The sequence below is a fragment of the Nonomuraea sp. NPDC050451 genome, from assembly GCF_044458585.1.
The window spans coordinates 169089-224896 of sequence record NZ_JBITHZ010000016.1 but is presented as its reverse complement, the minus strand read 5'-3'; the positions used below and the strand labels follow the sequence as shown (position 1 = coordinate 224896).

At 70.3% G+C, this 55808-nt stretch carries 56 protein-coding genes and 2 pseudogenes (2 of these 58 cut by a window edge); 26 read left to right on the top strand and 32 right to left on the bottom strand.

Annotated elements, in window-relative coordinates:
- The 3 genes from ACIBI9_RS38840 to ACIBI9_RS38830 all read right to left on the bottom strand — a co-directional run.
- Positions 1-1002, bottom strand: partial view of a CHAT domain-containing protein gene (locus ACIBI9_RS38840; RefSeq protein ID WP_397229875.1) — the 5' portion only. It extends 597 nt beyond the left edge of the window; 1002 of the gene's 1599 nt are visible here — the first part of the coding sequence; it begins with the start codon at positions 1000-1002; its stop codon lies beyond the left edge, outside the window.
- A 157-nt stretch (positions 1003-1159) separates the two neighbouring features.
- Positions 1160-1522 (bottom strand): hypothetical protein, encoded by a 363-nt coding sequence (locus ACIBI9_RS38835; protein WP_397229873.1) that lies wholly within the window; start codon positions 1520-1522, stop codon positions 1160-1162.
- 361 nt (positions 1523-1883) lie between these two features.
- Positions 1884-2750: a phosphorothioated DNA-binding restriction endonuclease gene (locus ACIBI9_RS38830; RefSeq protein ID WP_397229871.1), complete on the bottom strand. Its 867-nt coding sequence runs from the start codon at positions 2748-2750 to the stop codon at positions 1884-1886.
- Between the two features lie 65 nt (positions 2751-2815).
- Here ACIBI9_RS38830 and ACIBI9_RS38825 point away from each other — a divergent pair, with 65 nt between their 5' ends.
- The gene (locus ACIBI9_RS38825; protein WP_397229869.1) at positions 2816-5887 is read left to right on the top strand and encodes a DUF3427 domain-containing protein; all 3072 of its coding nucleotides are present in this window, start codon (positions 2816-2818) and stop codon (positions 5885-5887) included.
- Positions 5888-6205: 318 nt separating this feature from the next.
- Here ACIBI9_RS38825 and ACIBI9_RS38820 read toward each other — a convergent pair whose 3' ends face one another.
- A complete protein-coding gene (locus tag ACIBI9_RS38820; RefSeq protein ID WP_397229867.1) occupies positions 6206-6367 on the bottom strand; it encodes a hypothetical protein in 162 nt (53 codons plus the stop codon).
- A 102-nt stretch (positions 6368-6469) separates the two neighbouring features.
- Complete coding sequence (locus ACIBI9_RS38815) at positions 6470-6781, bottom strand: hypothetical protein (protein WP_397229865.1); 312 nt, start codon at positions 6779-6781, stop codon at positions 6470-6472.
- Between the two features lie 359 nt (positions 6782-7140).
- Between ACIBI9_RS38815 and ACIBI9_RS38810 the strand changes: the two genes are divergently transcribed.
- The 7 genes from ACIBI9_RS38810 (at position 7141) to ACIBI9_RS38780 (ending at position 12789) form a co-directional block, all read left to right on the top strand.
- Positions 7141-7533 carry a hypothetical protein gene (locus tag ACIBI9_RS38810; RefSeq protein ID WP_397229863.1) on the top strand — a complete coding sequence of 131 codons (393 nt, stop codon included), beginning with the start codon at positions 7141-7143 and terminating at the stop codon, positions 7531-7533.
- Between the two features lies 1 nt (position 7534).
- Entirely contained in the window at positions 7535-7717 is a 183-nt protein-coding gene (locus tag ACIBI9_RS38805) for a hypothetical protein (protein ID WP_397229862.1), read from the top strand.
- A gap of 14 nt (positions 7718-7731) precedes the next feature.
- Positions 7732-9810, top strand: a complete 2079-nt coding sequence (locus ACIBI9_RS38800; RefSeq protein ID WP_397229860.1) for a DUF4132 domain-containing protein — start codon at positions 7732-7734, stop codon at positions 9808-9810.
- A 49-nt stretch (positions 9811-9859) separates the two neighbouring features.
- Positions 9860-10264, top strand: a complete 405-nt coding sequence (locus ACIBI9_RS38795) for an SRPBCC family protein (RefSeq protein WP_397229858.1) — start codon at positions 9860-9862, stop codon at positions 10262-10264.
- Position 10265: 1 nt separating this feature from the next.
- Positions 10266-10697, top strand: coding sequence for a MarR family winged helix-turn-helix transcriptional regulator (locus tag ACIBI9_RS38790; protein WP_397229856.1), 432 nt, complete (start codon positions 10266-10268; stop codon positions 10695-10697).
- On the top strand, positions 10694-11515 hold the full coding sequence (locus ACIBI9_RS38785) for a DNA-3-methyladenine glycosylase family protein (RefSeq protein WP_397229854.1): 822 nt from the start codon (positions 10694-10696) through the stop codon (positions 11513-11515). Before ACIBI9_RS38790 ends, ACIBI9_RS38785 begins: the two co-directional genes overlap by 4 nt.
- Positions 11516-11586: 71 nt before the next feature.
- Entirely contained in the window at positions 11587-12789 is a 1203-nt protein-coding gene (locus tag ACIBI9_RS38780; protein ID WP_397229852.1) for an erythromycin esterase family protein, read from the top strand.
- Here the strand turns inward: ACIBI9_RS38780 and ACIBI9_RS38775 are convergent.
- The 6 genes from ACIBI9_RS38775 to ACIBI9_RS38750 all read right to left on the bottom strand — a co-directional run bounded on the left by ACIBI9_RS38775 (position 12786) and on the right by ACIBI9_RS38750 (position 20282).
- A complete protein-coding gene (locus ACIBI9_RS38775; RefSeq protein WP_397229851.1) occupies positions 12786-13166 on the bottom strand; it encodes a hypothetical protein in 381 nt (126 codons plus the stop codon). The two genes, ACIBI9_RS38780 and ACIBI9_RS38775, sit on opposite strands and share 4 nt — an antisense overlap.
- Complete coding sequence (locus ACIBI9_RS38770) at positions 13163-14419, bottom strand: hypothetical protein (protein WP_397229849.1); 1257 nt, start codon at positions 14417-14419, stop codon at positions 13163-13165. Before ACIBI9_RS38770 ends, ACIBI9_RS38775 begins: the two co-directional genes overlap by 4 nt.
- Positions 14416-15504: a hypothetical protein gene (locus ACIBI9_RS38765; RefSeq protein ID WP_397229847.1), complete on the bottom strand. Its 1089-nt coding sequence runs from the start codon at positions 15502-15504 to the stop codon at positions 14416-14418. The genes ACIBI9_RS38770 and ACIBI9_RS38765 overlap by 4 nt, the downstream gene beginning before the upstream one ends.
- Before the next feature lie 94 nt (positions 15505-15598).
- Complete coding sequence (locus ACIBI9_RS38760; RefSeq protein ID WP_397229845.1) at positions 15599-16246, bottom strand: response regulator; 648 nt, start codon at positions 16244-16246, stop codon at positions 15599-15601.
- On the bottom strand, positions 16237-17934 hold the full coding sequence (locus ACIBI9_RS38755) for a sensor histidine kinase (RefSeq protein WP_397229843.1): 1698 nt from the start codon (positions 17932-17934) through the stop codon (positions 16237-16239). The genes ACIBI9_RS38760 and ACIBI9_RS38755 overlap by 10 nt, the downstream gene beginning before the upstream one ends.
- A 59-nt stretch (positions 17935-17993) precedes the next feature.
- The gene (locus ACIBI9_RS38750) at positions 17994-20282 is read right to left on the bottom strand and encodes a glycosyl hydrolase family 95 catalytic domain-containing protein (protein ID WP_397229841.1); all 2289 of its coding nucleotides are present in this window, start codon (positions 20280-20282) and stop codon (positions 17994-17996) included.
- Positions 20283-20422: 140 nt separating this feature from the next.
- Between ACIBI9_RS38750 and ACIBI9_RS38745 the strand changes: the two are divergent.
- Together ACIBI9_RS38745 and ACIBI9_RS38740 are read left to right on the top strand one after the other, a co-directional pair.
- A pseudogene (locus ACIBI9_RS38745) lies at positions 20423-20746 on the top strand (extracellular solute-binding protein); the annotation flags it as partial.
- A gap of 4 nt (positions 20747-20750) precedes the next feature.
- Positions 20751-21125, top strand: a pseudogene (locus ACIBI9_RS38740) (carbohydrate ABC transporter permease); the annotation flags it as partial.
- A 12-nt stretch (positions 21126-21137) separates the two neighbouring features.
- Here the strand turns inward: ACIBI9_RS38740 and ACIBI9_RS38735 are convergent.
- The 5 genes from ACIBI9_RS38735 to ACIBI9_RS38715 all read right to left on the bottom strand — a co-directional run bounded on the left by ACIBI9_RS38735 (position 21138) and on the right by ACIBI9_RS38715 (position 24707).
- Entirely contained in the window at positions 21138-21593 is a 456-nt protein-coding gene (locus tag ACIBI9_RS38735; protein ID WP_397229839.1) for a nitroreductase family deazaflavin-dependent oxidoreductase, read from the bottom strand.
- 9 nt (positions 21594-21602) lie between these two features.
- Positions 21603-22013, bottom strand: coding sequence for a VOC family protein (locus ACIBI9_RS38730; protein WP_397229837.1), 411 nt, complete (start codon positions 22011-22013; stop codon positions 21603-21605).
- 77 nt (positions 22014-22090) lie between these two features.
- Complete coding sequence (locus tag ACIBI9_RS38725) at positions 22091-22516, bottom strand: AbfB domain-containing protein (RefSeq protein ID WP_397229835.1); 426 nt, start codon at positions 22514-22516, stop codon at positions 22091-22093.
- Positions 22495-23457, bottom strand: coding sequence for a glycoside hydrolase family 43 protein (locus ACIBI9_RS38720; protein WP_397229833.1), 963 nt, complete (start codon positions 23455-23457; stop codon positions 22495-22497). Before ACIBI9_RS38720 ends, ACIBI9_RS38725 begins: the two co-directional genes overlap by 22 nt.
- Positions 23458-23552: 95 nt before the next feature.
- On the bottom strand, positions 23553-24707 hold the full coding sequence (locus ACIBI9_RS38715) for an ROK family protein (protein WP_397229831.1): 1155 nt from the start codon (positions 24705-24707) through the stop codon (positions 23553-23555).
- A 234-nt stretch (positions 24708-24941) separates the two neighbouring features.
- Here ACIBI9_RS38715 and ACIBI9_RS38710 point away from each other — a divergent pair, with 234 nt between their 5' ends.
- The 4 genes from ACIBI9_RS38710 to ACIBI9_RS38695 are packed head-to-tail and all read left to right on the top strand — an operon-like array spanning position 24942 to position 29188.
- Positions 24942-26078: an ABC transporter substrate-binding protein gene (locus ACIBI9_RS38710; RefSeq protein WP_397229829.1), complete on the top strand. Its 1137-nt coding sequence runs from the start codon at positions 24942-24944 to the stop codon at positions 26076-26078.
- A gap of 31 nt (positions 26079-26109) precedes the next feature.
- The gene (locus ACIBI9_RS38705) at positions 26110-27039 is read left to right on the top strand and encodes a carbohydrate ABC transporter permease (protein ID WP_397229827.1); all 930 of its coding nucleotides are present in this window, start codon (positions 26110-26112) and stop codon (positions 27037-27039) included.
- The gene (locus tag ACIBI9_RS38700) at positions 27032-27895 is read left to right on the top strand and encodes a carbohydrate ABC transporter permease (RefSeq protein WP_397229825.1); all 864 of its coding nucleotides are present in this window, start codon (positions 27032-27034) and stop codon (positions 27893-27895) included. The genes ACIBI9_RS38705 and ACIBI9_RS38700 overlap by 8 nt, the downstream gene beginning before the upstream one ends.
- Before the next feature lie 24 nt (positions 27896-27919).
- The gene (locus ACIBI9_RS38695) at positions 27920-29188 is read left to right on the top strand and encodes an alpha-L-fucosidase (RefSeq protein WP_397229823.1); all 1269 of its coding nucleotides are present in this window, start codon (positions 27920-27922) and stop codon (positions 29186-29188) included.
- Between the two features lie 2 nt (positions 29189-29190).
- Here ACIBI9_RS38695 and ACIBI9_RS38690 read toward each other — a convergent pair whose 3' ends face one another.
- The 3 genes from ACIBI9_RS38690 to ACIBI9_RS38680 all read right to left on the bottom strand — a co-directional run bounded on the left by ACIBI9_RS38690 (position 29191) and on the right by ACIBI9_RS38680 (position 31907).
- Positions 29191-29610, bottom strand: coding sequence for a DoxX family protein (locus ACIBI9_RS38690; protein ID WP_397229822.1), 420 nt, complete (start codon positions 29608-29610; stop codon positions 29191-29193).
- A 286-nt stretch (positions 29611-29896) separates the two neighbouring features.
- Positions 29897-31150: a serine hydrolase domain-containing protein gene (locus tag ACIBI9_RS38685; protein WP_397229820.1), complete on the bottom strand. Its 1254-nt coding sequence runs from the start codon at positions 31148-31150 to the stop codon at positions 29897-29899.
- 124 nt (positions 31151-31274) lie between these two features.
- Positions 31275-31907, bottom strand: coding sequence for an esterase/lipase family protein (locus ACIBI9_RS38680; protein ID WP_397229818.1), 633 nt, complete (start codon positions 31905-31907; stop codon positions 31275-31277).
- Positions 31908-32013: 106 nt separating this feature from the next.
- Here ACIBI9_RS38680 and ACIBI9_RS38675 point away from each other — a divergent pair, with 106 nt between their 5' ends.
- Positions 32014-32634, top strand: coding sequence for a TetR/AcrR family transcriptional regulator (locus ACIBI9_RS38675; protein ID WP_397229816.1), 621 nt, complete (start codon positions 32014-32016; stop codon positions 32632-32634).
- A gap of 152 nt (positions 32635-32786) precedes the next feature.
- Here the strand turns inward: ACIBI9_RS38675 and ACIBI9_RS38670 are convergent, their stop codons facing one another.
- Positions 32787-33200, bottom strand: a complete 414-nt coding sequence (locus ACIBI9_RS38670; RefSeq protein WP_397229814.1) for a hypothetical protein — start codon at positions 33198-33200, stop codon at positions 32787-32789.
- A gap of 266 nt (positions 33201-33466) precedes the next feature.
- Between ACIBI9_RS38670 and ACIBI9_RS38665 the strand changes: the two genes are divergently transcribed.
- Positions 33467-33619 carry a hypothetical protein gene (locus ACIBI9_RS38665; RefSeq protein WP_397229812.1) on the top strand — a complete coding sequence of 51 codons (153 nt, stop codon included), beginning with the start codon at positions 33467-33469 and terminating at the stop codon, positions 33617-33619.
- Between the two features lie 92 nt (positions 33620-33711).
- Here ACIBI9_RS38665 and ACIBI9_RS38660 read toward each other — a convergent pair whose 3' ends face one another.
- The 3 genes from ACIBI9_RS38660 to ACIBI9_RS38650 form a co-directional block, all read right to left on the bottom strand.
- Positions 33712-34236, bottom strand: coding sequence for a hypothetical protein (locus tag ACIBI9_RS38660; RefSeq protein WP_397229810.1), 525 nt, complete (start codon positions 34234-34236; stop codon positions 33712-33714).
- A gap of 67 nt (positions 34237-34303) precedes the next feature.
- Positions 34304-36166, bottom strand: a complete 1863-nt coding sequence (locus ACIBI9_RS38655; protein ID WP_397229808.1) for a glycosyltransferase family 39 protein — start codon at positions 36164-36166, stop codon at positions 34304-34306.
- On the bottom strand, positions 36163-36921 hold the full coding sequence (locus ACIBI9_RS38650; RefSeq protein WP_397229806.1) for a dolichyl-phosphate beta-glucosyltransferase: 759 nt from the start codon (positions 36919-36921) through the stop codon (positions 36163-36165). Before ACIBI9_RS38650 ends, ACIBI9_RS38655 begins: the two co-directional genes overlap by 4 nt.
- Before the next feature lie 222 nt (positions 36922-37143).
- Here ACIBI9_RS38650 and ACIBI9_RS38645 point away from each other — a divergent pair, with 222 nt between their 5' ends.
- On the top strand, positions 37144-39663 hold the full coding sequence (locus ACIBI9_RS38645; RefSeq protein ID WP_397229804.1) for a hypothetical protein: 2520 nt from the start codon (positions 37144-37146) through the stop codon (positions 39661-39663).
- Between the two features lie 68 nt (positions 39664-39731).
- On the opposite strand, the gene ACIBI9_RS38640 is transcribed toward ACIBI9_RS38645, so the two are convergent.
- Positions 39732-40634 carry a dihydrofolate reductase family protein gene (locus tag ACIBI9_RS38640; protein WP_397229802.1) on the bottom strand — a complete coding sequence of 301 codons (903 nt, stop codon included), beginning with the start codon at positions 40632-40634 and terminating at the stop codon, positions 39732-39734.
- 117 nt (positions 40635-40751) lie between these two features.
- Entirely contained in the window at positions 40752-42563 is a 1812-nt protein-coding gene (locus ACIBI9_RS38635; protein ID WP_397229800.1) for a DJ-1/PfpI family protein, read from the bottom strand.
- Positions 42564-42886: 323 nt separating this feature from the next.
- Here ACIBI9_RS38635 and ACIBI9_RS38630 point away from each other — a divergent pair, with 323 nt between their 5' ends.
- The 6 genes from ACIBI9_RS38630 (at position 42887) to ACIBI9_RS38605 (ending at position 46973) form a co-directional block, all read left to right on the top strand.
- Positions 42887-43492 (top strand): DNA-binding response regulator, encoded by a 606-nt coding sequence (locus tag ACIBI9_RS38630; RefSeq protein WP_397229798.1) that lies wholly within the window; start codon positions 42887-42889, stop codon positions 43490-43492.
- 148 nt (positions 43493-43640) lie between these two features.
- Positions 43641-44057, top strand: coding sequence for a response regulator (locus ACIBI9_RS38625; protein WP_397229796.1), 417 nt, complete (start codon positions 43641-43643; stop codon positions 44055-44057).
- A 16-nt stretch (positions 44058-44073) separates the two neighbouring features.
- Positions 44074-44580: a GNAT family N-acetyltransferase gene (locus ACIBI9_RS38620; protein WP_397229794.1), complete on the top strand. Its 507-nt coding sequence runs from the start codon at positions 44074-44076 to the stop codon at positions 44578-44580.
- Positions 44581-44618: 38 nt separating this feature from the next.
- Entirely contained in the window at positions 44619-45140 is a 522-nt protein-coding gene (locus tag ACIBI9_RS38615) for a hypothetical protein (protein ID WP_397229792.1), read from the top strand.
- Between the two features lie 7 nt (positions 45141-45147).
- A complete protein-coding gene (locus ACIBI9_RS38610) occupies positions 45148-45720 on the top strand; it encodes a TetR/AcrR family transcriptional regulator (protein ID WP_397229790.1) in 573 nt (190 codons plus the stop codon).
- Between the two features lie 62 nt (positions 45721-45782).
- Positions 45783-46973 (top strand): FAD-dependent monooxygenase, encoded by a 1191-nt coding sequence (locus ACIBI9_RS38605; protein ID WP_397229788.1) that lies wholly within the window; start codon positions 45783-45785, stop codon positions 46971-46973.
- Between the two features lie 6 nt (positions 46974-46979).
- On the opposite strand, the gene cydB is transcribed toward ACIBI9_RS38605, so the two are convergent.
- The 5 genes from cydB to ACIBI9_RS38580 form a co-directional block, all read right to left on the bottom strand.
- Positions 46980-47963: a cytochrome d ubiquinol oxidase subunit II gene (cydB, locus tag ACIBI9_RS38600; RefSeq protein WP_397229786.1), complete on the bottom strand. Its 984-nt coding sequence runs from the start codon at positions 47961-47963 to the stop codon at positions 46980-46982.
- A gap of 15 nt (positions 47964-47978) precedes the next feature.
- A complete protein-coding gene (locus ACIBI9_RS38595; protein WP_397229784.1) occupies positions 47979-49349 on the bottom strand; it encodes a cytochrome ubiquinol oxidase subunit I in 1371 nt (456 codons plus the stop codon).
- A gap of 35 nt (positions 49350-49384) precedes the next feature.
- Positions 49385-50470, bottom strand: a complete 1086-nt coding sequence (locus ACIBI9_RS38590) for a Gfo/Idh/MocA family protein (RefSeq protein WP_397229782.1) — start codon at positions 50468-50470, stop codon at positions 49385-49387.
- Positions 50455-51159: a ThuA domain-containing protein gene (locus tag ACIBI9_RS38585; RefSeq protein WP_397229780.1), complete on the bottom strand. Its 705-nt coding sequence runs from the start codon at positions 51157-51159 to the stop codon at positions 50455-50457. Before ACIBI9_RS38585 ends, ACIBI9_RS38590 begins: the two co-directional genes overlap by 16 nt.
- A 166-nt stretch (positions 51160-51325) precedes the next feature.
- Positions 51326-51628 carry a hypothetical protein gene (locus tag ACIBI9_RS38580; protein ID WP_397229778.1) on the bottom strand — a complete coding sequence of 101 codons (303 nt, stop codon included), beginning with the start codon at positions 51626-51628 and terminating at the stop codon, positions 51326-51328.
- A 49-nt stretch (positions 51629-51677) separates the two neighbouring features.
- Between ACIBI9_RS38580 and ACIBI9_RS38575 the strand changes: the two genes are divergently transcribed.
- Entirely contained in the window at positions 51678-52199 is a 522-nt protein-coding gene (locus ACIBI9_RS38575; protein ID WP_397229776.1) for a hypothetical protein, read from the top strand.
- A 69-nt stretch (positions 52200-52268) separates the two neighbouring features.
- On the opposite strand, the gene asnB is transcribed toward ACIBI9_RS38575, so the two are convergent.
- Positions 52269-54113, bottom strand: a complete 1845-nt coding sequence (gene asnB / locus ACIBI9_RS38570; RefSeq protein WP_397229774.1) for an asparagine synthase (glutamine-hydrolyzing) — start codon at positions 54111-54113, stop codon at positions 52269-52271.
- Between the two features lie 143 nt (positions 54114-54256).
- On the opposite strand from asnB, the gene ACIBI9_RS38565 reads away from it, so the two are divergent.
- Entirely contained in the window at positions 54257-54724 is a 468-nt protein-coding gene (locus tag ACIBI9_RS38565; protein WP_397229772.1) for a PPOX class F420-dependent oxidoreductase, read from the top strand.
- Between the two features lie 33 nt (positions 54725-54757).
- The gene (locus ACIBI9_RS38560) at positions 54758-55627 is read left to right on the top strand and encodes an alpha/beta fold hydrolase (protein WP_397229770.1); all 870 of its coding nucleotides are present in this window, start codon (positions 54758-54760) and stop codon (positions 55625-55627) included.
- On the opposite strand, the gene ACIBI9_RS38555 is transcribed toward ACIBI9_RS38560, so the two are convergent.
- A protein-coding gene (locus ACIBI9_RS38555; protein WP_397229768.1) for an MFS transporter crosses the window boundary here: on the bottom strand, positions 55624-55808 show its final stretch. Its footprint extends 1222 nt past the window's final position; 185 of the gene's 1407 nt are visible here — the last part of the coding sequence; its start codon lies off the right edge, out of view; its stop codon occupies positions 55624-55626. The two genes, ACIBI9_RS38560 and ACIBI9_RS38555, sit on opposite strands and share 4 nt — an antisense overlap.

Genomic DNA, 55808 nt, shown 5'->3' with positions numbered 1-55808 from the left:
CGCGACGTCCACGGGCAGGTGTTCGGCGAGGCCCTCGTAGAACGCGTGGCCGAACTCGACAGCGGCTGGGTCGGAAATGGGGTGTTGCATGGCCAGCACCGCCGGCATGCCGGTACGCATCAGCGAGCCCGCGACGCTGGAGAAGGCGTTGTCCTGACTGGTGCGGGCGGTCTCACAGGCGTTCAGCACCACCAGGCGCAGGCTGGGATGCCCGTTGAGCACCATGGCCAGGTCGTCCGCGCCCAGCCCGCGAGTGCCGCCATACTCGTCGGCCAAAGCCAACGTGCCCTGCTGCGTGGCGCCGTCGAAGCTTCCGTGGCCGATGAAGTGGAAGACGTGCCAGGGGCCGCCAATCGCCGGACGCAGTGCGCGGCGCAGGTCGCGCCAGGTCTGCCCGGCCACCCAGCCCAACTCGATCCGGCCACGCGCCTGGAGGTCGGCCATGGCTTGATGCATGCGGCGGCGCTCTTCCTCCACCGCGACTGGTTGCTGGTCGTCCGGGCGGGCGATCATGCACAGAATCCGCAGGGGGCCAACCACCTGCAGCGGGCGACGCGGGGCGAGCACCTGGGGGTAGCGCACCAGCGGGGACGCCAAGCACAGGTACGTCTCTTCGCCGGCGTCGTACAAGAACTCCCAGGGCAGCCTGGCCAGCGTCGGCGCGTTGACGTGCAGGACCATGCGCAGCCTTCGATCCTCACGGGCCGCGCGCTGTCGGCTGGCCAGCAGCAGCGCTCTCCCGTCGCCGTCGCGGGACAGCAACGCGTCGAACAGCAGGCGTCCGAGTCGCTGCACGGGGATCTCTTCACCAACCGCGCTGCGACGCACACGGGCCGAGGAGGCGATGACGGCGTCAGGGATACGCGCCAGGAGCTGCTCCAGTTCACCCTGCGGAGGCAGGCGCAGGGGCGTCGCCGCCTCGCTGCCGTCAGGCGCCCGTACGACGACCTGATAGCCGCCGTGCTCGCCGCTGATCTCCACGTGGAAGTCGAGAACGGTCATCGCAGACCTTCCTGCTGCCCTTGGGGGATCACGGTCACGCGCTCCGAACCATGCGTTTGGTCGTCATGTTCGGCTGTCAACGGTCTGTCTGGCAAGCAGGATTCGCTCCGGGCCCCGTACGGCTGCACCGCGTCAGGGGCGCCGTACCCTCGCGCCTTCAAATGTCGTGCGGCGGCACGTAGAACTGCACATTCACGGGAGCCGGCTCGGGCGCCAAGGCGTCTTCACTCAGCCGAACCACCAGGCCAGGAGCGGACAACAGCTGGAGCATCGTACTCAGATGCGACGCCGGCATCGCCGCGACGGCGAAGGGGTAGCCCGCTCCTTCGAGCCCCGGCGGAGAAAGAGGGACTCCTTCGGCGTAGAACTGCAACTGGAGCTTGAAGGGCGCCGGGCCGGCACCCGGGTAGCTCCAAGATATGAGCTCCATCTCGGCGACCATCCCGGTCGTCGCCGGCACTTTGGTGAGGTCGTTGACCCAGACAGTCAGTTCATAACCTTGCACAGGGTAATCAGGCATAGCGGCGCCCCTTCCATGCGTACATCGGACGCGCAAGAGCAAGCGTTAGCCTCACAGTTCTCGCGTGAGGCTCTGCTGGGTCGTCGTGGGCTGCGACCAGGACGGCCGCTTCGGGCTTGGTGAAGACACCCACGACGTCGGTGCGTGGAGACGGATCGGGTCGTCAGGCGTGTGGGCGCCGCGCCGCCCGGCCAGGGGCTGCGGCAACACAGCCGGAGTCGTCTCGGGGGAGGAAGGAAGGGACGGTCACAGGTGAGCGTGTTCCGCGGGATCGATCGGGCCGAAGGGCATCACGACGTCGCCCTGGGCTCCCCGGTTGCAAGACCGGAGCTGATACGCATCGGAGGGCGGCCTGGTGGTGTCAGCCGCGGGCGGGGGTGCGGAAGACCTGGCGGCTGTGCCAGCTGATGTGGTCCCGTTCGACCGCGGCCAGGCCCGGCTGGGGGTTTCGGGCGGGGCGGCCGGACAGGGAGAGCACCATGTCGCGGGACGACTCCGACCGGCCCACGAACCTGGCCGAGACGGCGATGGTCCGGCCGAGGACGCCCTTGTCGAATAGTTTGTGGTGGATTGCGCACAGGCACAGGCCGTTCGCCACGTCGTCGGGCCCGTCGAAGGCCCACCAGCGTACGTGCGCGGCGTCCAGGCCCACCGCCGCGCCGTCCAGCCAGCCGTCGTAGGAGCAGAACGCGCAGCAGTACTCGTACGCCATGAGCACCCGGTCGCGGAAGCCCGGGTCGCGGCGTGCGACCGGCGGTGTCCTGAGCGCCTCGCCCGGTTCCAGGTCGAGGCCGGTCAGCAGGCACAGGTCCTTGTGGAGGGATGGGGCGAAGTTGGCGTCCAGGAGGTGGCGGGCGATCCGTCCCAGCAGGCCGGGCTCCTCCGACAGGGCGCGGGCCAGGTCGGGGTGGAGGCGGCCGGCGGCCTGGCTGTCGCGGAGGCGGCCCAGCTCCGGGCCCGGGCTGCCCGGGCCGTGGCGGGTGTCGACCAGCCAGAGGCCGTCGTTCGTCAAATGGTGGAAGGGGTAGCCGGGGCTGGTGTCGCGGGGCGGGCCGTACTCCTTGAGCAGTTTCTTGAGCTCGGCCTCGGCGGCGCTGAACGGGATGGGCCGGTTGCCGTGCCGTTGGAAATGGCCCAGGGCGTACAGGAGGAGGAGCGGCTTGTGCGGTGCGCGCTCGCCGCCTCTGGTCCAGCGCCGGATCTCGGCGACCCGCTCGATCCAGTCCACGATCGGCCAGTGTAAAGCGATTTTCCGTATGTCGCGGTGGCCGGCCGCGGCTTATAGTCGCCGAGGTGAGCGATCTTCAGCCGGGCGTTTACCAGCATCTGATCACCCGTGAGCTGGACGGGCTGCTGCGTGCCGTTCCTGATCGCGATCTGATCGACCGGCGGTCGTTGGACATCGCCGACTCCCACGAGACGCTGGCCCGGCATCTGGCCGCGCTCACCCGCCGGGCGCTGCGCTCCGTACGGGGCGAGAACGATGCGGTACGGCTGGCGCGGCAGGTGGAGATCGTCAACCGGGTCGCCGACCTCATCGGCGACCTGGTGCCCGAGGCCGCCTCGCCCGAGGAACTCCTGGAGGCCGCTGAGGAGCTGCTGGGCGTCGCCAGGAGCCGGGATCGGGACGCGGCCGGTCGGGTACGGTTCCCCGCGCGGCCCGTGATCCCCCTCACCGGCAGCGCGTTGCTGGTCAACGGCCGCGGACAGCCGGAGATCGGCCATGAGCTCAGGCGCGAGCTGGCTTCGGCCGATCGGGTGGACCTGCTGTGCGCGTTCGTGAAGTGGAACGGCGTGCGGGTGCTGGCCGAGGCGATCGAGGAGTTCGTGGCGCGGGGCGGCCGGCTGAGGGTGGTGACCACCACGTACATCGGCGCCACCGACCGCCTGGCCCTCGACCGGCTGGCGGCCATGGGCGGCGAGATCCGCGTCTCCTACGACACGCGGATGACCAGGCTGCACGCGAAGGCGTGGTTGTTCCATCGGGACAACGGCCTGTCCACGGCCTACGTGGGCTCTTCCAACCTGTCGCGCACCGCCCTCAGCCATGGGCTGGAGTGGAACGTACGCCTCGCTCAGGCCGAGCAGCCGCACCTGATCGACACGTTCGCGGCCACGTTCGACGACTATTGGGGCGATCCGTCGTTCGAGCCCTACGATCCGGCGCAGGACGCCGAGCGGCTCGACCGCGCCCTGTCCGCCGAGCGGGCCGGGGGCCGGGCGGTCGTGCTCGACTTCGCGCACGTCGACGTCCGCCCGTACTCCTACCAGCGGGAGATTCTGGACGAGCTCGCCGCCGAGCGGCAGATCCACGACCGGTGGCGGAACCTGGTCGTCATGGCCACCGGCACCGGCAAGACCGTGGTCTCCGCGCTCGACTACCGGCGGCTGCGGGCGGCCGGGCAGGCGCAGTCGCTGCTGTTCGTCGCCCACCGCAAGGAGATCCTGCGGCAGAGCCTGCTCACGTTCCGGCAGGTGATGCGGGACGAGACCTTCGGCGAGCTGTACGTCGACGGCGCCCGGCCGGAGCAGTGGCGGCACGTGTTCGCCTCGGTCCAGACGTTGCACGCCAATCCGCTGCCGGAGCCGGACCGGTTCGACATGGTGGTGGTGGACGAGTTCCACCATGCCGAGGCCGCCACGTACCAGCGCCTGCTGTCCACAGTGCGGCCCAAAGTGCTGCTGGGGCTGACCGCGACGCCGGAACGCGCCGACGGGCAGGACATCAAGCACTGGTTCGACGGCCGGATCGCCGCCGAGCTGCGGTTGTGGGAGGCGCTGGAGCGCGGGCTGCTGGCCCCGTTCCAGTATTTCGGCGTCCACGACGGCACCGACCTGCGCCGGATCGGCTGGCGGCGGGGTCAGGGGTACGACCTCGGCCAGCTCTCGAACGTCTACACCGGCAACGACCGGCGCGCCGCCGTGGTGCTGGAGACGCTGCAGCGGAAGGTCGGCGATGTCGGACGGATGCGGGCCCTCGGGTTCTGCGTGAGCATCGACCACGCCCGGTTCATGGCCGACCGGTTCACCCGGGCGGGGCTCCCGTCGGTGGCCGTCACCGCGCACAGCCGGAACGACGAGCGTGACCAGGCGTTGCGTGACCTGAGGGAGCGCCGGATCAACGCGGTGTTCACCGTTGACCTCTTCAACGAGGGCGTCGACGTTCCGGAGATCGACACCGTGCTCTTTCTGCGGCCCACCGACAGCGCCACCGTCTTCCTGCAGCAGCTCGGGCGTGGGCTGCGGCTCGCCGATGACAAGCCGTGCCTGACCGTGCTCGACTTCGTCGGGCATCAGCACAAGCAGTTCCGGTTCGATCGCCGTTATCGGGCGCTCACCGGGGCGAGCCGTACGGGGATCGCGCGGGAGGTCGAGCAAGGGTTCCCGACGCTGCCGGCGGGGTGCGTGATCGACCTGGACCGCGACGTGCGCCGGCTGGTTCTCGAGAACGTACGGCAGGCGCTCAGCTTGAACTGGCGGGATCTGGCGCGCGAGCTCCGCGAGCTGGGCGACGTCAGTATGTCCGGGTTTCTGCGGGAGACCGGGCTGGACGTGGAGGACCTCTACCGGCGCCGCCAGGGCTGGGCCTCCCTGCGGCACACCGCGGGGCTCGACGCCGCCGCCCCGGACGAGGGGCTCGGGCGCGCCTTCGGCCGCATGCTGCACATCGACGACGTCGAGCGGCTGACCTTTGTGAGCGAGGTGCTGGCCGGCCGGGCTCCCCGGTCGCCGCGCGGGCTACGCCTCATGGCCATGCTCGACGCGATGTTGTGGGGCGGCACCGAGCCCGTCTCCGGCATGGAAGCCCGCCTCGCGCGGCTCACCGGTGCTCGGGCCGCGGAGCTCGGGGAACTGGCGGACGTGCTCCGCTCGGGAATCCGGCACGTCGCCCCGCCGCTGGACCCTGTCGTACCGTTGCGCGTCCATGCCCGCTACAGCAAGAACGAGGTGCTGGCCGCCTTCGGCATCGACCGGCCCGCGCACATGCGGGAAGGGGTCAAGTACGTCCCTGAGCACCGGGCGGACCTGTTCTTCGTCACCATCGACAAATCCGAGGACCATTACTCCCCCACCACGCTCTACCACGATCGGGCGATCAGCGAAGAGCTGTTCCAGTGGGAGTCGCAGAGCACGCTGCGGTCCTCCACCGCCACCGCCCGCCGCTATCTGACGGGTGAGTCCACGGTCCATCTCCTGGTCCGGCAGTCCAAACGCGACGACGGGCTGGGCGCTCCGCCGTACACGTACGCGGGGCCCATGCGGTACGTGAGCCACGAGGGCGAGCGACCCGTCCGTTTCGTGTGGCGCCTGGACCACCCGCTCCCACCCGAGGTGTTCCACTACGCCAAGGCCGTCGCGGGCTGAGGTGACGCGGGCGTCATGAGGCGAGCAGGTCGAAGTGGAAGCCGACGACCAGCCCGAGGAGGCTGCTACCCAGCCAACGGCGAGAATGATCGTTGCGATCAGGACCGCCAAGGCCAGCCGGCCTCTGCCGAGCCCTGTGGCGATGTCGGCGGCGGCCCCCATGGCACCGGCGACAACCGCACCCCCTGCTGTGGCTAAGGCTGTCAGCGTTCCCCGGGTGCGGGACCGGGGGACGGCTCGGAGGCGTCCGCCGTATTCACGGACTCGGACGACCAGTCGGCACCGCGCACGGGTGGCTCCGCCGGCCGGTCGACTCGGTCAGAAGTTCCACAGGAGGATGTTCCACAGGACGAAGATCGTGGCGTAAATGGCGATGCCCACGTAGCCGACGATCATCGCCGTGATGGAAACGGCCCTTCCCTTTCCGTTGAGATGATTCGCACGCCAGAAGGCCAGGTGTCCGAGTATCACTCCGGCCACGCTCGGAATGGCGAGCCCGGCCAGCCCGAGAGTCGAAAGAACCAGTTTGGCACGGAAGCTTCGATTGACAATTGACACTTCATAAGAGGGTCGCGACCGGAGCTATGACTCCTGATAGTGGCCGTAATGGCGCTGGCGCCGGCGTTCGAAGTAGCCCAGGGCCACGAAGAACAACCCGACGAAAAGCGAGAGGCCGAGAGAGAGGAGCAGAGTGGTCGGGGTGAGAGGGCGCCCCCAGCCGACCATGGCGATGACCAGCAGGATAAGGCCGAGCAGAGCACCGAAAGCGGGCCCCATGATCAGGCCGAGGCGCAGGGGGTGGGCCGCGGAAAAGCGTTGGCCGCGGTGCGGCTCCGCGTCACCGCCCAGAGATCTGTCCACGCGCCAGAACCAGTCCGCGAACAGCCTCCACACGCGCACAGTCGACCTCTTTCACGGGGGAGGGTAGAAGTATCTTAATTCGCCGGGCGACGCTGCGTACAATCCCCCCCGTGATCATAGGCTTGATGCTGCTCTATTGTGTCCTGGCTATTCCTGTGGCGTTGGCGTCCGGCTCTGTGGTCCTCGCGTGGGGGTCGGCCCGGCATGCCCATCTGCGATCGCGGTTCCTGTCGTGGGGGGGCGGCTTCGGCGGTCGCCGGCCTCTTGGTAATGGCCGTCATCGCCTGGGCGACGCACGAGGACAAGGCAAGCCCGCCGCCACCGGCGTTTCTGTCGTTCGCCGCTGCTATAGATTGCCGCACCACCTGATCTTCATGGAAGCAGGATGTTCGATGGCATCAGTGACGTTTCGCGACGAGACCGCGACCGGCCGGGCTCTGGAGGAGTTTTCCGTGCCCGAGCTGCCCGAGCGGATCTCGGCCCGGGAGCTGGTACGGCTGCGCGTACGCGAGGAGGTGGCCCGCCACAACGCCTCCCCCTCCCACCACTTCCGCGGCCTGGTCAGACCGACCGACGCCGAGGCCGAGCTGAACGGCTACCGGATGCGGACCGCGCGCAGGCTCGACTGGGAGAGGCAGGCCGACGCCGCCGAGGCCGCGTTCGCCCGCAACGGCTTCCTGCTGCTGGTCGGTGACCGGCAGATCCTGGATCTGGACGATGAGATCGACCTGATCGCCGACCCCGTCGTCTCCTTCGTCAAGCTCGTCCCGCTGGTCGGAGGCTGACGTGGCCGCCGAGGAACCGCCCGGTGGCTCGCCGGTCCCGCTGACCGAGAGCGCCGAGGTCCGGCGCGACGCCCCGGCCGGGCTGCCAAAAGCGTTCCTCCTGGCCGCCGACGCCGCCGACGCCGCCGACGCCGCCGACGCCGCCGTCACCGACCCGTCCATCATCCGCCAGATCGACTTCTGACAGGACCCACCGGCATGCACCTCTCCCCCCTCGCGCAGCGCCTGCTGGCTCTGATCACCGGCACCGCGAACGACCCCACGTACTGGCCCGACGCATCCCAGCTGAACGTCGGGCTGACCGGCGTCGGCGGCTCGGCAGCTGGGCAGTACGCGATCGACGAGCGCGCCAGGCAGCAGCTGGTCGAGCCGGCTCGCGAGCTGGTCGCGTTCCTGCTGCCGGAGGACGGGACACGGCCGTACGAACGCTTCCCCGCGCTGGTGGCGGCGGGGCTGGCGGGCATGGACGCCGAAGTGCGTGACCGGCTCGCCGAGGGGTGCGGGCCGATCGCGGTCGCCGAGATGGACGTGCTGCTCGGCTGGGACGTGGAGCGCCGGGCGTTGTTCGCCGAGGCGGTGCGGGTGCGGTGGGACGATTCGCCGCCCGGCGGCGTGATCGAATGGCTCGACGGCCTGCCCGGCTACCTCGACTTCGCCCGGACGGCTCTGGAGACGGCCGAGGCCCGCGTCGCGGCGATCCACGCCGGGGAGATTGCCTACAAGGCGGAGAAGGCGTTCGACGACGGGGAGAAGTCGGCCCTCGGCCGGGCCGTGCGGCTGGCGCTCTTCCGGGACGAGCCCTGGCTGCCCGCGCTGCTGGACACGCTGCTGCGCGGGATCGCCGTGGCGCCCACCCAGGCCAAGACCCCGCCCTCCCAGGCGCTGCTGTTCGAGATCGGCCGCGCGGTGAAGGACCACCCGACGCCCGAGGCGATCTCCGCGCTGCGCGCCGCGCGCCAGGTCACCCGGCACGCCGGGGTGCCCAAGCAGCTGGATCGCATGTTCAAGCGCATCGAGCCCGCCCTGGCCGAGCGGCTGGAGGTGGCGTTCAGGCTGCCCGACGGGCGCGTACGGCAGGCGTTCGGCGAGCACACGGCGGTGATCTCGACCGACGGCGAGGTCGAGCTGTCGTGGTGGCACGGCGACAAGAAGCTGAAGGCGGTCCCGGCGGCGGTCAAGCGGGAGCACCCCGACGAGGTCAAGCGGCTGCGCGAGCTGGCCAAGCAGACCATGCAGCAGCAGGCGACCCTGTTCAGGGCGCTGGAGGCCGGATACACCGGCGAGACGGCCGCGCCCTACCGGCAGCTGGAGGGCCGCTCGGTCACCGACCGGCTGATCTGGGAGTTCGAGGTCTCGCCCGGCGTGTGGCGCAGCGAGCTGGGGATGATCGTGCCGGACGTACCCGTACGGCTGTGGCATCCGGCCCGCGCGTCGGTGGAGGAGGTCCGCACCTGGCGGGAGGTGGTGCAGGGCAAGGAGCTGCGCCAGCCGTTCAAGCAGGCCTTCCGCGAGGTCTACCTGCTCACCCCGGCCGAGGAGGAGAGCGGGACCTACTCCTGTCGGTTCGACGGGCACGTGGTGGACTACCGCAGGCTCCGGGCGCTGTTCAAACAGCGAGGCTGGCAGTCGCCCTTCCTCGGGCAGTGGGACGGCGGCTATGACGGTGAGGCCCACCGGGTGCTGGCGAGCGGACGGTGGCGGGTGATCCTGGATCACGGTCTGTACGACGAGCACCACGCGAGCACCGGCCAGGTCCACTTCCAACGGCTGACCGGGGGCAGGTGGCAGCAGGCGCCGTTGACGGAGGTCCCGGCGCTGGTGTTCAGCGAGGCCATGCGGGACGTGGACCTGTTCGTGGCCGTCGCCTCGATCACGAGCGATCCCCAGTGGGCCGACCAGGGGCCGGACCACCTGCGGGACTACTGGCGCACAGGCTCGTTCGCGGCCCTGCCGCCCTCCGCCGAGGTGCGCCGCGACGCGCTGTCGCGATTGATCGGGCGTACGGCCATCGCCGGCCGCTGCACCATCACCGACCGTTTCCTAGTGGTACGGGGTGATCTGCGCACCTACAAGATCCACCTGGGGTCGGCGAACATCCTGATGGAACCCGACGACGCCTACCTGTGCATCGTTGCCGCGGGAGCCCCCCAGGCCGGGCTGTTCCTGCCGTTCGAGGAGGACGGCCGGCTGGCGCTCATCCTCAGCAAGGCCTTCCTGCTGGCGAACGACACCGCCATCACCGACCCCTCCATCACCCGCCAACTCCAGGAGATATAGTCTACGCGTAGATAGTCTGCGCACGGATCAACCCCCGGAGGAACGCGACATGTACGCCTACGAGCACACGATGGACACCACCGCCCCTGCCGCGGCCGTCTGGGCCCTCTACGCCGACGTCAACGGCTGGACCGCGTGGGACACCAGCCTCCTCCAGATCAACCTGGAGGGCCCCTTCGAGGTGGGCACCGAGGGCACCATGACCCCCGAAGGCCAGGACACCGTCCGCTTCCGCATCGTCGAGCTGGTCACCGACGAGCTGTTCACCGACGAGACCGTCGTCGGGGAGCTGACCCTGCGCTTCATCCACAAGCTGGAGGAGACCGGCACCGGCACCCGCGTCACCCACCGCGTCGAGATCACCGGACCGGGCGCCGAGGAGATCGGCCCGATGGTCACCTCCGACGTCCCCGACGCCATGTCCGCCCTGATCAAGCTGGCCGAGGCGTCCTGAGATGGCGCTCGCGCCCGACGACAGCCCGGGATTGCTGCTCTGGCGGACCACGTTGCGCTGGCAGCGGGCCATCGCCGCAGCGCTGGCGCCCTTCGATCTGACGCACGTCCAGTTCGTGCTGCTGGCCAGCACTGAGTGGCTCAACCGGCGCGGCGAGCTGCCCAACCAGCTCGCCGTCGCCACGTTCGCCGACGCCGACGTCAAGATGACCTCCCAGGTCGTGCGTAGGCTGGAGGAAAAGGGCCTGCTCGTCCGCGAGCCGGACCCCGCCGACAGCCGCGCCCGCCTGCTGCGCGTCACCGATCAGGGCGCCGACCTGGCCCGGCGAGCCGTCGAAGAGGTGGAGCGGGCGGACGCCGAGTTCTTCCGGGCCGTGCCCGACGCGCCCGGCCTCGTCACCATCCTGCGACAACTTGCCGGAGGACAACCGTGATCCTCACCCCACGCGAGCCCTTCGACTTCGCCGCCTCGCTCGCCTTTTTGCGCCGCTTCCCGCCCACCTCGGGCGAGCAGCGGCTCACGGCCGGCACCCTGACCAAGGCCTTCCGGGTGGCGGGGCAAACGGTCCTGGCCCGCGTCACCGCCACCGAGGCCGGGCTGGAGCTCACCCCCGGCCTCGACGCGCTGGCCGACCGGGTCCGCTTCCACCTCAGCCTCGACGACGACCTGTCGCCCTTCTACGCCCGCGCCGACGAACGCTTCGCCCAGGTCGTCTCCCGGCTGCGCGGCTACCACCAGGTCAAGTTCCCCTCCCCCCTGGAGAACCTGGTCTGGGCCATCCTGTGCCAGCGCACACCCATGTCCGTCGCCTCGCGGGCCAAGGCCGCCCTGGTCGGGCACGTCGGCAACGAGCACGGCGCCTTCCCCGACCTCGACCAGCTCCTGGCCGTCCCCGAGGAGCGGCTGACCGCCCTGGTGGGCGACCCGCGCAAGGGCGTACGGCTGCACGCCGCCCTGCGCGGCTGGGCCGAGGTGTCCGAGCCGTTCCTGCGCGACGGGCCGTACGAGGAGGTCAAGGGCTTCCTCCTGGGCCTGCCCGGCATCGGGCCGTGGTCGGCGAACTTCATCCTCATCCGCGGTCTCGGCCGGATGGACGAGGCGCCGATCGACAAGGAGCTGAAGTCGTCCGTCCAGCGGGTCTACGGCCGGGCGTACGGCGAGCCCGAGCTGCGCGCGCTGGCCGAGCGCTACGGCCCCTGGCAGGGCTACTGGGCCCACTACCTCCGAGTGGCTGCCTCAGCCACCGTTTGAAGGTTTTGTCCCATAATCCTCGGAGTTCCGCGAAAAGCTTATATCGGAGGTTCAACGATACCGTTTAAGGCATGGTTACCGACATCAAGGACACCACCCATGCCGTCGAAGCCGCCACCGTCCTGGGGCTGCTCCCGACCCGCCCGCGGCTGCTCGGTCTGGGCGAGCCCACCCACCGCGCGGACCTCCTGCTCAAGGTGCGGAACGAGCTCTTCCAGCAGCTCGTCGAGCAGGAGGGCTACCGGACGATCGCGATCGAGAGCGACTGCCTGATGGGCCTGGTCGTGGACGACTACGTCACCTCGGGCACGGGCACCCTCGACGAGGTCATGGAGCGTGGCTTCAGCCACGAGTGGGGCGCGGACGCGGGCAACCGCGAGCTCGTGCGCTGGATGCGCGCGTACAACGAAGGCCGGCCCGCGTCCGAGCGGGTGCGCTTCGCCGGTGCCGACGCCCCGACGGAGATCAGCGCCGCCTCGAGCCCCCGGCAGGCTCTCACCGCGCTCCACGGCTACCTCGCGGCCTGGGTGGACGCCGACCTGCTCCCCTGCACCGCGGAGACGCTCGACCGCCTGATCGGCGCAGACGACCGGTGGACCAATCCCGCCGTGATGATGGATCCGGCCGAGTCCGTGGGGCAGTCGGCCGAGGCCAAGGAGCTGCGGGTGCTCGCCGACGACCTGGTGGCGCTGCTCGACGCGCAGACACCGCACCTGATCGCGGCGACCTCGCGGGACGGCTGGGACCGGGCGCGCCTGTACGGCCGCGCCGCCACCGGCCTGCTGCGCTACCACTTCGCGATGGCCGACACCTCACCGAGCCGCATGGTGCGGCTGTGCAGCGTGCGGGACTCGATGATCGCCGCCAACCTCCTCGCCGCCACCGAGCGGGGCCCGGCGCTGGTCTGCTCCCACAACCTCCATCTTCAGCGGGAAAAGGCCACGATGCAGATGTGGCAAGGGCCGGTGCAGTGGTGGAGCGCCGGCGCGATCGTCAGCGCCCATCTGGGCAAGGACTACGCCTTCCTGGCCACCGCCCTCGGCACGATCCGGCACCAGGGAGTGGACGCCCCGCCGCCGGACACCCTCGAAGGGCTCCTGTACGCGCTGCCGGAGGACCGCTACGTCGTCGACACCGGCCGGCTGGCCGCCACCCTCGGCGACGCGCCGCCCGCCCCCCGCGTCTCCCCCTGGTTCGGCTACGCCTCGCTGGACCCGGCCCAACTGTCCGGGTACGACGGGATCGTGTGGGTCAAGGACGTCCCGCAGGGCTAGTCGGTGACGAGAGCGTTGAGCGTGAGGGTTTCCTCGCCGGAGACGCCGGCGAGGCGGATGGACAATTCCCACGCGCCGTTCATGGAGAACTGGTCGCCCTCGACGACGAAGTGGCCGGGGGCGGCCTTCCTGGCGGTGGCCTCGGGCATCGCGTGACCCATGGTGGGCATCACGGCGGCGACGGTGACCGCGTCGGCCTCGCCCCGGTCCACCCGTATGTCGACCGCGCTCCGGTCGGCCGTGACGGTGACGGCGTAGCGGGCTCCCGTCGTGGTCACCGGGTCCGCGCCCGAGGTGCGGGCGATGACGAACGCGGCCACCACGACCGCCACGAGCCCGGCGAGCACCAGCAGCCTCAGGCCCTTGACCTGCTTCATCGGGGGACCTCCACGGTGAAGGGCACGGTGGTGATGCCGCGGTCCGTCGCGTACTGCGCCCAGGCGAGGTAGCGGCCCGGCGCGGGGAAGCTGAACGTGAAGCGCAACCGGCTGCCGGGCGTCCCCATCTCGTGGACGTGGCCGAGGAACTCGCCGTCCGCGCCACGCACGATGAGGTGACCCGCCATCCCGAGCCACGGCCGCGGCGTGCCGCTGGTGGCCACCTCGATGCTGGCCGCCCGCCCCGCCTGCGGTACGGCGGGCGTCACCGTGACCGCCCCGGCGGCGGCGTCCTGGATCGCCGGGTCGGATGAGGCCGCGGGCTTCGCCGACCCGGTGACCGTGAAAGCGCCGGTGAGGAGCTGGCCGCCGGAGTCGGTGCGTTCGAGCTCGACGTAGGTGAGATAGCGACCGGGGCGGTCGGCACGCAGCCGTACCTCCAGGCGGCCGGGCGCGGTCCGCAGCGGATGGACATGGCGGAAGTAGCTGCCGTCCTCGCTGGTGACCACCAGGTGGGCCATGGCCTCGTGGTGGATGGTGAGGTCGTCGACGGGACGCCCGGTGGCCCCGTCGAACAGCTCCACGCGCGCCACGAACTCCTCGCCCGCGGCCGGGCCGGCGGGGACCGTGGTCACGACCCGCTGCACGTACGGCCGGCCAATCACCGAGTCCGTGGGACGCGGCTCGGCGCCGTCCGGCGACCGGGCGGGCAGCCAGGGATCGAGCACCACGATCAACGCGGCCACCGCGAGCCCCGCGGCCGCGACCGCGGTCACCACGAACGCCGACCGGCCGCGCCGGTTGAACGCGCCGGTGAGCAGCGCGCCCACCAGCAGCAGACCGGCCACGAACAGGCCGCCGTAGATCAGGAACTCCCACCCGGAGCCGCGGTCCACCAGGACCCGGAACGGGATCACCGCGGTCTCGCCCCCGGCGCCGACGGTCAGCTCGTGCGGCCCGGTCTCCTCCACCCGCAGCTGGGCGGGGCGGCCCGGCGCCACCGTGCCGGTCACGACACGCCCGTCGGTCACCGACCGGAGCCGCAGGTCCAGCGTCGGGGCGGACGGGAACCCGATCACCTCGACGCGCAGCGGCCCCGGCACCCGGGTCGTCGCCTTGACCACCAGGGTCAGCTCCGCGCCCGCGATCGTCTGCGCGATCCGCAGGTCCGCCCCCGCCTTGACGTCGTGCGCCGCCGCCGGCGACGCCAGCACCACCACCAGCAGGCCGACCAGGCAGAGAAGCCGGATCATGCCTGCCGGGCGCCGGACTCGCCAGCCTCCGCGGGCATCGCGTTCGGGAGAAACAGGGCGCCGAGGGCCAGGCCGACCAGACCGGCCACGATCGGGGCCCCGGTCCAGAGCTCGGGTACGACGGGCAGCCGCCCGGCGACCACGGAGGCGACCGCGATGTACAGGGACCAGGTGGCGAACGCCGACAGGCCGGCGAAGGCCCAGTAGGCCCCCCGGCGCTCCCGCGAGGGCCGCAGCCACCGGATCAGCAGGTCGCTGACCAGCCCGGCGGCGACGAACGTCAGCAGGATCGGCAGGTTGCGGAAGGCTGTCTGCGCGCCCGGCATCAGGATGCCCACCGCGGACAGCACGGTCACGCTCCCGAACGGCAGCTGCCAGCGCCGCTGGAGGAACAGCACGGGAGCGAGCACCACCACGTTCGTGATGATCATCGATGCGGCCAGCATGCCGGCGCCGCCGTCCTCCAGGGCGGAGAAGTCCTGGACGATGCCGTTCGCGCTCCGCTGCATGGCGTTGCCGTACGACACGAAGAGCGACACCAGCGTGGTGCCGAAGCCGAGCCCGATCAGCGCGGGCAGCAGCCGCGACAGCCGGGGCCGCTCCCCGATGTCCGGGGCGTTCCAGGCCGAGCGGAGCGGGGTCGTGATGATGAGCATCATCGTCACGATCAGCCCCAGATGGGACGGGCTGAACAGGATGTCGATGGTCTGCTCGATGCCCAGGAACGTGTGCCACATCATGTCGACGAACCCGAACGCGGCGAACCCCGGGATGGCGATCAACCCCGCGAGGTACCCGTTCGGCACCGCGGCCGGCCCGCTCCGGCCGGCGCGCACGTTGCGGTAGACCTGCCAGATGATCCACCCCGACACCGCCGCGAACCCCGAGTAGAACGCCGCGTGCCACGGCGTGAAGAACGTCTCCAGCTCGGCCAGGTTGCTGTGCGCCCAAGCGTCGATCATCAGCCCGACGCCGAACCAGACACCGAGCAACGCCATGACCAGGTCCGCCCGAGGGCTCACCCATGTGCGTGCTTCCCCGGAGTCCGCCAGCAGCCGCCGCACCCCAGCGTCCACCGCCACCATGAGCATGCTCCTTCCGTTGATCCGATCCTTCGCGATGGCCGCCGGAAGCGGAACCCGGCTGGCACCCACCGGAAGGTACGGTTACCCGCACCCCTCAGGCGTTCAGGTAGCGCAGCACCGCGAGCACCCGCCGGTGGTCGTGCGGGCTCGCCTCCAGGCCGAGCTTGGCGAAGATGCTGGTGCAGTGCTTCTCCACGGTGCGCTCGGCGATGACCAGCAGCTCGGCGATCGCCATGTTCGTGCGCCCCTCGGCCATCAACCGCAGCACGGTGCGCTCCCGCTCGGTGAGCATGCGCAGCGGGTCGCCGGGCTGCCGGTGGCGGCCGACGAGCTGCTCGACCACGACCGGGTCCAGCGCGGACCCGCCCGACCCCACCCGGCGGATGGCCGCGGCGAACTCGGCCAGGTCCGACACCCGGTCCTTCAGCAGGTAGCCCACGCCCTCCGTGCGGCCGCCGAGCAGCTCGACCGCGTAGCTCACCCGTACGTACTGCGACAGCACCAGCACCCCCACCTCCGGATGCCGCTCTCGCAACGTGACCGCGGCGCGCAGCCCCTCATCGGTGTGCGTGGGCGGCAGCCGGATGTCGAGCACGGCCACGTCGGGCGGGTCCTTCGCCACATGGGCGAGCAGCTCGTCGGCGTGCTCGACGCACGCCGCCACCGCGAACCCGGACTCGGTCAGCAGCCGGGCCAGGCCCTCGCGGAACAGCGTGGAGTCCTCGCAGATCGCTACGCGCACGGCAGGACCACCTTCAGCACGGTTCCCTTCCCCGATGGGCTGTCGATCGTGAGCCTGCCGCCGTTGGCCTCGGCGCGGTCGGCGAGCCCGGCCAGCCCCGAGCCGAGCGCGGGATCGGCCCCGCCCACGCCGTCGTCGCCCACCTCGACCAGGAGGCGGCGGCCGCCCTGGGCGAGCCGTACCCACGCCTTCGACGCGGCGGCGTGCTTGGTCACGTTGGCCAGGGCCTCGTTGACGATGTAGTAGGCCGCGCTCTCCACGGCCTGCGGCAGCGGCTCGTCCAGCGCCAGGTCACAGGTGACGGCCATGGGGGCGACCGCGGCCAGCTCCTTGACCGCGCCCGACAGGCCGCGCTCGGTCAGCACCGGCGGGTGGATGCCGTGGCTGACCGCGCGCAGGTCGTCCAGCGCGGCCAGCACCGCCGTCTTGGCCTCGCCGATCAGCGGCGCGACCCGCCCGGGGTCGGTGCCGGCCTCGGCCAGCCCGAGCGTCATCGCCACCGACAGCAGCCGCTGCTGCACACCGTCGTGCAGGTCGCGTTCGAGCCTGCGGCGCTCGGCCTCGCCCCACTGCAACATCCGCCGCCGCGAGGCCGCGAGCTGCCGCAGGCGGGCCCGCAGGTCCGCGGTGAGGCGCTCGTTCTCCAGGGCGAGCGCCGCGGCGGCGCACGCGGCCTCGACGAGAAGGGGCTGTTCGAGGAGGGCGACGTCGTGCACGAGTACGGCGAGCGGCGCCTCGCCCTGGTCGACGCGGGTGACGACCCTGCTCGGCCCCGGGTCGAGGTCGACCGGGCGGCCGTCGGCATCCACGTATCCGCCCTGCTCGGCCGTCCAGTAGCCGACGGTCAGACCCGGGTCCCGCAGGGTGGCGGCCAGCTCGTCACGCAGCTTTTCCGGCCGTTCGCGCCTGCTCAGCCGTACCACGAGGTCGGCCACGCGGCCGTGGTCCATCCGGCTGCGCATCAGGCCGGCCAGGTACGCCAGCGGGACCGCCATGAAGGCGATCAGCATGACGAGCGCGAGGGGGAGCTGCAGCGGGTTCGGATCGACCAGGTTGGCCAGGCGGTCCGCGGCGAAGGCGGCCGTGGCGAGCATCGACGCGCCGGTGACCGGCGCGACCGCCCGCCGCTGCGCCACGCTCGCCTGACGCCAGCGCTTGACCGTGAGGGCGAGCACCGTGCCGGCGAAGAGGACGGTCACCTGCCAGGACGAGGCATCGAGCGCGGCGGCGAAATGCCAGAGCGGCGGGGGCAGCGGGAGGTAGGTGAGGGCCTGGGCCGAGGGCAGCAGGAGGGCGGCGGCGTACGCCAGGCCGGCCACCACCCGGTACGACACGAGGCCCAGCCTGCCGGTGGGGAAGGCGAGGAACAGATGGCAGGCGACCCCCGCCCACGCGCCGCACAACGCCAGCGCCCACAGATCCCTGCCGGGGAGGAACAGCAGCTGCTGGGGAATCCAGGCGAGCCCGAGCACGGCCATGAGCGGGCCGACCCGGTTATGCGGATGCTCCCGCCAGGCCACGACCCCGGCCGCGAGAAACGACATGCCGACCAGCGCGCCGAGCATCATGATCGGGCCGTGTCGCCAGATGGCGGCCTGACCGGCCCCCAGAACGTCGGCGACCAGCAGCCAAGCCCCTCCCGCCGCGACGGCGAGTAACGCGGTGGTGCCCCTGGAACGTGTCGCCATCGCCCACCCCCGATGGGGATTGTATGGGCGAACCTTCCGGAATGCGGCCGGGTCGGCCCCTAAGCCGGCAGACCCCAGCGGGCCTGGCTTGTCGGGGTCACCGGGCGGATCACCGCGTCGCCCCGGGCCTGGATCAGGACCTCCTCGCCGCGGCGCAGGTCGAGCTCGATGTCCCCGCCGGGCAGCGTCCGCCACGGCACCTTGCGGCCGATGCTCCGTACGGTGAAGGGGCCGTCGATGCCGGTGCGGACGCGGCACGGCGCCCCGGCCAGCGAAACCAGCCGGACGAAATCGGTGCGGCCGCCGCGGCGGGCGGCCGACAGCAGGAACGCCCCCTGCGTCAGGAAGTTGTGCACGGTGACGTCGGGCCAGGCGGCCGGCATGGCGGGCAGGACCCTGATGACGCCGTCCCAGCTCTGGCAGATCATGTCGTGCATGGACTGGGCGGCGGACAGCGGCGTCTCGATGACGGGGCCGCTCTCCTGGTACATCGTGTTGGGCTTGACGAAGCGGCGCAGCAGCTCGTCGAGGTAGAAGCGGGCGTCGTCGCCGCGCAGCATCTGAGCGGAGATCGAGGCGGCGCCGGTGAAGCTGTAGCCCTGCAGGGCGCCCTCGAAGCTGATCCAGTGCTTGAGCGACCTCTCGATGAGCGCGCGCTGGTCCTCCTGCTCCCACGTGACCAGGTACAGGGGATAGATCATCAGGAGGTGGGAGTAGTGCCGGTGCGACTTGGCGAACGGCGCGCCCGCTCCGATCATGAAGCCGTTTCCGTCGACCGGGTACGCGGCCAGGTTCGCCAGGACCTCCTGCCACTTCGGCAGCAGCGGGTCGCGCACGCGCAGCAGCCGCGCCGACTCGACCAGCGTCCGGCAGCCCCAGCGGATCAGCGCCAGGTCGTAGTTCGTGTCCGGCGCGTTGACCCCGTACTCCGGGGAGAACGTGGCGGGCAGGTGCAGCTTCCCGTCGGAGCCCGGCTCCAGGAAGTGCAGGTAGTAGTTGATCGCCCGGCGCAGCAGCGGGAACAGCACGTCCCGCACGATCCGGGTGTCCATCGTGTGCCGGTGGGACAGCCAGACGTTGTGCAGCGCCCAGGTCAGGTTGCCGACCTCGGGCACGGGGTTGGCCTGGCCGGGGACGCCCACCGGGTAGCCGCTGTTGCCGAGGCCGGACCCGTTGTCGAGCGTCATGTCCGTGGTGCGGGGGATGCCCGCGGAGTCGTCGGGAAACGTCACCTGGTCGATGAGGTTCTGCCGGTACTGCGACAGGCTCCTGGTGACCGCGTCCAGCTCCAGGTGGTTCGAGCCGTGGATCAGCCAGTATTCGAGCTGCACGTTGAGGTTCCACCAGGTCGCCGGCCACGGCGTCGGCTCCAGCCACGGGCCGGTGGTCGCCATCGGCGGCGCGTCCTTGCGCGCGGCGGCGGCGACCTTGTAGAGCTGGATCCAGTAGAAGCCCTGCGTCCGCTGGTCGGGCAGCGACAGGAAGCTCTTGCGGTAGTAGCCGTGCCACCAGCGCCGGTGGTCGGCGGCCAGCGCGTCGACGGGCAGCCGCGCCGCCGAGCGTACCGATCTGACCGCCTCGTCGCCGGCCGTGTCCTGCGGGAACGACCAGGCGACCGCGGCGTAGAGGGTACGCCGTGCGCCGCGGCGTACCTCCTGCCAGGCCGTCGCGTGCGCGCCGCCGGACAGGAGCGGCTGGGTGATCAGCTCCAGGTCGTCGTGGCGGGTCACGGACGGGGCGGGGTTGGCGGTGTAGCCGGGCGGAGCCGGCCGGTTGAAGATCGGGTCGGCACGGGGGCTGACGGCCTCCTCGGGGTGGAAGGTCCACCGGAAGTCGCGCTCGCCGTCGCTGGGCGATACCTCGACGGCCAGCACGGAGCGGTCGTTGTGGATCAACGCCCTGATCTCCAGGCTGCCGGAGGCGGTGGTGATGGCGCCGGTCAGCTCGGCGTTCCACAGGTCGAGCCGCCAGTCGACGCCGGTGATCGCGCCGACGGGCTCCAGCGTGAGGTGGCCGATGGGCAGCCGGGCCAGGCCGAACAGCGCGCCGTACTCCGGGCGGTGGTCCTGGACCTCGCTGTGCTGCAGGTTGAAGCGCACGGCGTTGGCGCCCTGCTGCGCGTAGATGCCGGAGCCGAGGAAGCCGTTGCCGAGGAACGGCCCCTCGTACCAGGTCTGGGGCATCCGCTTCCACACCAGGTCGGCGTCGGCCAGGAAGCGCTCCCAGTCGATCTCGTCATGGAGCAGCGGACCGCCGCCTCCGCCGAGCGCGGGGGCGGCCAGCGCGGCGCCGAGTAACTCGCGCCTGGACGGCTCGCTCGCCGCGGATAGATCGGATGTATCGGGCACCAATGAACGGTATTTCCGCACGGCATCAAGGTCAAGACCTCTAGAGGTCGGATCGTCTCGAAGCCACAATCGTTGACGCCAGGCGTTGACGTCTTGTGGTGCGGCAATTAACGTCCCGAGTTAAATATTTGAAATACGGGATGGACACCCCCCGCATGAGAGATCTCAGCAGACGTGGCTTCCTCCAGACCGGCGCCGCCGCGGCCGCCCTCGCCCTGACCGGCTGCGCCGGAGGCGGAAGCTCGGGCGCCGGCCTCCAGTTCGCCTGGTGGGGCAGTACGACGCGGCACACCGCGACGCAGAAGGCCATCGACGCGTTCAAGAAGAAGAAGCCCGGCGTCCAGGTCAAGACCCAGTTCTCCGGATGGGAGGGCTACTGGGAGAAGCTGGCCACCCAGACCGCCGGCGGCAACGCCCCCGACGTGATCCAGATGGACTACTCCTACCTGGGCGAGTACGCCAGGCGCGGCAGCCTGGATGGTGCAGTTCATCAGGTCGCTGCCGCGCGAGCTGGACGACGCGGCCCGCATCGACGGGTGCGGGCCCGTCCTGGTGTACTGGCGGATCATCCTGCCGCTGTCGCGGCCCGCGCTGATCACGACCGCCATCTTCACCTTCATCTGGACCTGGGACGACTTCTTCAGCCAGCTCGTCTATCTGAGCGACGTGTCCACGTACACGGTGCCCCTGGCGCTCAGGGCGTTCCTCGACTCCAGCGGCGGCTCCACCTGGGGGCTGATGCTCGCGATGGCGGTGCTGTCGCTGATCCCCATCCTGGGCTTCTTCCTGATCTTCCAGCGACGCATCACCGAGGGCATCTCGACCACCGGCCTCAAGGGGTGATCAGACGTCCGGTCACCGTGGGGTGAGCCGGATCACCGGGTATTCCCGGTCGGATTTGGCCTGGTATTTGCCGTAGCGGGGCTGGGCGGCGGTGATGCGCTGCCAGGCCTCCTCGCGTTCGGCGCCGTCGAGCCGGTGCGGCGTCACCGGCTGGGCGTCGCGGCCGGGGAACTCGACCGACGCCCGCTCGGGGTGCGCCATCAGGTTGGCGTGCCAGTCCGGGTGCTCGCTCCCGCCGCCCGACGCGACGATCAGCCAGGACTCCTCGCCGTCGGCGAACCAGGCCAAGGGCGACTGCCGCGGCTGCCCGCTCCGGCGGCCCACCGTGTTCAGGATCAGTACGTCCATGCCCATGAACGAGCCCTGGCCGCGCCGGATCTTGCGGCTCATCCGGGCGTTCATCCTCCGCTGGATCCACCGTGACACCGGCCCCGGCGTACCGCTCTTGCGCTGCTGCTTCTGTGTCATCGGTGACCCTCAGCTCAGCTCGTTGACGCGGATCATGTTGCCCGCGGGGTCGCGGAAGGCGCAGTCGCGGATCCCCCACGGCTGCTCGGTCGGCTCCTGGACGACCTCGGCGCCGCCGTCCCGCAGCCGCGCGAAGGCGCCGTCGAGGTCGGCGGTGGCCACGATCATGCTGGCGTAGGTGCCCTTGGCCATCATCTCGATGATGGTGCGGCGTTCCCCCTCGGTGATGCCGGGCGCGACGGCCGGCGGGTGCAGGACGACGGACGTGCCGGGCTGGCCGGCGGGGCCGACCGTGATCCAGCGCATCGTGCCGTCGCCGACGTCGTTGCGGACCTCGAAGCCGAGGTTGTCGCGGTAGAAGGCCAGGGAGGCCTCCGGGTCGTTGTGCGGGAGGAAGGTCTGGTGAATGGTGAAGTCCATGGCGACGACGCTAGTTGCGGTCCGGTGACCGGCGCTTCTTCATTCCTGACCGGTCCGGCCACCGGTTCCGCCTGCGGCTAGCCGGTGACGCGGAACGTCGCGTCCTGCCGGTCGGTGGCGCTCGAACTCGAGCTCAGCGGATCGATGCGGAGCGCGAAGTCGGCGTGCCGGAGGTAGCGGTCAGGGAAGTTGTACGACCGGAACGACGACCACGCCGAGTCCGCCAGCCCCGCGACCCGGTAGAACGTCGCGTCGGCGCGGAACGCGGCGGTGTTGTCGTTGGCGTCGAGCCGGACCGCGTAGTCGTAGTGCCGCAGGTAGCGGTCGGGGAAGTTCACGGACTGGAACGACACGCCGGCGGAGTCGGCCAGGCCCGGGACCATCCGCCACAGCTGGTCCTGGTACGGGTCGAAGGGGTAGGCGTCCAGGCGGCCGAGGTAGTCGGCGTGGCGGACGTACCGGTCGGGGAAGTTGGAGGACTTCAGCCGCACCCAGTTCGGCACGCCCCACCGGGAGACCAGGCCGTTGTACTCGGCGGCGGTGATCCCGGCGATCGAGCCGTGTTTGGCGTTGAGCGGGGGCGTGTAGGTGCGCTGGTTGAGCGCCGTCCAGGCGTTGCCGCCGACGTTGGACGTGGACCAGGCGTAGTAGTCGTTGTTGACCGGGCTGAAGGAGTCGCCCCACAGCCACAGCCGCTGCCCGCGTTGTTCTTGAGCAGCAGCGGCGCCTCGATGGCGTTGCCCTGGCGCAGGCCGCTGGTGTAGGTGGTGTAGCTGTTGGGGGCGCCGGTGGTGGAGCGGGCGCCGTAGAGCAGGCCGGTGGAGAGGTTCTTGTAGTACAGGTAGTAGGTCGAGCCGTCGACCACGATGTCGCCGTCCAGCACGGGGAACCCGGGGCTGAAGTACACCTGGTTGGCGCTGACCGTGCGGAAGTCCGAGGTGTAGTTGACCATGAACACGTCGGTGGAGCCGTTGTTGGCCGAGTAGACGATGCCGTACTGGCCGCGGGAGGCGTCCCAGAAGGCGGTCGGCGCCCAGGTGTGGGTGGCGAGGTTGTGCATCCGGATCCGGCGGTACCCGGTGAAGCTGGTCAGGTCGGTGGAGTCCCACACGTGCAGGTACTGGTTGTTCTGCCCGAAGTCGGTGCCCTTGAGGTCGGTGGCGAGGATGACGAACGTGCCGTCCTGCTTGCGCAGGACGAACGGGTCGCGCAGGCCCGTCGTGCCGGCGGTGGGGGTGACGACGGGGTTGTTCTGGTTGAGCGGCGTCCAGTTCAGGCCGTCCTGGCTGACCGCCAGGTGCAGGCCGTAGTCGGCGCCGTTCATGTTCGGCGATTCGGTGAAGTACGCGAAGACGTAGGCGGTGTTCGCGGCCGACGCCGCAGGGGTGTGCACCACGAGGGCGGTGCATAACGCGGCGAGCAGGATGAACGCTCTTCGACGCATGACGGTGCTCCTTGTTAGCGCTAACAATTGCCTGAACCGAGGTCTTGCCAATCAAGGAGGGACGCACGCGAGTGTCGGCGTAAACAGGGAAGCCGTCAAGAGGCGAGGGTTTCCGGGGCCGCGAGGGCCAGGCCGGCGGCCCCCAGGGCGTGCTGGGCGTCGCTCCAAGGACGGACGATCACCTGAACGCGGTAGGCGGCGGTGACCCGGCTGGTCCGCATCGCGGCGAGGAACCCCGGCTCCAGCCCCGGCCAGAGGACGTGGTTCTCGCCGATGACCGCGATGGTGGGCGTGCCGAGCAGGTTGACGACGCCGGCGACGGCCCGCCCGAGAATGGTGCCGATCCCGGCGAGGACATCCGCCAGCCCCGGCTCGCCACCGGAGACCCATCGCGCGCGGAGTTCCTCGATGGTGGTGGCCGCGTCGGCGAGGCCCGCGCGGCGGGCGGCGCGCAGGATGCCGTCGTCGCTGGTGAGAGTCTCCAGACAGCCCCGGGCTCCGCAGGCGCAGCGCGGTCCGGTGGTGGCGACCGGCGTGTGACCGAACTCGCCGGAGAGCCCGCTCGGACCGCGGTGCACCCGCCGCTGCAGGACGGCACCGAGCCCCACCCCGTCGCCGATGCCGAGCACCAGGAAGTCGTCGTGGTCACGGCCCGTCCGGTACAGGAGCTCGGCGGTGGTGCTCGCCCTCAGATCGTTGTCGACCAGCACCGGGATCGGCAGCTCGGCGCGCAGCCGTTCGCCGAGGGGAAGTTCGCTCCAGCCGAATCGGGGACATACCCGTATATAGCCGGTGGCCGAATCGACAGAGGACGGAGTGACCACTCCCACGGCCTTCAACCTGGGCCCCAGGGTGGGGTCGGCCAGCCGGTGGTTGATCACCGCGAGCAGCTGAGGGATGGGGTCGGAACGGCAGTCGAAGGGTGATACATCGGATGTGATCACACGACCGTCCAGGCCTGCGACGACGGTGACGACGTGGTCCGTGGCGACCCGTACGCCGATGGTCGCGGCGGCCTCCGGCACGACCTGGAGCGGGATGCGGGGCCTGCCGACGACCCCGGCCTGCGGGGCGAGTGTGCGCAGATAACCGCAGGCCAGCAGGCGTCGCGTGTGCTCGTGCACGGTCGCGTCGCCGAGCCGCAGACGAGCCGCGATCTGGCGGCGGTCCAGGGCACCCGCGGTGCCGAGCAACGCCAGGATCTCGACGCGGGTCAGATCACCCCGCGGGGCGATTCGACGAGCAGTCATCGGATATTTCCACCTCGATCTCATTGACACTACAGAGCGCGACGCCTAAGTTTCACAATTATTAACTCGGCCCCGAGCTTATTGAGTGGAGCTGCGATGGGCAGGCGGATGCATGGCGGACGACGATCATTGGCAGTCGTCGTGTCGGTGGTCATCGCGGGGGGATTAACCGCCGGTTGCGGGGACAACGGCGGTCAGCAGTCATCAGGCGGCAGCAAGGCGAGCAACGGAGCGGTGACGCTCACCTGGTCGATGTGGGCCTCCGGCACGGAGGACCGCGACGCCTGGCAGAAGGTGGCCGACGAGGTCACCAAGAAATACCCGAACATCAAGATCACGCTGGAGACCTCTCCGTTCAACGACTACTTCACCAAGCTCGGCACCCGCCTGGCCGGCGGCAGCGCTCCGTGCATCGTCTCCATGCAGAGCCTGCGCACCGGCGGCTACGTCAACGGAATGCTTCCGCTGGACGAGCTCATCAAGAAGAACGCCCTGGACACCGGCGACTTCGACTCCTCGATCATGGCCGGGCTGGCCTCCGGCGGTAAGCAGTACGCCCTGCCGTACGACGTCGGCTCGCTGATCGTCACCTACAACAAGGACATGTTCAAGGCTGCCGGCGTGCCGGCGCCGAAGGTCGGCTGGAGCATGGCGGACTTCGAGGCGACGGCCAAGAAGCTGACCACCGGCGGCAAGTACGGCTTCGTGGCCTACCCCATCGACCTGCCGATGTTCTCGATGATCCTGTCTCAGACCGGCGCGGAGCCGGTGGACGCCTCCGGCAAGCTCACCCTCACCTCCGAGCCGATGACGACCGGCTTCCAGTGGTACGCGGACCTGGTCGCCAAGGCCGGGGTCGCGCCCAAGCTGCCCGGCGTGGACAACAACTTCCCCGACACCCAGTTCCTCAACGGCAACGTGGCGATGCAGGTGAACGGGCCCTGGGCCGTCCTGTCGCTCAAGCAGCAGGCCAAGTTCGACGTGGGCCTGGCCACCATCCCCGCCGGTCCCGGCGGGTCCAAGACCTACTCGGCCGGATCCGGCTTCGGCATCTCCCAGTCGTGCCAGTACCCCGACGAGGCGTTCAAGGCGATCAGCGTGATGACCAGCGCCGACGTGCTCGGGCAGCTCGGCACGATCGGGCGCGCGTACCCGGCGCGCAAGTCCGTCCAGAACAAGTGGTACGAGAACGCCTTCGAGGGCGCCAAGGAGGTCCTCGACGCCGCCAACGCCTCGGCGAAGCCGTTCCGGACGACCTCCAGCTGGGAGCAGGTGTCCAAGCTGCTGGCCCAGTACGGCGTGCCGGTCTTCAACGGGCAGGGCACGGCGGCGGACGTCCTCAAGCAGGTCCAGCAGCAGGCACCGGCGTAGCGAGCATGCGCAACCATCCCCAGGGAGTGACGTGTACAACGACGCCGTACCCCGGCGCGCGGCGGTAGCACGCGGACAGCGTGCCCGCCGCCTGCGCGGCGACGGAAGGGTCGCCGCCCTGTTCACCGCGCCCAGCCTGATCGGATTAACGCTGTTCACGCTCTTCCCGATCGTGATGTCGCTGGTGATCGCCTTCTTCCGATGGCCCGCGGTGGGCGAGCACGTCTTCACCGGGCTGGGGAACTTCGCGACGCTGTTCGGCGACCCCGTGTTCCGGCGGACGCTGTTCAACACGCTGCTGTTCGTGGTGCTCTACCTGCCGCTCAACCTCATCGTGTCGGTGGGGTTGGCGGTGTGGATCTCGCCGCGCATCAAGGGCCGCCAGGCGCTGCGGGTGGTGTTCTTCCTGCCCGTGGTCACGCCCATGGTGGCCAACGCGATCGTCTGGCGGATGATCTACCAACCCAACGGGTTCATCGACGGCACGCTGCACGCCGCCACCGGCGTGCACGCGCCGAACTTCCTCGGCGAGCAGGGCTGGGCCATGTTCGCCGTCGTCGCGATGAGCGTGTGGCAGGGGTTCGGGTACAACATGCTGGTCTTCTCGGCCGCCCTGGACGCCATCCCGCGGCAGCTCGTGGAGGCGGCGCAGATCGACGGGGCGGGGCCGTGGCGGCTGTTCTTCCGCATCACGCTGCCGATGATCTCGCCGGCGATGTTCTTCGCCACGACCATGACGCTCATCACGTCGTTCCAGGTCTTCACCCAGCCGTTCCTGATGACCGGCGGCGGGCCCGGCATCGACACCGAGACCCTCATGATGTTCGTCTACAACCAGGGCTTCTCCGTCTACCAGTTCGGACTCGCCTCCGCCGCGGCCTGGATCCTGTTCGTGCTGATCCTGGGCGTGACCGCGATGCAGTTCGCCGGCCAGCGCAGATGGGTCACCTACGATGTCTGAGCACGTGCACGCCGCCCCGGTCTCCCCATGGGCGCACAGGGTCAGGCTGGTCGTCTCGCACGCCGCCCTCTACCTGGTGGCCGCCGCCTTCGTGTCGCCGCTGGTGTACATGGTGGCCACGTCGCTGAAGCGCGCCGACGAGGTGTTCGGGTCGCCGCCGAGCCTGTTCGGCTCGGTGATCCGGTGGGAGAACTACAGCGAGGCGTTCGAGTTCCTGCCGTTCGCGCGTTTCGTGGTCAACGGGCTCGCCGTCGCCGTCTGCGGCACCGTCGTGGTGCTGGTGGCGTCGAGCATGTCGGCGTACGCTTTCTCGCGGCTGCGCTGGCGGGGTCGTGACGGCGTCTTCCTGGTCTTCCTGGCCACCTTGATGATCCCCCAGGAAGTGCTGGTCGTGCCGATGTTCATGCTGATGCGCTGGTTCGGATGGGTGGACTCGTTCCAGGCGCTGATCTTCCCCTGGGCGTTCACCGCCTTCGGGACGTTCATGCTGCGCCAGTTCTTCCTGACCATCCCCGAGGAGCTCGCCGAGAGCGCCCGTCTCGACGGCGCGGGACCGGTGCGCGTCTTCACCAGCATCATGCTGCCGCTGATCAGGCCCGCGCTCGCGGTGCTGGCGGTCTTCACGTTCATCAACTACTGGAACAGCTTCCTGTGGCCGCTGATCATCATCAACTCGGTGGACGAGAAGGCCACGGTCCCGCTGGGTCTGCAGCTCTTCTTCGGGCAGCAGGGCACCCAGTGGAACCTCATCATGGCCGCGGCCGTGATCTCCATGGCGCCCACCACGGCGCTGCTCATCATCCTGCAGAAACATCTCGTACGCGGGATCGCGACCAGCGGTCTCGGCGGACGGTAAACATCTTCGAAGAAGAGGAACATCGTGCAGCACCACGCCTGGTTCGCCGAATCCCGGTTCGGCATGTTCGTGCACTGGGGTCTGTACTCGCTGGCGGCCCGGCACGAGTGGGTGAAGAACCGCGAGCGCCTGACCGACGAGCACTACCAGCGCTACTTCGACCACTTCGACCCCGACCTGTACGACCCGGCGCAATGGGCGCGGCTGGCCAAGGAGGCCGGCATGCGCTACATCGTCGTCACGACCAAGCACCACGATGGCTTCTGCCTGTGGGACTCGGCGCAGACCGGCTACAAGGCGACGCGCACGCCCTGGGGGAAGGACCTGATCGCGCCGCTGGTGGAGGCCGTCCGCGCCGAAGGGCTGAAGGTCGGCTTCTACCACTCGCTGATCGACTGGCACCATCCCGAGTTCCCGGTCGACTCGCTGCATCCCCAGCGCGACGACGAGGCGTACAAGGCCGCCGCCGCGGGCCGCGACGTCTCCAAGTATGCCGACTACCTGCACGCCCAGGTGCGCGAGCTGCTCACCGATTACGGCCAGATCGACTACCTGTTCTTCGACTTCTCCTACCGGGGCAGGCCGGGGAACTGGGGCGGCAAGGGCGCCGACGACTGGCGCTCGGACGAGCTGCTCGCGATGGTCAGAGAGCTCCAGCCGGGCATCATCGTCAACGACCGGCTCGACATCCCCGGCGACTTCGTCACCCCGGAGCAGTACCAGCCCGCCGGGCCGATGATCGTCGACGGCCACGAGGTGCCGTGGGAGGCGTGCCAGACGCTCAACGGCAGCTGGGGATATGACCGGGACAACCTCGACTACAAGTCACCGGACCTGCTCGTACGGATGCTGGTCGACAGCGTCGCCAAGGGCGGCAACCTGCTGCTCAACGTGGGCCCGGACGGGCGCGGCCAGATCGACCCCCGTGCGCGCCGGACTCTCGCCGACATCGGCGGCTGGATGCGGCTGAACTCCCGCTCGATCTACGGCTGCGGGCCCAGCGGCTTCACGGCGCCTCCCGACTGCCGCTTCACCCAGCGGGGCGACCGCCTCTACCTGCACCTGTTCGCCTGGCCGTTCGGCCACCTCCACCTGCCGGGGCTGGCCGGGCGCGTCAAGTACGCCCAGTTCCTGCACGACGCGTCGGAGATCCGTACGCGGGTCATCGAGCCCGGCCAGGAGGCCGGCCTCACGACGATGGGAGCCGTGGCGCCGGACGTCCTGACCCTCGACCTGCCCGTGCAGCGTCCCGACGTCGCCGTGCCCGTCGTCGAGCTGTTCCTCGCCGAGTGACCTCAGCTCCTGTCGTGTGCGAGCTGCCGCGAAGGCGTCAACAGTGAGGACAGCGCCCAGCGGCCGGGGCCGAGGACGGCGATGAGCAGGAAGCCCCAGCAGAAGAGCGCGGCCTTCTCGCCGCCGTTCTCGATCGGGAACAACGCCTGAGGTTGGTGGACGACGAAGTAGGCGTAGGCCATGGTGCCCGAGCAGAGGACGGCGGCGGCTCGGGCGCCCAGGCCGAGAAGCACGAGGGTGCCGCCGACCAGTTCGATGACCGCGGCCCACCAGCCGGGCCATTGTCCGAAGCCGGGTACCTGGCCCTGTGGCCCGCCCAGCACGTCGAAGAGCGTCGCCGCGCCGTGGCAGGCGAACAGCAGTCCCAGCACGATCCGGTACAGGGCCAGGAAGAGCCCCTGATTCTTGTCCAACAGATCCACGGCAAATGCCCTTTCCTGCTGTTGAAAAATATGGGAGCGCTCCCAAACAGATTCTTGAGATCAACCACATATGTCAATGTCGCACTACTCATAGGATCGGTCCAAAATGCGCCTTACAAGCACAACCTGCCCGAACGTCCCAGCCATAAAGTTTCGCACTCGTGAAATTTTCATCAGCGTCCGACGAAACTCGCCAAGGAATTTGACACGAATGACTGGGCGCCGGTAAATCCCGGCATACGAAAGCCGCCCGGACCGGGATCCGGGCGGCCGGCTCAGGGATCGGCTACCGCTTGGCGCACAGCGCGGTGTCCATGGCCTCGATCACGTGCTGGTGGGCCTCCTCGGTGGCGGGCAGCGCCGTGACGGCGACGGTGACGGCGCGGCCGTCCTCGGTCACCCCGTTGCGGGTCTCGTAGCCGTCGATGTCGCCACCGTGGCCCCAGGTGACGCCGCCGCAGCTCAGCGGCATCTTCATCAGGCCCAGCCCGTACTCCCAACCGGCCGGGAACCCGGGCGCCTTCATCGTGTGCTTCATCGCCGCCAGCTGCTCCGGCTTGAGCAGCTTGCCGCCCATCAGCGCGGTCATGAAGCGGTTGAGGTCGCTCGGGGTGCCGATCAGCTGGCCGGCCGCCCATCCCCACGACGGGTCCAGGTTCGTGATGTCCTTCAGCCTGCCGCCGGGCTTCTCCGACCCGTACCCCTGCGGGTGACGCCCGCGGATCGTCCTGTCCCCCTTGCCCGGCCAGTAAGTGTCACGCAGCCCGATCGGCTCGATGATGCGATCCGTGATCACCTCGGCCACCGGACGGCCGGTGACCTTCTCGATCAGCAGGCCCGCCAGCACGTAGTTGGTGTTGCTGTACTCCCAGCTCGCGCCCGGCGCGAACGACGCCTTGTGCGCGAACGCCATGTCCAGGAGGTCCTGCGGCGAGCGGTAGACATTACGGGTCTTGAAGATGCTCGGCATCCAGCGGGTGTAGTTCGGCAGGCCGCTGGTGTGCTGCAGCAACTGTCGCACCGTGACCTTCCGGCCGTCGATGCCCTTGCCGCGCACCACCTTCGGCAGGTACGTCTCGATCGGCTCGTCCAGATCGACCTTGCCCTCGCCGACCAGCTGCAGCACCGCCACCGCGGTGAACATCTTGGTGTTGCTCGCGATCCGCACCCGGCCGTCGACCGGGACCTCCTCCTTGGTCCTCAGATCCGCGACCCCGGCGGTGTAGTGGCGGGTCCGGCCCTTGCCGTCCCGCACCGCGGCCAGCGCCGCCGGGAACGTGTCCTTCTCCACCAGCCCGTCCAGCTTCTTCTGCACGGCGTCGGGCCGGTGGTTGCGCTTCAGCTCGTCCCGTACCTCGGCCAGCTCGGCGGACAGGCTCTCGTCCGGGCTCTGCCGCACGACGTTCGCGGTGCGGTCGAGCCCGGTGGCCGCGGCGGCCGGCATCCCCGCCACGACCAGCCCCGACAGCGCCGCCAGCGCCGCCGCCGCGAGAACCCGCACGCGCCGGGAGGACTTCGACTCGGAAGAGGTACGCGACATGGGAAACGCTCCTGATTTCTTGGTGGGGGTCGTCCGCTTCGGACATCACCAAGCATGTCGGCGCACGGCATCCTTGATCGATCCCGTGCGCTGGAGCGTTCAGGTACAGCCAGCGGTACCGGTGTCAGGACGGGCAGGTACCGTCCAGAGCGCTGATCACCCCGTCGATGAACACCTGCGACTCCGGTTCGTCGGCATGCGCCACCCCGGGGAACTCGGCCTTGCACCACACGCCGTCGATGACGTCGTTGCGCGTCTCGTCGAGCGAGCTCACCAACAGCGTGTACCGGACGGGGTCGGGCGTCGGGTCACCGCTGTTGAGCTGGCTGATGAAGGAGCCGGTGGGGCACATCTGCCCGCCCTGGTTCGCCGGCAGGAGGCAGGCCGGCCAGTAGCCGCGCTGCCCGGTGCCCATCGAGACGTAGCTCAGCGTGGCATCGGCGCCGCCGAGGAACTTCAGGTAATAGCGCGCCGACAGCCCTCCCATGCTGTGCCCGACGAGGCTGACCTTGCTGCCTCCGTTCTCCTGCCGCACCTGCGCCACCAGGTCCCTGATGGCTCCCGCGTTGGCGATGTTCTCCTCGCCCGGGAGGTCGATCGCGTACGCGGGATGGCCGGCCTGCTCCAGCGCCGCCTCCATCTGAGCGAACTCGGTCGGCGACCCGTTCCAGCCGTGGATCAGGATGACCGGCTCCCGCTGCGCGGCCTGCACCTGCTGGCAGGTGCCAAGCCCGGTCAGCAGGATTCCCGCGGCCACTAAGCCTGGGATGCGTCGGCGCCTCGATGACATGAGTCACACCTCGCTACTTCTGGGGGAATTCACTTACTGAGCACTCGGTAAGTGATGGGTTAGATTTAACACCGTGGCCCGAAGTAGGCAAGACCCCAGCAGACAGGAACGCGCCCGCTTACGGCGAGAGGAGATCATCGCCGTGGCCGCGGAGATGTTCGCGCGCGACGGCTTCCGCGGCACTTCCCTGCCCGCCATAGCGGCCCGGGCAGGCATCAGCGAGCCCGGCCTCCTGCATCATTTCGGCAGCAAGGCGGGCCTGCTCCTGGCCGTGATCGAACGGCGTGACCTCGACAGCGAGGCGTTCGCGATGGAGCTCCTGGGCATGGAGCCCTCCGGGCGGCTGCGGGCCATGCCGGAGTTCGCGCGCCGCAACAAGGAGCGGGCGGGGCTGGCGAAGCTGTTCACCGTACTGGTCGCGGAGAGCCTGGAGCCCGGCGCGCCCGGCCACCGGCACTTCGTCGACCGCTACCGCGCGATGCGCGCCATCGTCGCCGACAGCATCCGCTCGGCCCAGGCCGCCGGTCTCACCCGCCAGGACATCGACCCCATCGCCAAGGCCGCCGAGATCATCGCGACTCTCGACGGCCTGCAGACCCAGTGGCTGCTCGACCCCGACACGATCGACATCGTGGCCAGCGTCGAGTCCTACGCCCGCACGCTGGAGCACGACCTGACCTGCGGCCTGCTCTGACAGCGCTCAGATGGTCGAGGTGTCCGTAGCCGGGGGGCACGTCCGCCTGGGCCGTGCCGGCGGGCAGAACTGCCAGGAGGAGCCCGGCGACGACGATCCCCGATAAGCGCCGCAGAAAACGCAAGCGCCCGCCGGAAACGACCTGCCGCAGGTCAACAGGTGTCGATGTAGCGCTGCTTCTGGATGTTCTCGCGGACGCGGTTGCGGGCGGTCCGGGCCGCGTTCGAGTCGTTGGACATGGCGGTCACGGTGAACTGGACCCTCGCGAACTGGTTCGGGTGGTAACTGGTCTGCGCGGGCGCGTAGGAAACCTCCACCACGGTGCTGTTGTCGCTGGCCAGAACGGCGTTGGGCGGGGTGGCGGCGGTCTTGAAGCCGTTGCGGCTCAGCGCATTCTGGGCGAACGAACGTGTGTCCTTGTAACACATGGTCTTGACGAACCAACTCGAGTGCCAGGACAGCGCGGCCTTGTTCGTGGCGGCTTCGGTGGCGGCGCTGGTGACGGTCGCGACGGCCGTCGCGGCCAGCACCAGGCAGAGGCGGGCCTTCCGCTGGATGTCCATCATCGTTTTCGTCCTTTCGGTCTCCCGTACGGACTGGGGACGACAATTCATGGGATCCGGGGCGGGCCTTGGGGGCGCCTACTCCTTCATTACGCACGAGGGCACCTAAAACCGAAAAGGCGGAAAGGGTAAAAGCACGATCCGGGTCAGGTCGGCGGTGGGAGCGCGTCCATGACCGGTCGTCCGGGCCGCCCAGGGGGAATAGGGCACGGGGGGCCGCTGTTCACGCCGGTAAGTTTAAGCTTCAACTCCTCGCGAAGGGGTCCGTCATGGCAATCGCCTTCATGCTCGTCATGAGCGTCCTCGTGGGCGCTCTCCTCACCGGCACGGTGGCCGCCCTCGTGCTGGGCGGCATCAGCGACCGGCAGTGGCCGGTGCTCCGGCGGCGGCGGGTCGTCTACCGCGGTTTCGTGCCCCGCTGACCGGAACCCGCCCTGCGGCCGGGGACGCGCCGGCCGCAGGACTCAGCCGTACGGGGGTCACGGCAAGAGGGCGGCCTTGACCTGGTCAGCGATCACCTGGGGGTGAGGCGCAGAATGGCATGGTCGGCGGAGAGATAGGGCAGCTCCAGCCGCAGGTTGTTGATGCGGGCGGATCTGCCGGGGGTCAGGGACAGCTTGCCCTCGTCGCGGCAGCGCCCGTTGACGCAGCTGCCGGTGATGCTGACGTTCGCCCCCTCGACCTGCAGCCCGCCGGTGAAGCCCAGGAGCGCGATCGTGACCTCGTCCGGGTCGAGTGAGCTGATGGTGAGCCGCTGCACGCCGAACCGCTTGTCGATCCTGAGCCGGTCGCCTGCCCGGACCTCGACCTCGCAGTCGGCGTCCTTGCAGGACGCCAGGCTGCTCCCGTCGGCCGGGTGCGGCCCGGTGGCCGAGGGCCGGACGGAGGCGGTCGTCGTGGGAGGCAGCGTGTCCGCCGTGGGTGACAGCGTGTCCGTCGCCGCCGACAGAGGCGTCGACGGCGCGGTACGCGAGTCGGCGCAGGCAGCGGCGAGTACGGCCAGCAGAGCGGCGGCGGTGAACCGGACGAGGGTCGGCATTGGGCTCCTCCAGGCGGGCACTTCCTGACGTTGTGCCCGCCTGAGCTGCGAACATAACCCTGTGTAATCAGTCGAGTCGGTAGAGGGCCTGGCTGCCGCCGTCGGTGCCGCCGTAGTCCGAGGCGTCCACCAGGGTCCCGTTGGCCTTCACCCACTCCGTCACCGCGGAGTCGGTGCCTCTTGGGCCGTCGCCGCCGATCAGGATGTACTTCAGCTGACCGCTGGAGACGTACTCCTCCAGCTTGGCGACGGTCATGGCGGGGTCGCTCCCGGTGAAGCCGCCCATGGCGATGACCGCCTCGCCGGTGGACAGGATGATCGACGACGCGCTCTGCGCGCTGTCGACGGCCACCAGCCACGTCGCGTCGCCCTGGTGGGCCTTCAGGTACGCGACCATCTGAGTGCTCACCTGCCCTCCACCGGGCCCGCGGCCCCCTTCAGGACGCCCGGAGGGCGCCTGCCGGCCGGGGCCGCTCGTGACGGGCCCCGCCGTAGGGTTGGTGCCCTGGACGGCCGAGGTCAGCGGGGTCACCGCGTACGCCGCGGGCCCGGCCAGGCCGCCGAGCAGCCCGGCGACCAGTGCCACGGCGGCCAGCCGCCTGGCCCCGAACGCGCCCGCCAGCAGCCCCGGCACCGCCACCGTGGTCAGGCCCAGCACCACCCACGGCAGCCACGGCACGAAGTCGCTGTTACGGCTGAGCACCACGAACGACCAGCCCCCGGTGACGGCCACGCCGAGCGGCAGCGCCCACCGCCAGGCGGAGGAGCGCCGGTGGGCCCGCCACATCAGCACCCCGCCGATCCCGGTGAGCGCGGCGATCGCCGGGGCCATCGCGGTGGCGTAGTAGGGGTGGAAGGTGCCCTCGGAGAAGCTGAACACCATGAAGTGGATCGCGAGCCAGCCGCCCCACAGCAGCAGGGCGGCCCGGACCGGCTCGGTTCGCGGCCGGCGGCCGGCCAGCGCGATCCCCACGGCCAGCGCGAGCACCGCGAACGGGATCAGCCACGAGATCTGGCCCGCCATCGTGTCGTTGAACAGCCGGGTGGCCCCCGCCTCGCCGCCGAAGCTCCCGCCGCCGCCGTTTCCGCTCGCGCCGAAGATCCGGCCGAGGCCGTTGTATCCGATGACCAGGTCCCAGACGGTGTTGTCCTCGCTGCCCCCGACGTACGGCCGGCTGTCCGACGGCCACAGGTCGACGATCACCATCCACCAGCCGCTGGCGGCCACCAGGGCCGCTCCCGCCGCGAGCAGGCGGCCGGCCCGCCGCAGCGGTGAGCCGGGCGCGGCCACCAGGTAGGCCACGGCGAACGCGGGCACGACCAGGTACGCCTGGAGCATCTTGGTGTTGAACGCCAGACCGACCAGCACGGCCGCGAGCAGCAGCGTGCGCGTCCGGCCGGTACGGATCGCCTCCAGGCAGAGCCAGGCAGCCGCGACCAGCAGCAGGACCAGGATCGTGTCGGGGTTGTTGTCCCGGTTGATGGCCACGGTGATCGGGGTGAGCGCCATGACCGCCGCCGCGATCAGGGCCCCGGCGGGCGAGCCGAGCGCCCGCCGTACCGCTGAATGGACCAGCCCCACGGCGGCGACGCCCGCGATCGCCTGGGGAAGCAGCATGCTCCACGTCCCGAACCCGAAGACGCGGGCCGACAGGCCCATCACCCACAGGGCCAGCGGCGGCTTGTCGACGGTGATGAAGGAGCCGGAGTCCAGGGCTCCGAAGAAGAACGCCTTCCAGCTCTGGGTGCCGGAGTAGACGGCGGCGGCGTAGTAGGTGTTGGCGTAGCCGTTCTGGCCGAGGGCCCAGGTGTAGAGGAAGGCGGACAGGGCCAGCACGCCCCACAACGCGGGGCGGGCCCACCGCGGGTCCTTCGGCGGCGCAGCGGCCGCGGCGCGATCGACCGGGCGTTCCAGCAGCTCCGCGGTCATCGTGCCACCCGGTTCCGCGCCACTCGCCACATCCCCTTGAGGTCGTCCGTGGCGGTCCTGACGATGTCGACCCGGCTGTCGGGATCGTCCACCCAGTCCACGGGGACCTCGTGGATCCGCAGCCCGCGGTTCTCGGCCAGCAGGAGCAGCTCGGTGTCGAAGAACCACTCCTGGTCCTCCACGACGGGCAGCAGCGCCTGCGCGACCTGCGTCCGCGCCGCCTTGAACCCGCACTGGGCGTCGGAGAACCGGGCGCCCATGAGAGAGCGGAGCAGCAGGTTGTAGCAGCGCGAGATGAGCTCCCGCTTGGGCCCGCGGACCACGTTCGATCCTCTGGACAGCCGGGTGCCGATGGCCAGGTCGCTGTGCCCGGACAGCAGCGGCGCCACGAGCGGGAAGAACGCGTCCAGATCGGTGGAGAGGTCGACGTCCATGTAGCTGACGACGTCGGCGTCGCTCTCCGACCAGACCTTCCGCAGTGCCCTCCCCCGCCCCTTCCGGTCGAGGTGCACCGCCCGTACGAAGGGCAGCTCCCGCTCCAGCCCGGTGGCGATCTCCCAGGTGCCGTCGGTGCTGGCGTTGTCCGCGATCGTGATCCGGAAGCCGTAGGGGAAGGTGCGGATCAGGTACGAGTGCAGCCGGCGAACGCTCTCGGCCAGCACCCGCCGTTCGTTGTGGACGGGGACCACGACCTCGACCAGGCGGGTCCCCCTTGCCGCCTCAACCCGAGGCGCTGTCACCGTCATCGTGCTCATGACAGAGACGATCGAGGGCCGCCCTGGGAGGGGGCTGAGGCGCCCATTAAGCCTTACTGAGGACTGCGGCCCGCTCTCTTAAGCCTTGCTGAGACCGTGGCTCGGTCCGCGCCGGACACCAGTTCCACCGCGTGCTCAGGTGACCATTGACGGACCCCGTCCACAAGGTTACGGTCAGGACCGGAATTGAGCACAAACGAACACGACCTCGGAGGTGGTGCCGTGCGGATTCCCGTGGAGGCTCACTTAAAGTGGCCCCGGCTCACGCGCGGGCGGGCCCTGCGCGGAGCGGTGGCGACGGCGCTCCTGACCGCACTGCTCGCGGTGCCGCTCGGAACGCCCGCGACCGCGGCCGACCTGCGGATCGCCAACGACAGCTTCGACAAAGGACTGGACGGCTGGAGCGGCTCGCACACCGCGGGCGGCGTCGATGCCGTGACCTGGGACGGGCGCACCACCGCGCGCGTCACCGACACCGATCCGACCGCCGCCTACGGCAGGGAGAGCATGCCGGGCCTGCCCGCAGGCGCGGGCACCCGCTACACCCTGCAGGCCCAGGTGTGGGCCGAAAGCGGCACCGCGTACCTGTACCTGCGCTTCCGGGACGCCTCCGGCAACCTGCTGGCCGGCGGCGCCAACGCCCCGGCGACGGGCAGGCGCTGGAACCGCGTCACGGTCTCGGGCGTCGCGCCCGCCGGCACGGCCACCGTCTCGGCCCTCATCTACTCGGGCGTGGCCGACGTGGCCGTCGCCTACTGGGACGAGGTGCTGATCACCAAGGACCGGACCGATCTGGGCGTGCAGATCAACAGCAGAGTGCCCAACGCCACCACCTTCTCGGGCGGCAGCGCGTACGCCGTCTACACCGGCACCCCCGAGGTCAACCCGCAGCTGGCCGTGATCGACGTCGCCACCGAGAAGGTGACCCAGAAGCTCACCATCCCCGACAGCGCGGCCACGCCCACCGTCGGCGGCTGGGCGGCGGCCACCGCCACCGACGGCAGCGTCTACCTCGGCACCTACCCCAATTCCAAGCTCTACCGGCACGTCCCCGGCCAGTCCACGATCACCGACCTCGGCCGGGCGGAGGGCGGCTACTCCTTCATCTGGGACCTGGAGCCGGGAGCGGGCGGGAAGGTGTACGGCGGCACCTACAACGACGCCCGCTACTTCCAGTACGACAATGGTGCCTTCACCACGCTCGGCAGCGTGCCCATCGTGGCCGGCGCCCAGAACGTGCGCAGCCTCGCCCACGACCCGTCCGCCGACGCCACCTATCTCGGCACCGGCACGAACGCCGCCCTGATCAGGTACGACAACGCCACCAAACGGGTGGACAGCCTCCTTCCCGCGGCCTACGCCAACAACTCCATGGTGGGCGGCCTCACCTGGACGGGCGGCAGGCTGTTCGCCTGGATCGACCGCACCCTGCTCGTCCTGCGCGTCACTCGCAACGCCGACGGCTCCTACGCGGCCGCCACCGACGCCACGATCACCGACGTGGACCTGCACCACTCCCCGGCCCGCGACGGCATGGTCTGGTTCGTCAAGGACGGCCTGCTGCACTCGTACGACATCGGCACCCGGACCGTGCAGGCCACCTCCGTGCGGCCCGGACTCGACGTCACCGGCTACACCTGGTCGGGCAGCACGCTGGTCGGCCTCGGCGCGGCCACGGACGGCACCCGGATCTTCAAGTACGAGCCCGCGGGCGGCCGCTGGAGCAGCAACCTCGTGGCCGGCACCCCGATCCTGCCCGCCGCGATCAACGCGCTCGGCGCGGGACCCGACGGCCGCGTCTACACCGGCGGCTACCTGACCGGCGGCACCGGCGTCTACGACCCGCTGCGGGGCGACGGCGACGACAACCAGCCGGACAGGCTCACCCTCGACGGGCTCAACCAGACCGACAGCCTGCTTGCCCACGACGGGCTCCTCTACATCGGCGTCTACCCTTCGGCCCGGCTCTACAGCTACCAGCCCGGAGGCCCGTGGCCGCCCACGCTCAAATACACCGGCGGCGAGGCGGGCGACAAGGCCGACGACTGCGAGCCGGGCAAGGGCCCGCCCCCGCAGGACCGGCCGTACGCGCTGGCCGGCGGGCCGGACGGCACCATCTACATGGGCACGGTGCCGAAGTACGGCAAACGCAGCGGCGCGCTCAGCATCTGGAAGCAGGGCACGGCCGGGCGGACGCTCTGCGTGGTGCCCGACCAGGCCGTCGTCTCGCTGGCCTACGCGGGCGGCAAGGTGTTCGGCGGCACCTCCACGCGTGGCGCCCTGGGCGTCGACCCCGTCTACGCCCCGGGGGCGTCGGCCACGCTGTTCTCCTACGACCCCGCCACCGGCGCCGTGCGCACGCATCCGCTCCCGCTGACGGAGCCCAAGGCCGTCACGGCCCTGGCGGTGGTGGACGGCGAGCTGTGGGGCCTGGCGGGCGGCACGCTGTTCACCCTCGATCCGGCCCGGCCCGAGGCGATCACCGCCAAACGGCTGTTCGACGACCCGGACTACGCGGCCAAGTCCAGCATGGCCTGGCGGGACGGAGTGCTGCTGACCGTGCCCCAGGACCCTGCCCGCGTGTACGGCACGGCCGGCGACCAGATCTTCGCGATCGACAAGGCGACCAAGGCGGTGACCGTGCTGCGGACGGAGAAGGGGATGGAGGGACTGACGGCCGACGGCTTCGGCAACCTCTACTACAAGATCAACGAGCGCCTGTTCCGGCTCGCCCGTCCATGAGGCAGATTTCGGCCTGAACCGATATGGCCCAGCCGGGCCCCCAGGGGCCCGGCTGGGTGTGGGACGGCTCAGGCCGCGGGCGGCTGGGCCGGGCGGTAGTCGAGGACGACGGCCCCGCCGCTGAAGGTGTGGGTGCCGGCCAGGCACCAGGCCGTCGTGTCGATCCCGTCGGCGAACAGCCGTTTACCCTTGCCCACGACGACCGGATGGAGGAAGAGTTTGAGCTCGTCGAGGAGCTCGTGCTTGATGAGACAGTTGACCAGCTCGCCGCTGCCGTAGACGAGGAGGTCCCCGTCGTCCTCGGTGGCCAGGCTCGCGCTCAACCGTTCCCGTACGGCCGGCGGATCCGACGACTCCCTGACGGCGTCACCGTGGCGGACCACCTCCTCGATGCTCGTCCCGACCCGCTCGTTGAGCAGCTGGGCGAAGGCCAGCCGCTCCCGGGTGACCTCGGCGTCGGCCAGCGCCGTCCTGGTCCGCTCCATGTCCCTGACGAGGTCGGCGAACCGGGCGACGCCGTAGAGCGCGAGGCCCACGAAGGCCGTGTGCCCGACGGCCAGGTAGGCCGCGTCCCAGACCGTGGGGCGTACCTCCAGGCCCGAGAGGAACTGCGCGAGCACGATGACCGCGAACCCCGCCCAGGCGAGCGCGGCCGGGCGGATCAGGAGGAGGACGGCGGCGGCGAGGAAGCCGGTGTTGCCGTACCACGTGCTCGCGAACAGGTGCAGCCCGGCACCGGTCAGCACCGCCTGCAGGGCGAGCGTCCACTGCCACGCCGTCGGCCGCCGCCCGTCCGCCGCCCGGACGCAGTTGTAGAGGTGCAGCAGGAGCAGGCCGACCAGCAGCCCGCACCCGAGAGCCTTCTGGCCGGCGGTGTCGCCGGACCGGAAGATGCCGATGAACCCGCCGTAGGAGAACCCGACACTGACGACGACCGCGACAAGACGCGCGAGCCTGAACGCCGACCCCATGATCCGGAACCTAGCCGAAGCCTATGAATTCCGTATAGATCAACGGGATGACGTCCGGCGACAAGATCATGTGCCCTGGCCGCCGGGTAGGTGCGGCGGCGGCCAGGGCGGAGGGGGTCAGCGCTCGGGTGTGGTCGGAGCCGTCATGACCGGCGGCTCCTCGGGGGCCGGGGCGTCGAGTGGTTCCGGGCGCCGGCGGGTGGCGCGGATGCGGCGGGACACCATGCCGGTCGCGCCGACGACGGCGCCGCCCAGCAGAGTGAGCAGCACGAAGACGAGGGTGGCGGACCACGGCCAGGCGCTGCCGGTCAGCTTGACGTCGAGCACCGGGTACTCCAGCGTCTTGGCGGTGAACCGGGCGGTCTGCACGTCGTAGGTGCGGGCGATGTCGCGCAGCACCGGGTCGAACGCGAACTCCGGGTTGACGTGGAGGTACTCGGGCCGCAGCCCCGTGGTGGCCGCCGGTTGGCGTCGCGCCGCGTCCAGGCCCGGCACGAGGAGGCGGTCGAGGTCGGCCGCCGCCACCGTCGAACGCGGGACGAACGTCAGGCCGTGCTCGGAGTGGACCACGCCGTCGCCGACCGCGACGGTGCGCCCGACCACGGACTGCTCGGTGTAGGACACGAACGCGGAGGCGAGCTCCAGCTCCCCGACACCCTCGGTCAGCTGGACGCCGATGGTCGACGGGCCGGTCTGGTAGGAGGCGTTGAGCGCGGCGACCACGTCCGACGGCTCCAGACCTGACTCGGGGATCTGCGCGGCGTGGCCGGGAACGTAGTGGCGCCAGTGGACGCGCTGCGCCGCCGCACGCGCGGTGTCCGCGTCGAGCAGCCGTTCGATGATCCGCAGGCCGCCGTCCATTCCGAACAGCACGCCCGCGGTGGTGATCACGTTTCCGTCGTCGACGTACCGCGTGCCGCTCGTCCACTTGACGGCGCCGAAGTCCTTCCGCAACGCGGACAGCCGCAACCAGTGTGAGGTCGCGGGCCTGCCGTCCAGCAGCCCGCTCGCGGCGAGCGTACGGGCCCCGGCGCAGACGCTGACGGTCAGCGCGCCGGCGGCCGACTGCTGCCGCAGCCAGGCGCTGATCGAGGCGGACTCGGCCGGCTCGGGCGTCTGCAGGGCCGGGATCACCACGGCGTCGAGGCGGTCGTCCCGCTCGCCCATCAGCCGCGTCAGCTCGTCGAACGTCAGGTCCGGCACGATGTCCAGACCGCCGGTCAGGGGCACCAGCCGGGGGCCCGCCGAGACGACGTAGGTGTTCACCCGGCCGGTGCCCGCCAGCACCTCGTACGGCCCGAGCAGGTCGGCCACGTTCGCGCCCTTGCCGCCGACCAGGAAAGCCACCGTGGGCTTGGCCGGGTCATGGACCTTGGCCACCGGCTGGGCCGACACCGCGTCCGAGCGCGCCCGGTACAGGTCGCCGAACCTGCCGATGGTGTTCACCGCGGAGACCGATGCGGGTATCAGCAGCACGGCCGGCACCACGGCCGCCCCCTTGACCCACTTCCACGGGACGCGCAGGCGGTGGTGATGGTGGAGGTACTCCTCGCGCCGCCACAGCATGGCCACGGCCATGAGGACGAACATCAGCGTGTGCCCGATCGACGTCACCAGGTGGCCCGGCAACGCGCCGAACCAGTACGGGACGAGCAGCACGAGGAAAGGCGCGAACATCGCCAGGCTCATCTCGCCGACGGCGGCCCAGCCGTGGCGGCGCACCCGCATCCAGACGGCCATGCCGATGGTCATGTCGGCGGCCATGACCAACGCGCTGACGTCGAACCGGGTGTCCACCGGCAGTACCGCGTTCCACACCAGGCCGAGCAGCAGCATCCCGACGCTCATCGCGATGACCATCTCGATGTAGTGCCAGATGAATCGCCCGGCCAGGCGCGCCCTGCCGGTAGGTGGCTCGTGAACAGTCATTGCCGGACTCCTAAGCATCGTGACGGGAGTTGTGGCGCCCTGGCTGACCGGTGCCAGTTCAGCCCGGAGGCCGGAGACCGGGCAAGCGGTGACCGGCCGGCTTGTCCGAATAGCCGGGCATCGTGTCGCTTTTGGCCTGGCTCGTCAGGGGGTCTGCTGCCGAGTGTCGTCCGATCAGGGCGGACGCGACCAGTGCCGGGGGCACGAGGTCGGCGTGGGATTCGCACCGCGCCCGACGTGCACTCTGCACGTGCCGATCTCCAAGAGGCGGCAGGTGTTAGGTTGAGGGCGCCGGGTCGCTGTGGTTGCTCCGGGAGGGACAGATGATCCGGATCCTGATCGCCGAGGACATGCGCATCCTGCGTGACACGCTGGTCGCCTTACTCGGGCTCGAGGACGACCTGGAAGTGGTCGCCGAGCTGGCCGCCGGCGACCGGATCGTCCCCACCGCGCTCCGGCACCGTCCCGACGTGGCGATCATCGACATCGACCTGCCCGGCACCGACGGGCTCACCGCGGCCGCGGAGCTGCACCGCCTCCTGCCGGAGTGCCGGACCCTGATCCTGACCGGTCTGGGCAGGCCGGGAACGCTGAGGCGGGCGCTGGCGGCGCGCGTGTCGGGGTTCGTCGTCAAGGACGCGCCGTCGCAGGAGCTGGTCGACGCGATCCGGCGGGTGGCCGCGGGCGAGCGCGTGATCGACGCGAAGCTGGCGCTGGCCGCGCTGGAGGCGTCCGGCAACCCGCTCTCGCCACGGGAGGCCGAGGTGCTCAAGCGCCACGCGGCCGGCGCCTCGGCGGCCGAGATCGCCGCCGACATGCACTTGTCGTACGGGACCGTACGCAACTACCTCGCGGCGGCGGTCACCAAGCTGGGCGCGCGCAACCGGGTGGACGCCGCCCGCATCGCCGACGAGGCCGGCTGGCTGTGAGCCCTGGACCGGGGCCGGCATGCATTCTGCACGGTCCAACCCATGCGTTCCGCATGCCGGGGTCGTGCCGGGCCGCACTGGCAGCGGAGCTCGCGATGCGCGAACACTGAAGCATGGGCAAGGGCGACGCGGGCTGGTGGAGGGTGCGATGGACTGTGGCCGTGGCCCCAGCCGGGCGCCGGTGACGCGGATCCTGGTCGCCGAGGACGTGGACGACCTGCGTGGCACGCTGGTCGCCCTGCTCGAGCTGGAGGACGACCTCGAAGTGGTCGCCGCGCCGGCCTCCGGCGACCGCGTCGTGCCGGCCGCCCTCCATCACCGCCCCGACGTGGCGGTGATCGACATCGGCCTGCCCCGCGTGGACGGGCTCACCGCCGCCGCCGAGCTACGCCGGCGGTTGCCCGGCTGCCGCACCCTGATCCTGACCGGCCTGCCCAGACCGGGAAACCTGCAGCGCGCGCTGGCCGCCGGGGCGTCGGCGTTCCTGACCAAGGACGGCCCCGCGGACGAGCTCATCGACGCCATCCGCAGGGTCGCACGCGGCGAACAGCTCATCGCCCTCTGAGGCATACCGTTCTCCCATGAACGGAGTATTCAAGGTGTTCCCGGCCTCTCCCGGCGACGGTGACGCGGTGGGCGAGATCCACGCCGAGTCATGGAAAGCCGCCTATGCCGGTTTCTTCCCAACGGAGTTCTTCGACGAGGCGGTGAGCCACCGGCGCGGCAAATGGCACGGCGTGCTCGCCGAGGGCAAGGACACCATCCTGCTGGCCACGCTGGACGGGCGACCGCTGGCGTTCTCCTACTTCGGCTCCTCGCCGGCGCACCCGGAGTCGGCGGAGATCTTCGGCTTCTACGGTCACCCGGACGGCTGGGGAACCGGCATCGCGGGCGCCCTGATGGCCGCGTCCCTGGACAGGATCCGCGAGGAGAGCTTCGGGCGGGTCCATCTGTGGACGCTGCGTGGCACGCCTCAGTCCCGCCGTTTCTACGCCAAGAGCGGCTTCACGGAGTCGGGCGCCGTCCGCGGCCACGACTTCGGCGACGGCAACCCGATCGAGCAGATCGAGTACCAGCTGATCCTCTGAGGTGAACTGATGGTGTGTACCACTAGTACACTATGGCCATGCGAGCCATCATCAAGATCCTGGGCACCGTCCTCGTCTCGATCCTGCTGACCTATCCGCTGTGGGCGCCGCACTGGGGAAGCGGCATCCTGGGCGAGATCGCCGCGCTGGGCATGCCCGGCGGCCTGATCGCCATTGCCGTCTTCTTCGGCCTCGTCGCGCTGTACTGCCGCGCCCTTCAGCGCACGATGACGGTCGTACGGCCGCAGGCCCGGGCCGCCGCTCCCGCCTCGGTGTGGTGGATGTTCGTCATCCCCTACAACTTCGTCGAGGACTTCTCCATCGTGCGCACCGTCTCCGCCTCGCTGGCCGCCGACGGGCGCGCTACGAGCGGATTCGTCCAGAAGTGGGCGGTGCTCGGATACGGCTGGTGCGCGTTCCAGATCCTGTCGCTCTTCCCCGGGGCGGCCGGATACGCGGGCGGGGCGGTCGCCCTCCTATTGTGGGCAGCACACTGGATCATGACGGTCCAGGTCAGCCGCAGGCTCGCCATCCCGCAGCCGGCCGCCCACAACCTCTAGGAACCCGATGCCACTTCCCCGCTTCGACCGACTGCCGGCCGACGCCCGAGCCGCCATCCTCGCGGTGGCCCGCGCCCACTTCGCCCGCGACGGCAAGGACGCCGCGTCGTTCAACCAGATCATCGCCGAGGCGGGCATCTCGAAGACCTCCGCGTACCACTACTTCGACGGCAAGGACGACCTCTTCGGCGCGGTGGTCGCCGACGCGGCCGCCCGCACGCTGACCGCGCTCGGCCCCTGGGCCGAGGTGGGGACCGCGGAGGAGTTGTGGCGGCAGCTCGTGGCGGGCACGACCCGGCTGGCGGCGCACCTGCGCGAGCATCCGGACGACCGGGCGGTGCTCGCCGGGCAGCCGCGCACCGGCGGCGATCCGTGGATCCGCGACCTCGTCGCGAACGGCACGAAGATCGGCCTCATCGCCCCGGACCCCAGCGCCGAGCTGGTCGCCGTCGCCACCGCGGGCGTCTTCGACGCCCTCGACACATGGGCGCTCGACCACCCGGACGAGCTCGACCGCCCTGTCGCGGACACGCTGGTCCTGTTCCTCGCCCGGCTCTGGAACGCCCCCGCCCCCCGATAGCCCAGCGAGCTCTTGTTACGCTTAGTCGCAAATAGGTTACCTTGCGTAATTCGGGGGCTATTGTGAAGGTTGCCTGTGTCGGCGGCGGACCCGCCAATCTGTACTTCTCCATCCTGATGAAGCGGGTGGACCCTTCCCACGACATCACCGTCTACGAGCGAAACCCGGCCGGATCGACGTACGGCTGGGGCGTGACCTACTGGGACGAGCTGCTCGGCTACCTCCTCGCCGCCGACCCCGAGTCCGCGAGCGCCATCCGCGCGAACTCGGTCCGCTGGGACAGCTGGGTCGCGCACATCCGCGACCGCGCGACGGTGACGGTGGATCACGGGGACGAGGGCTTCGGCATCGGCCGGCACCTGCTCCTCGACATCCTCGTCGAACGGGCCCGTGCCCTCGGCGTACGCGTCGAGTTCGAGCGCGAGATCACCGGCGAGCACGAGCTGCCCGAGGCCGATCTCATCGTCGCCGGCGACGGCGTCAAGAGCGTGCTGCGCGAGCGGCACGCCGACCACTTCGGCCCCGAGTTCGCGGTCGGCGACAACTGCTACACCTGGCTCGGCACCACCCAGATCTTCAGAGCCTTCACCTTCGCCTTCGCGAACACCCCGCACGGCTGGATCTGGTGCTACGGCTACGGGTTCAGCCAGACGCACAGCACCTGCGTCGTCGAGTGCTCCCCCGCGACCTGGCGAGGGCTCGGGCTCCACGAGGCCAACGAGGCCGACAGCCTGGCACTCCTGGAGAAGCTCTTCTCCGAGATCCTGGACGGGCACCCGCTGATCGGCCGGGCGCACCCCGACGGCAGCTCCCACTGGCTGAACTTCCGCACCCTGACCTGCCGCACGTGGTACCGCGACAACGTCGTCCTGGTCGGGGACGCCGCGCACACCACGCACTACTCCATCGGCGCGGGCACCGCCCTCGCGCTCGGCGACGCCGCCGGGCTGGTCAACGCGCTGCACGAGGAGGCGGGGCTGCCGGCCGCCCTCGCCCGCTACGAGCGCGACCGCAAGGCCGCGATCCTGGGCACCCAGAAGGGGGCCCACCGCAGCGCCCAGTGGTACGAGAACCTGCCGCGCTACATCGACCTGCCGCCGCGGCAGATGTTCACGCTGCTCGGTCACCGGCACTCCGCACTGCTGCCGTACGTGCCGCCGAGGCTGTTCTACGCGATCGGCCAGGCGGTCGAGTCGGTGCCCAGGATCGTGTCCTGGCTGGGCTCGAAGACCACGCGCACCAGCCGCGGGTGATGTACGTCAGCCGACGCTGATCCGGTGGCGGAAGACCCAGTACGTCCACCCCTGATACAGCAGCACCAGCGGCAGGAAGATCACCGCGACCCAGGTCATGAGCCCGAGCGTCTTCGGGGTCGCGGCCGCGTTGCCGACGGTCAGGCTGTGGGCCGGGTTGACCGTCGAGGGCAGGACGTCGGGATAGAGGACCGCGAACAGGCTGATCACGGTCAGGCCGATGGCGACCGCCGACAGCAGGAACGCCCACCCCTGACGGCCTCGGCCCACGGTGAGCAGCGAGGACACGAAGGCGAGGACGGCGAGGACCGCCAGGACGACCGTGGCGAGGCTCCCGCCCTGGAGCTGCGTCCAGGCCAGGAAGACCACCGCGAGCACCGCCGCCGCGACGCCCGTTCGCACCGCCACCGCGACCGCGCGCCGGCTGATCTCCCCAGTGCTCTTCAGCGCCAGGAACATCGCGCCGTGCGTGGCGAACAGCGCCAGCGTCGTCAGCCCGCCGAGCAGCGCGTACGGATTGAGCAGGTCCAGCACCGTGCCCACGTACTCGTGGCGGGAGTCGAGCCGCAGGCCCCGCACGATGTTCGCGAAGGCGACGCCCCACAGCAGCGCGGGCACGAACGAGCCGGCCACGAGGCCCGCGTCCCACCGCCGCCGCCAGGTCAGGGAGTCGCGTTTGCCGCGGTACTCGAAGGCCACCCCGCGCACGATCAGCGTCACCAGGATCACCAGCAGCGGCAGGTAGAACGCGCTGAACAGCGAGGCGTACCACTCGGGGAAGGCGGCGAACGTGGCCGCTCCCGCGGTGATCAGCCACACCTCGTTGCCGTCCCAGACGGGTTCGATCGTCTCGATCATCGCGTGGCGTTCCGCGTCGTTCCCGGCGACGACGGGCAGCAGCATGCCGACGCCGAAGTCGAACCCCTCCAGGACGAAATAGCCGAGCCAGAGCACGGCGATCGCCACGAACCAGACGTCGGTGAGCTCCATGCCGCGATCTCTCCACTAGTAGGCGGGCGACGGCTCGCCTGGCTCGGTGCTGTCTTCGGACGGCGGGGCCATCCGGCCGTACTTGATCATGAGGCCCGCCTCCACCACGGCCAGCACGCCGTACAGGAGGGTGAAGGCGATCAGCGAGGTGAGCACGGTGCCCACGCCGACGCTGGGCGAGACGCCGTGGACGGTCTTCATGTGGCTGAAGACGATCCACGGCTGCCGGGCCGTCTCGGTGAAGATCCACCCGAAGCTGTGCGCGAGGAAGGGCAGCACGACGGACCACACGGCGGCCCGCCAGATCCAGCCCTTGCCGCGTACGCGCCCGCCGCGGGTCAGCCAGAGCAGGACGAGCGCCACCAGCCCCGCGAGCATGCCGAAGCCGATCATCAGCCGGAAGGACCAGTAGGCGAGCGGGATGTAGGGCCGGTAGTCCCCCGGGCCGAACCTGCGCTGGTACTCCCTCTGGAGGTCGTTGACGCCGTGCACCTTGCCGTCGAACGAGCCGGTCGCCAGCTGTGACAGCAGGCCGGGGATCTCCAGCTGGTAGATCGGCCTCGTGCCGTCGAGCGTCCCGATGGTGAACAGGGAGAACGGCGCCGGCTGCTGTGTCTCGTAGAGCGCCTCGGCGGCGGCCATCTTCATCGGCTGCGTCTGCGTCATGATCTTGCCGAGGACGTCTCCGGAGACGAGGGTGCCGGCGGCGCCCACCAGCACCGCGACCGCGCCGAGCCGGAGGGATGGACGGAAGACGTCGGCGTCCCGCTTCCTGGCCAGGTGCCAGGCGGAGACCGCCATGAGGATCACCCCGCCGGCCAGCCAGCAGCCCAGGACGGTGTGCGGGAAGGTGGCCAGCAGGACCTTGTTGGTCAGCACGGCCCCGAAGTCGGCCAGCTCCGCCCGCCGGCCGACGGTGGTGCCCACCGGCCACTGCATGAACGAGTTGGCGGCCAGGATGAAGTAGGCGGACACCATGCTGCCGATCGCGACCGTCCAGATGCACGCGAGATGCACCAGCTTGGGCAGCCGGTCCCAGCCGAACATCCACAGCGCCAGGAACGTCGACTCCAGGAAGAACGCCAGCAGCGACTCCAGCGCGAGCGGCGCGCCGAAGACGTCACCGACGAACCTGGAATAGGAGCTCCAGTTCATCCCGAACTGGAACTCCTGCACGATTCCCGTCACCACGCCCATGGCGAAGTTGATCAGGAAGAGCGTGCCCCAGAACTTGGTGGCGCGCAGGTAGGCCGGGTTACCGGTGCGCACCCAGGCCGTGTTCAGGATCGCCACCAGCACCGACAGCCCGATCGTGACCGGCACGAACAGGAAGTGGTACACCGTGACGATCCCGAACTGCCAGCGCGCGAGATCCACGGTGTCCATGTTCTAACGGTAAGTGCGCGATCACGTACTTCCTGTTACGACACGCTCGGATGGAGCGCCACGGGGCGAGGCCGTTCGCAGGTGCTCGCCACGGTCACCGCCGCGCCCGAATCCGCCGCGGCCAGCAGCGACTCCATGACGTCGAGCACGTGGAAGGCCAGCGAGCCGCCCGCGCGGAGCTCCTTGTCCACCGGGGCCGCCGCGAAGTCGATCAGCCCCACGCCGCGCCCGGCCCCGACGTAACCGGCCGACTCGGGAAGCTCGCGCCAGCCGTCCTTCCCCGAGATCAGGACCTGGCCGTCGAAGCGGTTCGGGTCGGGCACGACGAGCGAGCCCTTCTCGCCGTGCACCTCGATGTTGGGCGCCTTGGTCGCCACCCCGTCGAAGCTCATCACCAGCGTGGACAGCGCTCCCGAGGCGTGCACGAGCACCCCGGTGACATGGGTGTCGACCAGCACCGGGATCTCCTCGCCCTGACGCGGGCCCGAGCCGATCGTGCGCTTGGGACGCGTACGGCTGGCCGCGCCGATGACGCTCGCCACCGGCCCGAGCAGCGTCACCAGGCTGGTGATGTAGTACGGCCCCATGTCCAGGAGCGGGCCGCCGCCGGGGACGTAGTAGAAGTCGGGGTTCGGATGCCAGCGTTCGTGACCGGGCGTCATCATGGTCGCGGTCGCCGCGATCGGCCTGCCGATCAGGCCGTCGTCGATCGCGTTGCGCGCGGTCTGCGTGCCCGTGCCCAGCACCGTGTCGGGCGCGCACCCCACGCGTACGTTCGCGGCGGCGGCCGCCTCGAGCACGCGAGCGGCGTCCGCGGCCGTCGCGGCAAGGGGCTTCTCGCAGTAGACGTCCTTGCCGGCCGCTATGGCCTGCAGCGCGACCTCGGCGTGGGCGGCGGGAATCGTGAGGTTGAGCACGACGTCCACGCGCGGGTCCGCCATCAGCTCCGCCACGCTCAGCACGTCGACCCCCGCGTAGGGGCGCACCGCCTCCCGGGCCCGGTCAAGGTCCAGATCGGCCACGGCCACCAGCCGCAGCTGCGGCAACCGGTCGATGGTCTGGAAATACTGGGCCGAGATCGCCCCGCACCCCACGACGCCGACGTTCACCGGCTGGCCCACAACATTCCCCTTTCGATGATGGTGCGCACGCTGTCGTTGTGCAGGACGTCGAGGCTGTGCCCGGGGGTGGTGACGAAGATCTTCCCGTTCCCCCACCGGCGGGTCCAGATGGCCGGCGAGGTGACCTCCCGGTGCCAGGGATCCCACGGACGCACCTTCTGCGTCGTCGTCGCCAGCACGTCGATGTAGTCGTCGGTCAGGACCCAGTACTGCTCGGTGACGAGGTCGAAGTCGGCGATCCCCTCGGTGATGGGGTGCGTGGCCGCCTCGGGCAGCATGTTGACGGTGTACGGCACGAAGTTGTCGGCCTGCGAGCCTTCCCGCTCGGCCGGGTCCTTGCCCGGATGGCAGGCGAACTGCCCGCCGATGAGATGCAGGTAGTCGGAGGAGTTGCGGTAGGAGTCGGCGATGCCGCCGTGCCAGCCGGCCATTCCGGTGCCCGCGCGGATCGCGGCCTCCAGCCCGCTCAGCTCCTCCCTCTCGATCGTGCCCATCGTGTAGCACTGCACGATGAGGTCGATTTCGGACATGAACTCGGAGTCCGCGTACGGCGCCGGAGACTCCGCCCGACGCACCTCGAACCCGTGCTTCTCGAGGAAGGGCACGAAGAGCTCGGTGGCCTCGACCGGGGCGTGCCCCTCCCAGCCGCCGCGCACCACCAGCGCCTTCCTGCCGTGTTCGTCTGCCATGCTCCCGCCTATCGCTTAAGGGACAAACGACTCTGATATTCGCATTTCATGCCTAACTATCTGAAGAGGTGTCCGCCATCTGGCGCATGAAGGCCACGGATGTGGGCAGCGCTGTGCGGGCGGATCCCCCGGCGCCGGCTTACACGTGGCTTAGTCCGTCGGGGTTCTAATCGGACAAACCCGATGTGGAGGACAAGGTGCCACCAACTGACCAACCACACGAGGAACTGTCATTCGAACCGGACGGGCCGCGCAGGCGCGTCCCACGCCCGCTGATCGTCGCCGCAGCCGTCGCGCTGGCGACGACGGGCGGGATCGGAGTCGCCTCGGCGGCATCGGGAACGACGCCGACGGGCACTCCGACCCCCACGCCGACGATCAGCGAGACACCCACGGAGACACCGACCACGACACCGACCGAAACACCGACAGACACGCCGACCGAAACACCAACGGAAACGCCCACCACGACACCTCCTGACATAGCGCCGATCAACCCGTTGGGGTTCGTCGGGACCATGCACGGCGAGTTCATGGTGGCGACGAAGGACGGCTGCGGCACCGTGACCCTGTTCGCCCAGACCGGGCAGGCGACCGCCGTCGCGGAGGACTCGATCACCGTGCGGAGCCAGGACGGCTTCGAGCGCACGTACGCGATCGACGACAACACGCACACCATCGCCGGGCGCCGCGGCAACAGCGCGGTCAAGCAGGACGACTGGGTGTCGGTGACCGCGACCGGTGACGACCAGGCCGCCACGGCCGCCTCCGTCTACGACCTGTCACGGCCCATCAAGCGGATCTGGTCGTACAAGGGCTGGAAGCAGGCATGGCAGTGGTGGCCAGGCCCGCCTGCGTGGCAGACCCCGACCGCGTGCCCGACGCCGACCACGACGCCGACCACGACGCCGACCACGACGCCGACCGAAACACCGACCGAGACTCCGACGGAAACCCCCACCGAGACACCGACCCCCGATCCGACGTCATCGGTCTCGGAAACCCCGACCCCGACCCCGACGCCCACGCCGACCTCCTGATCGGCCGGTAGCGCCGTCTTCGTCCCGAGCGGCTCCCCTCTCACTCGGGCGTCGAACGGCGGGCCACCATCAGAGGGCGAGGTGCACCCGGTACTCCCTGAGCCACGCGTCGAACTGCAGCAGCCGCTCCAGCGAGGCGCGGGCGGCGAGCGAGCTGGAGTCACCCACCGGGCGGTCGATGAGCGTACGCGCCTTGTCCAGGTCGAGCAGCTGGGCACAGGGCGTGTCGCGCTCGACCAGGGCGCGGGCCTCGTCGCGCAGCGCCTGTTCGTAGGCCGGATCCTGGGTGGCCGGGTAGGGGCTCTTGACGCGCTGGAGCACGGACTCGGGCAGCAGGTCGGCGGCGGCCGCGCGCAGCAGGCTCTTCTCCCGCCCGTCGAAGGTCTTCATCGCCCAGGGGGCGTTGAAGACGTACTCCACCAGCCGGTGGTCGCAGAACGGCACCCGGACCTCCAGCCCGACGGCCATGCTCATCCGGTCCTTGCGGTCAAGCAGGATCTGTACGAACCGGGTGAGGTGCAGATAGCTGATCTCGCGCATGCGCCGCTCGTGCCCCGTCTCGCCGGGCAGCTCGGGCACCTCGGCCATGGCCTGGCGGTAGCTGGTGTCCTGGTAGCCGGCGACGTCGAGCGTGCGCGCAAGGTCCTCCTTGAACAGCTGCTCCACCCCCAGGCGGTCGGTGAGGCCGCCGATGAACCACGGGAAGGTCTCGGCCGCGACCGCCGCCGGGTCGTGGAACCACCGGTAGCCGCCGAACACCTCGTCGGCCGACTCCCCGGACAGCGCCACCGTAGAGTGCCCCCTGATCGCCTCGAACAGCAGGTAGAGCGAGCTGTCCATGTCCCCGATGCCGATCGGCAGGTCGCGGGCGCGCAGCACGGCGGCCCGCACGGCCGGGTTCATCAGCTCCCGCGAGTCGAGCACGATGTCGGTGTGCTCGGCGTCGATGTGCTCGGCCACCTCGTGGACGTACGGCGCGTCGGGCGTCGAACGGGTCGCATCGGGCTTGAAGTGCTCGGTGTAGCCGGCGAAGTCCACGGCGAACGAGCGGACCCTCCCCAGGTCCTGCTCCGCCAGGCCCCTGGCGGCGAGCGCGGTGATCGTGCTGGAGTCGAGGCCGCCCGACAGCAGCGCGCACAGCGGCACGTCGCTGATGAGCTGGCGGTGGACGATGTCCTCCAGCAGGTCGCGCACGGTCTTGACGGTGGAGTCGACGTCGTCCCGGTGCTCGTGGGACTCCAGCTGCCAGTAGCGGCGCTTGCTGCACCCGTCGCGGCTCACCCGGACGAGCTGGCCGGGGCGCACCTCGTACATGCCCTTGAAGATCCCGTGCTCCGGCGTCTTGACGTACGCCACCAGCTCGCGGAGCCCGTCGGCGTCGAGCACCCGGTGGGCGAGCGGGTTGGCGAGGATCGCCTTGGGCTCCGAGCCGAACAGCACGCCGTGGGAGGTCGGGTAGTAGTACAGCGGCTTGATCCCCATGCGGTCGCGGACCAGCAGCAGCTCCTCGCGCTCTGCGTCCCAGACGGCGAAGGCGTACATGCCGTTCAGGCGGGCGGCCAGGTCCTCGCCCCACTCGACGTAGGCGCGCAGGACGACCTCGGTGTCACTCTGGGTGCGGAAGCGGTGCCCGCGCGCGGCCAGTTCCCCGCGCAGCTCGCGGTAGTTGTACACCTCTCCGCTGTAGGTGAGGACGGCCGGCTCCATCCCCTCCTCGTCGGCGACCATGGGCTGCCGGCCGCCGGGGAGGTCGATGATGGCCAGCCTCCGGTGGCCGATGGCGGCGTGCGACGCCATCCAGAGCCCCTGGTCGTCGGGGCCGCGACAGGCCATCGTGTCCGTCATGGCCTGCGCGGTGGCCCTCTCGCCCAGCAGGTCCCGCTCGAAGTCAACCCAGCCGCAGATGCCGCACATGCCCGACTCCTCCCGATTTCCCCGACGACCCCCTGATGCCCCGCCCGGACGGGTTATCACGCCGGGTGACGCCTCCCGCCCCGGCGGGCGCCGCTCCGGATGAAAGGATCGAAGCGTTTTCGTATGACCGAAAGGCACATGAGATGGCTCCGAACATCGCCACCGCACGCCACGTCGACCTGCCCGAGCTGCTCGAGTTCCTCCGCCCCAGGCACCACGGCCTGCTCTCGACCACCCGCAAGGACGGCCGGCCGCAGCTCTCCCCCGTCAGCTGCGGGGTCGACGAGGAGGGCCGGATCGTGGTCTCCACCTATCCCGACCGGGTCAAGGCCCGCAACGCCCGCCGCGACCAGCGGGTGTCCATGTGCGTGTTGTCCGACGACTGGAACGGCCCTTACGTCCAGGTCGACGGGCACGCGGAAGTGCTGGACATGCCCGACGCCCTCGAAGCCCTGGTCGAGTACTACCGGTGCATCGCCGGCGAGCACCCCGACTGGGACGAGTACCGGGCCGCCATGCGGCGCCAGGACAAGTCGCTGATCCGCATCCGCATCGACCGCTGGGGTCCCATCGCGACCGGCGGCTTCCCCGCCCGCCTGATATCGGAGTGACATCCGGCGTTCTCCGACGGCACACTACAGATCATGAAAAAGGCTGATATCCGGCCTCCGGTCCGCGTCGGCGCGGAGCCGCTGCCTGACGGGCGGCTCCTCGGCTGGGCCGAATGGGGGCCGGCGGACGGCACGCCGGTGCTGCTCTCTCCGGGCGCGGCCACCAGCCGGCGCCTCGGGTTCGGCGCGGGTGTGGTCGACGGCCTCGGGGTCCGGCTGATCTCCCTGGACCGGCCCGGGCTCGGCGCCTCCACGCCCTCGCCCCGGCGCACCTTCGCCGGCTTCGCCGACGACGTCCAGGCGTTCGCCGTCCGGCGCGGGCTGGACCGGCCGGCGATGGTCGGGAACTCCCAGGGCGCCCCGTTCGCCCTGGCCTGCGCCGCCCGTGGCGTGACCCGCGCGCTGGCCGTGGTCGCGGGGGCGGACGAGGTCGCCGCCCCCGGGTTCGCCGGGGCGCTGCCGGAGGACCTGCGCCGGCTGGTCGACCTGGCCGTGGCCGATCCGGACGCCGCCGAGCGGGTCTTCGCCGGTTTCACCGCCCAGGCCATGTGGGACATGGTGACGGCGGGCAGCCCCGACTGCGATCTGGCCGTCTACCAGGAGCCCTCGTTCGCCGCCGCCTACCGGGGAGCGCTGGACGAGGGCTTCGCGCAGGGCCCGGAGGGCTACGCGCGGGACACGGTGCTGGCCATGGGCCGCTGGGACATCGACCTGGCGTCGATCACCGTGCCGGTGGAGCTGTGGTACGGGCAGGAGGACACCGGCCACTCCCCCGACCAGGGGGCGAGCCTGGCCGCGCGCGTCCCCGGAGCCGTCCGGCACCTCGTCCCCGGGATCGGGGGCGCGGTGCTGTGGACGCACGCCGAGGACGTGCTCGGGGCCCTCCTGAAGCACGCCGGTTAGTCCTTCCTGGCGGGCAGCAGGTACACCAGGACCGCCGCCACGGTCGCGACCGCGAAGGTGAACAACGAGGACATCGCCAGGGCGTGGGCCGCCGCGGCGGCCCGGTCTCCGGTGGCGGGATCGAAGGCGTGGAAGAACACGACGCCGATGAGCGCGACGCCGAGCGCGTTGCCGACCTGCT

Bases quoted from the DNA above. Each gene is read 5' to 3' on its own strand.
- ACIBI9_RS38770 (WP_397229849.1), bottom strand. From the start codon at position 14,419: ATGATCCGGCTTCTCTGCCTGGTCGGCCTGCTGGTGGTGGTGCTGGCG.
- ACIBI9_RS38620 (WP_397229794.1), top strand. From the start codon at position 44,074: ATGAACGGAGTATTCAAGGTGTTCCCGGCCTCTCCCGGCGACGGTGAC.
- ACIBI9_RS38775 (WP_397229851.1), bottom strand. From the start codon at position 13,166: ATGAAGCAGGTCAAGGGCCTGAGGCTGCTGGTGCTCGCCGGGCTCGTG.
- ACIBI9_RS38755 (WP_397229843.1), bottom strand. From the start codon at position 17,934: ATGGCGACACGTTCCAGGGGCACCACCGCGTTACTCGCCGTCGCGGCG.
- ACIBI9_RS38720 (WP_397229833.1), bottom strand. From the start codon at position 23,457: ATGCGTCGAAGAGCGTTCATCCTGCTCGCCGCGTTATGCACCGCCCTC.
- ACIBI9_RS38595 (WP_397229784.1), bottom strand. From the start codon at position 49,349: ATGGACACCGTGGATCTCGCGCGCTGGCAGTTCGGGATCGTCACGGTG.
- ACIBI9_RS38790 (WP_397229856.1), top strand. From the start codon at position 10,266: ATGGCGCTCGCGCCCGACGACAGCCCGGGATTGCTGCTCTGGCGGACC.
- ACIBI9_RS38610 (WP_397229790.1), top strand. From the start codon at position 45,148: ATGCCACTTCCCCGCTTCGACCGACTGCCGGCCGACGCCCGAGCCGCC.
- ACIBI9_RS38585 (WP_397229780.1), bottom strand. From the start codon at position 51,159: ATGGCAGACGAACACGGCAGGAAGGCGCTGGTGGTGCGCGGCGGCTGG.
- ACIBI9_RS38800 (WP_397229860.1), top strand. From the start codon at position 7,732: ATGCACCTCTCCCCCCTCGCGCAGCGCCTGCTGGCTCTGATCACCGGC.
- ACIBI9_RS38615 (WP_397229792.1), top strand. From the start codon at position 44,619: ATGCGAGCCATCATCAAGATCCTGGGCACCGTCCTCGTCTCGATCCTG.
- ACIBI9_RS38700 (WP_397229825.1), top strand. From the start codon at position 27,032: ATGTCTGAGCACGTGCACGCCGCCCCGGTCTCCCCATGGGCGCACAGG.
- ACIBI9_RS38735 (WP_397229839.1), bottom strand. From the start codon at position 21,593: ATGACACAGAAGCAGCAGCGCAAGAGCGGTACGCCGGGGCCGGTGTCA.
- ACIBI9_RS38685 (WP_397229820.1), bottom strand. From the start codon at position 31,150: ATGTCGCGTACCTCTTCCGAGTCGAAGTCCTCCCGGCGCGTGCGGGTT.
- ACIBI9_RS38795 (WP_397229858.1), top strand. From the start codon at position 9,860: ATGTACGCCTACGAGCACACGATGGACACCACCGCCCCTGCCGCGGCC.
- ACIBI9_RS38635 (WP_397229800.1), bottom strand. From the start codon at position 42,563: ATGACTGTTCACGAGCCACCTACCGGCAGGGCGCGCCTGGCCGGGCGA.
- asnB (WP_397229774.1), bottom strand. From the start codon at position 54,113: ATGTGCGGCATCTGCGGCTGGGTTGACTTCGAGCGGGACCTGCTGGGC.
- ACIBI9_RS38835 (WP_397229873.1), bottom strand. From the start codon at position 1,522: ATGCCTGATTACCCTGTGCAAGGTTATGAACTGACTGTCTGGGTCAAC.
- ACIBI9_RS38560 (WP_397229770.1), top strand. From the start codon at position 54,758: ATGAAAAAGGCTGATATCCGGCCTCCGGTCCGCGTCGGCGCGGAGCCG.
- cydB (WP_397229786.1), bottom strand. From the start codon at position 47,963: ATGGAGCTCACCGACGTCTGGTTCGTGGCGATCGCCGTGCTCTGGCTC.
- ACIBI9_RS38565 (WP_397229772.1), top strand. From the start codon at position 54,257: ATGGCTCCGAACATCGCCACCGCACGCCACGTCGACCTGCCCGAGCTG.
- ACIBI9_RS38780 (WP_397229852.1), top strand. From the start codon at position 11,587: ATGGTTACCGACATCAAGGACACCACCCATGCCGTCGAAGCCGCCACC.
- ACIBI9_RS38670 (WP_397229814.1), bottom strand. From the start codon at position 33,200: ATGATGGACATCCAGCGGAAGGCCCGCCTCTGCCTGGTGCTGGCCGCG.
- ACIBI9_RS38810 (WP_397229863.1), top strand. From the start codon at position 7,141: ATGGCATCAGTGACGTTTCGCGACGAGACCGCGACCGGCCGGGCTCTG.
- ACIBI9_RS38650 (WP_397229806.1), bottom strand. From the start codon at position 36,921: ATGAGCACGATGACGGTGACAGCGCCTCGGGTTGAGGCGGCAAGGGGG.
- ACIBI9_RS38730 (WP_397229837.1), bottom strand. From the start codon at position 22,013: ATGGACTTCACCATTCACCAGACCTTCCTCCCGCACAACGACCCGGAG.
- ACIBI9_RS38715 (WP_397229831.1), bottom strand. From the start codon at position 24,707: ATGACTGCTCGTCGAATCGCCCCGCGGGGTGATCTGACCCGCGTCGAG.
- ACIBI9_RS38575 (WP_397229776.1), top strand. From the start codon at position 51,678: ATGCACGGCGAGTTCATGGTGGCGACGAAGGACGGCTGCGGCACCGTG.
- ACIBI9_RS38640 (WP_397229802.1), bottom strand. From the start codon at position 40,634: ATGGGGTCGGCGTTCAGGCTCGCGCGTCTTGTCGCGGTCGTCGTCAGT.
- ACIBI9_RS38630 (WP_397229798.1), top strand. From the start codon at position 42,887: ATGATCCGGATCCTGATCGCCGAGGACATGCGCATCCTGCGTGACACG.
- ACIBI9_RS38665 (WP_397229812.1), top strand. From the start codon at position 33,467: ATGGCAATCGCCTTCATGCTCGTCATGAGCGTCCTCGTGGGCGCTCTC.
- ACIBI9_RS38655 (WP_397229808.1), bottom strand. From the start codon at position 36,166: ATGACCGCGGAGCTGCTGGAACGCCCGGTCGATCGCGCCGCGGCCGCT.
- ACIBI9_RS38625 (WP_397229796.1), top strand. From the start codon at position 43,641: ATGGACTGTGGCCGTGGCCCCAGCCGGGCGCCGGTGACGCGGATCCTG.
- ACIBI9_RS38765 (WP_397229847.1), bottom strand. From the start codon at position 15,504: ATGGTGGCGGTGGACGCTGGGGTGCGGCGGCTGCTGGCGGACTCCGGG.
- ACIBI9_RS38660 (WP_397229810.1), bottom strand. From the start codon at position 34,236: ATGCCGACCCTCGTCCGGTTCACCGCCGCCGCTCTGCTGGCCGTACTC.